A 57671-nucleotide genomic window follows, 5' to 3' on the forward strand; every position below is an offset into this window, starting at 1 on the left:
GGTGCCGCGGCGCAGCCGAACGTGCTGGAGCAGCTCGCCAAGGACCTCAAGGGGTCGTTGCAGAAGGCCATGGAGAAGACCGAGTCCAGCGACTCGGTGACCATGTCGATGCAGGGCACGGCGGCCGGCGAGAAGATCACCGCGCAGGGCGTCATCGACCTGCGTGACCCGATCAAGGTCGAGATGACGACCACCGGTCCGGACGGCACCCCGACGACCGTCCGGATGATCGAGACCGCAGTGTACGTCGAGGTCCCGGAGGCCGACCGCGCCAGCATGGGCGGCAAGCGCTGGCTCAAGATCGACGTGGGTGCCGCGGGCGCGCAGGCCGGCATGGACTTCACCAAGCAGCTTGAGGACGTCGACCCGACCAAGCAGGTCAAGGCGCTGCTCGCCAGCGAGAACGTCACGGTCGTGGGCGAGGAGAAGGTGAACGGGGTGGACACCGTCCACTACACCGTGACCCAGCCGATTGCGGAGTACCTGCAGCAGATCGACGCCGAGTTGCGTAAGGGCGTCGAGCAGGAGATGGCCAAGCAGGGCGTCAAGGAGGTCAAGACCGACCTCTGGGTCGACGAGCAGTACCAGCCCCGCCGGGCCAAGGTCGTCACCGGTGACCTCGGTGACATCACCGTCGACTACACCGACTACGGCAAGCCGGTGAACATCGAGACCCCGCCGGCGGCGGAGACCACCGACTTCGCCGAGATGATGAAGGGCCTCGGGGACCTGACCTCCTGACCCGGAACCGGCACGACTGCCCGGTCGATGAGTACTCCTCACCGGCCGGGCAGCGCCGTCTCCGCCGGAAGGTCCAGGTACGCGGCGAGTCGCGCCGCGCCGGTGAGCAGGTGCCTGCCGCGTACGGTGAGCCGCTCCCGCCAGCCGTGCAGCGACGCGGCGAGCGGTGCGGCGCCCCCGGCGGCGCGTACCCGGCGGAGCACGTCGGCGATGTGGTCGAGCCGGTATCCACCGCGCCGCAGCAGATGGGCGAGTTCGGCGTCCCGCACGTCGTCGGGGGAGTAGACGCGGTAGCGGGTCGCCAGGTCACGGCCCGGCCCCAGCACCCCGGCCCGTTCCCACTTGCGCAGGGTCGCCGGGCGTACGCCGAGCCGGTGCGCCAGGGCACCGATCGGCACCCCCGCGCGGCGGCGCGGTTCGGGCGCGGCCCCGGTGAGGACCGCCACCGCCGTCTCGACCGCGTCCAGGGTCTCCCGGTCGCGGCGCAGCAGGGCGTGCCCCTCGTCGATCACCCGCAACGCCGTGTCGATGTCGCCCCGGTGCACGGCGCGCATGATCTCGCCGCTCGCCGCGTGGCCGTGCCCCGGACGTTCATCGTGCCATCCAGCTGGAAAGTCTCAACGTGAGATCACCGGTGCCCCGAGTGCCCGCACCTTCCTGCTGCGCGTCTGCGAGCTCCTGGGTCAGGACCGGACGGCCGAGATCGACGCCCTGGTGGGGGACGAGGCCCGGTGGAGCGACCAGGCGGCGATCTGGGAACCGGGGCGATCGGTCGGCGACACGCCCGAGGCGCACCGCCTGCGGGTGCTCGCCGACGACCTGCTGACCGAGCTGTACCTGCACGCTCCCCGGCGGCGCGACGGCTGGCGGGCGGCGTACGCGCAGGCCACGTCTGCGGTCGCGGTGCTGCGCTACCACGCGGCGGCCGCCGCGCCGCTGGGCCGGGAGGAACGCTTCGCCCGACTGGTGGCGGTCCGGGACGCGCTGATGGCGGAGAACCTGCTCGCGGCGCGAGTACGACTTCGCCCGGCTGGACACCGTGCTGCCGCACCCTGCGTACGGCCGGCAGGGCTTCGCCAGCATCGTCATGCCCGGCCCGCAGATGCTGCCCGAGATCGACCGGCTGCTGGCGATCGCCCACGCCCGCGCCGCCGCCCGTACGCAGCGCCCGCAGTGAGGTGTTAGCAGGGGACCCCTGCTATGCACGAGACGTTAGGAAGGGCCCCTTCCTTACACTTCGTACGAACTCCTCTCGGACCATGTCGGTCATCGGTGCGGCGCCGCGTACCAGCGCCAGCGCCAGCAGCGAACCCAGCGCCGCCGTCGCCGCCTCCGACGCGACCAGCGTCAGCGCCGTCGCCGCGACCAGCAGCAACGTGGTACCGACCGCCACCACCGGGGTACGCAGCACGAAGTAGCCGGCCAGCCGCAGCACGTCCCGCAGCCGGAAGGCGAACAGCGAGGTGATGACCAGCGCGTGGAGCCCGACCACGGCGACGCCGACGCCGACCGTGACCAGCGGCACCACCCACCAGCCGGGGACCCCGGCCGCCGACAGGTTGGCCAGGTTGACCGCGATGACGGTCAGCCACACCAGCGTCGGCGCCCAGACCAGCAGCGCACCGACCAGGTTCGCCCGGTAGCCGCGCCAGAACAGCCGCCACGGGTGCAGGTCGGTCAGGTCGAGGCGTTGGTGGTGCAGCGTGTACAGCGCGGCGGACAGCGCCGGGCCGAGCGGTACCGCGCAGAGCGCGACCAGCGGCAGGTTGCTCGGGTGGCGTTCCAGCGCGAACAGGGCGACCAGCCCGGGCGCGGCGCAGACCAGCAGCAGCACCTCGACCACCAGCAGCGTGTAGATCAGCGCCGCGCCCCGCGACAGCGGCCCGTCGCCGAACTCCCGCCGCGCGACGGCGCTCACGGGCGCTCCTGGCCGAGCAGGCGGCCCTCGTCCCACCAGGGCGGGGTGTGGTCGACGACGGGGGTGACCTCGGCCAGGGTCACCTCGTGCCGGGACAGGTGCAGGTCCAGATCGACCCGGCCGGCGACCACCGGCAGCGCCGCGTGCCGCCGGGCCGGTTCGGCGGCCTCCCGCAGCAGGTCGAGCTGGCGGGTGGTCGGCGACGGCGGACGGCCCAGCTCGCACCACGCCCGCCAGGCGTTGCCCGCCTCCTCGCTGACCGAGGAGCGCAGCAGGAAGGCGGTGGGCGCGGACGCGACGGGCAGCGAGAGTCGTACGGTGTGCCGGTCGATCGGGTCACGGCCGGTCACGTCGACCGGTGCCCAGGCGAGGACGGCCAGCCGCCCGGTGTCGTCCCGGGTGACCACGTGGTCCGGGCCGTGCGCGAGCACCTGGCCGCCGAGGCGGCTCATGAACGCGTACAGGTGGTAGGTGGGTTTCTTGATCTGGCGGTGGGTGAGCAGGCCGAAGCCGCCGTGGAACAGTGAGGTCGGGACGCCCTGCTCCTCGAACACGTCGCTGAACGTCCAGTACGCGAAGGAGTCGACCAGGTCGCCGCCGCCGGCCAGCACCGGGGCGAGGTAGGCGGCGTGGAAGGCGGTGTCGTGGATCGGGTTGTCCGGCCGGTACGACGAGTTGAACTCGGTGACGTGCACCGGCAGGTCGGCCAGCGGGGTGCCGGCGAGCTGACGGCGCGGCGCGGCGAACTGTTCCAGCAGCCGGCCCGCCGGGGCCAACGTCTGGTGCACGCCGAACGGCACGTGCTGGGCCGGACCGGAGGTGTACGCGTGCCGGCTGACGAAGTCGATCGGCACCGCGCGGTCGGTGACGTACTCGGCGAACCGGGGCAGCCAGCCGTCGTCCGCGCCGGGGGAGAGCGCCGGCCCACCCACCTGGAGATCGGCGTCCACCTCCTTGACCACGTGCGCGGTCACCTCGTACAGCCGGTGGTAGGCGTCGGCGTCCGCGCCCTGCCAGAAGTCGGGGAGGTCGGGTTCGTTCCACACCTCGATCGGCCAGCCGCGCACCTCCGCCAGCCCGTACCGGTCGACCAGGTGCGCGACGGTGGCCCGGACCAGGTCGGCCCACTCGGTGTGCGAGCGGGGCGGGGTGACGTTGCCGCGCCACCAGAACACCGTCTGGTCGCCGCTGGCCAGCGCGGTGGGCATGAACCCCAGCTCCACGAAGGGCCGGACACCCGACTCCAGGTACGCGTCGACGACCTGGTCGACGTAGCCGAAGGCGTGCCGCACCCGCCGCTCGCCCCGGTGCTGGTACGGGTGGTACACGCCGACGCCGTCGCTGAGCAGGCCGTGGCCACGGATGTGCCGGAACCCGATGTCGCGCTGCACGAGCGCCAGCGAGTCCTGGTAGTCACGCCGCAGGGCCAACTCGAACCGGCCGGTGCCGACGGCGAACCGCCATGCCTCGGATAGCCGGCCGCGGGGGTGTTCGGCAACGGTGATGCGCATCCTCGTCCTCGTGCTCGCGGGCGGGCGGGGGATGGGCCGGTCCGGTCGCACCGACACGACCGGACCGGCGAGACGGTCAGCCGTTCGCCTCCTTGTAGCGCTCGTACGCCTTGTTCGCCATCTCCACGTACGCGTCCATGTTCTTGCTCCTGAGCTCCGCCAGGTAGGCGTCCCACTGGCCGAGGTCCCGCTGGCCGAGGACGAACTGGAGGCTGGCCTGGTAGACGTGGTCGCGCAGCGGGGTCTCCCAGAGCGACACCTGCTCGCGTTCCTCGTCGTTGAGCGGGTACGGCGGCGGCGGTGTCTTCGGCGTGCGGGCGTTCATCACCTGCTGGAACTCCTGCTCCTCGGGGGAGAAGAACGCCTGGACCAGCTCGGGCTTGCCACCGTAGGCGAACACGCCGTTGTAGAAGCCGAAGTCCTTCTGGAGGTGCTTGGGCGCGTTCGGGTTGAGGCCGATGACGTTGACCTCGGGCGCCAGGGTGGGCTTGCCGGAGGCGTCCTTGACGAAGGTGGTGCCCTCCACGCCCCACTTGGCGAACTCCTGGCCGGCGTCGGAGTACCAGAGCCAGTCGACGAACTGCATCATGGCCACGAAGTTCTTGCTGTCCCGCGCCTTCGACGAGATCATCATCCCGTTCTCCAGGCGGCTGGACGGGTTGATCTCACCGGCCGGTCCGACCGGCAGCGGGATCTTGGCGATCTTGGCCTTCGGGTTGGTCGCCGCCAGGTCCGGCCGGTAGTCGTTCACCACGGCCTGGGCGTTCGCGCTGATCACGAAGGACCTGCCGTTGGCGAGCTTTTGCCGGGCGGCGTCGTCGGTCTGGGTGAAGCTCTCCGGGTCGAGCAGCTTCTCGGCGACCAGCTTGTTGAGGTACTGCAACACCTGCTTGTACTGCTCGGTGGCGCCGGTGTACTCGAACTTCTGCGCCTGCGCGTTCCAGCTCATGTGCTGGAAGTTCCAGCCGGCGCCTTCCAGCCCATGCGAGACGGCCAGCAGGTTGAACAGGTTGCCGGCCGGGTTGGGCTGGCTCCACCGGTCGGAGAACGGGTAGACGTCCGGGTACGCGGCCTTCATCGCCTTGAGCACGGTGTACAGCTCGTCCCAGGTCTTCGGGACGGCCAGGTTCAGCTCGTCGAGGATGTCGGTCCGGATCGCCAGCGAGTATTCGTGCCAGGGCTTCTTGTGCAGGCCGGGCAGCAGATAGAACTTGCCGTCCTGCTGGCGGAGCGTGTCGATCTCAGGCTTGAGATTCCACTTCTCGATCTTCTCCTTGAGGTTCGGCATCAGATCGAGGTGGTCGCTGACCGGCAGGATCGCCCCGGAGGAGACGAACGTGTTCACGTCCGGCGGGTACGTCTTGGGAATCAGCAGCGGCGCGTCACCGGCGCCGATCAGCAGGCTGCGCTTCTGGTTGTAGTCGCTCAGCGGCACCGCGACGGGATCCAGCGTGATGTTGGTCCGGGACTTCAGTTCCGACCAGAACAGCCAGTCGTTCTTCAGCGGGTAGTTCGGGTGGTTGTTGTAGAGGACGGAGAAGGAGATCGGCTCGGTGGCCTTGAACTGCGTACCGACGGCGTAGTTCTCCATCGCGCCGGCCCGGTTCTCCGACAGGTCCTGGTTCTCGGACGGGTCGTCACCACAGGCGACGAGGCTGGCGGCGGTGAGCAGGGCGGCAGCGGCTGTCGCCACCTGTCGCCACGGTCTGCGGAGCATGGCGGTCCTTTCGATGTGGTGGTGGGAGCGGGGTGAACACGCTGGTCAGCCCTTGACCGCGCCGAGCATGATGCCCCGGACGAAGTACCGCTGGACGAAGGGATAGACCAGGAGGATGGGCAGGGTGGTGAGCACGATGGTCACGGACTTGAGGGTCGCCTCGGCCTGCACCTCGTTGGCCTCGGCGATCGCGCCGACGTTCTCCGCGCCGGTGGCACCGGCGATCAGGTTGCGCAGGTACACGGTCACCGGCCACAACTCCTGCCGGTCCATGTAGAGGAAGGCGGCGAACCACGAGTTCCAGAAGGCCACCGCGTAGAACAGCACCATGGTGGCGACGATGGCCTTCGACAGCGGGAGCACGATCCGCAGCAGGATGCCGTACGTGTTCAGCCCGTCGACGGCGGCGGCCTCCTCCAACTCGGTCGGCAGGCTCTCGAAGAACGCCTTCATCACCAGCAGGTTGAACACGTTGATCGCGTTGGGCAGTGCGATGGCCCAGACGCTGTTCTTCAGGCCGAGGCTGGTGACCAGCACGTAGTTGGGGATCAGGCCGCCGGAGAAGAACATGGTGAACACCGCGATGCCGACCAGTGCCCCGCGTCCCTTGAGGTCCTTCTTGGACAGCACGTACGCGTAGCAGGTGGTGAGCACGATCGAGATCAGCGTCGCGGTCACCGTGTAGACGAGGGTGTTGCGGTAGTTCGTCCAGAACAGCGAGTCGGACAACACCAGCCGGTACGTGTCGACGGTGAACCCGCGCGGCACCAGGTCCACCTCGCCCGCGATGATGTACGCCTCGGTGCTCAGCGAGCGGGCCACGATGTTGACGAACGGGTAGAGCGTCACCAGGACGACCAGCGTCAGCACGACGGCGTTGGCCACCTGGAACGCCCGGTACCCCCGGGTCTGCCGGATGCCCCTGCCTCGACGGGGACGCGGCCGGGCGGCGGTGGACTCGACGGTCACCACAGGCTCGTCCCCACCGTGCGACGGGCGATCAGGTTCGCCGACAGCACCAGGATCAACCCGATCACCGCCTCGAACAGGCCGATCGCGGCGGCGTAGCTGAAGTTGCTGGACCCGAAGCCCATCCGGAACAGGTACGTGGAGATCACGTCGGCGGTCGGGTAGGTCAGCGGGTTGTACAGCAGCAGGATCTTTTCGAACCCGACCGCCATGAAGGTGCCGATGTTGAGGATCAGCAGCGTCACCATGGTCGGCCGGATCCCCGGCAGCGTGACGTGCCAGGTCTGCCGCCAGCGGCTCGCGCCGTCGATCCGGGATGCCTCGTACAGGTCCTCGTCGATGGTGGTGAGCGCGGCGAGATAGAGGATGGTGCCCCAGCCGACGGTCTGCCACACCTCGGACGAGACGTAGATGGTCCGGAACCACTCGGGGCGTTGCAGGAACGGCACCGCGTCGCCGCCGGCCGAGGTGACCAGCGAGTTCACCGTGCCGTCCATGGAGAGCAGCTGCATGACCATGGCGGCTACGATCACGATCGACAGGAAGTGCGGCAGGTACGACACGGACTGCACGAACCGCTTGAGCCGGCGGGCCCGTACCTCGTTGAGCAGCAGCGCCAGCACGATCGGCAGCGGGAAGCAGAACAGCAGGGTCAACCCGCCCAGCACCAGCGTGTTGGTGAAGACGTTCCAGAACGTCGGGTCGGTGAGGAACATCTTCACGTACCGCAGGCCGACCCAGTACTCGCCGAAGATGCTCCCGCCGGGCTGGAACCGGCGGAAGGCGATCACGTTGCCCAGCATCGGCAGGTACCGGAAGATCAGGAAGAACAGCAGCGGCAGGATCGCCAGCGAGTAGAGCTGCCAGTCCCGGCGCAGCGCCCGCCGCCAGGTGCGGCGGGTCGCGCGCGGGATGCCGGGCGGGCGCGTCGGTGGATCGGGGGCCGGCGCCGTCACCGTGGCCGGGGCGCTCATCGCCGGCCCCGTGTGGCGGGGGCGACGTGGGCCCGGGAGACCAGTTCCCGGTCGTGGCCGACCTCGCGTTCGGTGCCCACCAGCCGTAGCGCCAGGTGCGCCTCCGGGGCGCCGCTGGACCGGGCCAGCCGCAGCTCGACGTCACCGGGCTCCACCACGCGCCGGCCGCGCAGCCCGGTGAAGGAGGTGACATCGGCGGGTACCTCGAAGGTGACCCGGGCCGCCTCGCCCGGTCGCAGCGGCACCCGCACGTAGCCGACCAGGCGTACCACCGGTCTGGTGGTCTGCGCCACCGGATCGTGCAGATAGAGCTGGACCACCTCGGTGCCGACCCACGAACCGGTGTTGCGGACTGTGACACCGACCGTGGCCGTGCCGTCGACCGGCCACGGCGCGGGCCCGGAGTGGTCGGCACCGGCCACCGTGGCATCGCTCCACTCGAAGGTGGTGTAGCTCAGGCCGTGCCCGAACGGGAACGCGGGCGTCGGATCCACCGACGACACCTGCGTGCGGTGGCCGAGCCGGGGGGAGAGGTACGTGCCGGGCAGGCCGCCGCCATGCCGGGGCACGCTGACCGGCAGCCGCCCGGACGGGTTGACCTCACCGGTGAGCACCTCGGCCAGCGCCTGGCCGCCGAGCTGCCCGGGGAAGAACGCCTGCACGATCGCCGCAGCGTCGTCCACCTGCGCGCCGAGTGCGTACGGCCGGCCGGAGAGCACCACCAGCACCACCGGCGTACCGGCGGCCAGCACCGCGCGTACCAGTTCGGCCTGCACCCCGGGCAGGTCGAGGTCGACGGCGTCGCAGCCCTCGCCGGAGGTGCCCCGGCCGAACATGCCGGCCCGGTCGCCGACCGCCAGTACGCACACGTCGGCCTCGGCGGCGGCCTCGACCGCCGCGGCGATGCCGGAGGTGTCGTCGCCGGTGATGGCGGTGCCCGGCAGGTACGTCAGGCGGGGATGGCGCTGGTGCAGGGCCGTACGCAGCGACGGGATCTCCACCCCCACGCCGTGCTCGGGATACTGCACACCGACGTGCAGCGGGAACGAGTAGCAGCCGAGCATCGCCATCGGGTCGTCGGCCACCGGACCGATCAGGGCCACCTGCTTGTCGGCGGCGAGCGGCAGCAGCCCGCCGGAGTTGCGCAGCAGGACGACGGACTGGCGGGCCAGCCGGAGCGCGACCGACCGACCGGTCTCGTCGTCCAGGCGCAGCTCGTCGACGTCGGCGGGCAGCTCCTGCCAGCCCTCGTCGAGCAGCCCCAACTCGATCTTCTGGATCAGCACCCGCCGCAGCGCGCGGTCGACGAGCGTCTCCGCGACGGCGCCGGAGCGGACCGCCGCCACCAGCGGTGCGCCGTAGGCGTCCACGGTGGGCAGCTCCACGTCGATGCCGGCGCGCAGCGCGAGGCCGGCGGCCTGCCCCGCGTCGGCGGCCACGCCGTGCAGGCTCTGCAGGAAGCGGACGGCGAAGTAGTCGGCGACCAGGACGCCGCCGAATCCCCACCGGTCGCGCAGCAGCCCGGTCAGCAGCTCCTCGTCCGCGGCCGCCGGCACCCCGTCGATCTCGGCGTAGGAGTGCATGACCGAGCGGGCACCACCCAGCCGCAGCGCCATCTCGAACGGCGGCAGGATCACGTCGGCCAGTTCCCGGCGGCCCATCGGCACCGGTGCCAGGTTCCGCCCGCCCCGGGACGCCGAGTAGCCGGCGAAGTGCTTGAGCGTCGCCACCACCCCGGCCCGCTCCAACCCCCGCACGTACGCCGCGCCGGTGGTGCCGACCAGGTACGGGTCCTCGCCGATGGTCTCCTCGGTGCGTCCCCAGCGGTAGTCGCGGGTGACGTCGAGCACCGGGGCGAGTCCCTGGTGGACGCCGGCCGCCCGCATGGACCGCCCGATCCGCCCGGCCATCTCCTCGACCAGTTTTGGGTCGAAGGCGGCGCCCCAGCTCAACGGCGCCGGGTAGACGGTGGCCCGCCAGGCGGCGAAGCCGGTCAGGCACTCCTCGTGCACCTGTGCCGGGATGCCGAACCGGCTGGCCGCCACGATCTGCGCCTGGGAGACGGCGAGTGACCGGGCGCCGGGGACCGGATCGACCGGTGCGGTGCCGAACGGGCGGGTCAACTGCCCCAGGCCGTACCGGATGGCCTCCGGCCACGGTGGAGTGTGCTCCACCAGGTCGGTCTGGTGGGGCGCGACGCCCTCGCCGGAGGCGTCGGCGCCGACCCAGAGGCCGGCCAACTGGGCGACCTTCTCCTCCAGCGACATCAACGGGATGAGCGCGTCGGCCCGCTCGTCGGGGCGCAGGGCCGGGTCACGCCACCGATCGCCATCCGGTGACGTCAGTCGATCGTCGACAGGTAGCTGACTCGTCATGCGAACCCCTCTGGCCACGCCGGGCAGGTCGTCCCGGCAGACCACACGGACGCCGCTGCGGGCGGCGATTCTCGAAATTTTCGGAAACCGGTTCGGAACCTGTGTCGGGAACCTAAGGGTGTCGATGGAGTGTGTCAAGAGTCCGCGAAGCGACTGCCCACGCGGCAACCACAGGGCAGGCAAGCGATTTCCAACTGTCGGAACACTGCTTCACCGCATCGACTGGCGTCGTCGCCATACGGCGGACGTCATGCTAGGGTTCCCCGAAATTTTCGGAATCGTTGCAGAGGATCGGATGACGGAGAACCGATCGCCGGACGTGCTCGGCTCCACCACCATCGCGACCATCGCCCGAGAGGTGGGGGTCTCCGCGGCGACCGTCTCCAAGGTCCTCAACGGCCGGTCCGACGTCGCCGCCGGCACCAGGGCGCGGGTCCAGGCCAGCCTGGACCGCCACCGGTACCGTCGCCGTGCCCGGCGCGCCACCGGCGAGGGACAGATCGAGCTGGTGTTCCACGAGTTCGGCTCGGACTGGGCCCTGGAGATCATCAGGGGTGTCGAGGCCGTTGCCGCCCTGCCCCCGGTGAACCTGGTGCTCTCCCAGCTCGGCGGGGCCCGTCGACCGCCGCAGTCGTGGGTGGACGCGGTGCTCGCCCGGCGTCCGCTCGGCGTCCTGCTGGTCATGTGCAACCTGACCGACCAGCAGCGACGGCAGTTCGAGCGGCAGGCCGTCCCGGTGGTCGTGATCGACAACGACAGCGCCAGCGCCGCCTCGGTGCCGGCGGTCGGCTCGAACAACTGGAACGGCGGGCTGCTCGCCACCCGCCACCTGCTGGCACTCGGCCACCGGCGGATCGCGATCATCTCCGGTCCGCAGGACGTGCTGTGCGCCCGGGCGCGCACGGCGGGGTTCCGCTGCGCCCACGAGGAGATGGGCGTACCCGTCGAACCCGACCTGGTCCGCTTCGGCAACTTCCACCTCGACGCCGGCTACACCCACGGCATCGGGTTGCTCGGCCGCCCGGACCGCCCGACGGCCGTCTTCGCCGGGTCCGACCTCCAGGCCATGGGGGTCCTGCGGGCCGCACGGCAGCTCGGCCTGGACGTGCCCGGAGAGCTGTCGGTGGTCGGGTACGACAACCTGCCCGTCGCGGCCTGGATCGGTCCCGCGCTGACCACCGTCAACCAACCGCTGCGCGACATGGCCGGTACGGCGACCCAGATGCTGCTCGACCTCGCGCGCGGGGAGGCCCTGCCGACCAGCCGCATCGACCTGGTCGCGGAGCTGATGATCCGGGAGAGCACCGCCCCACCACCCACCTGAGCGACCCGCTGCGAGGAGCCATGCCCCTGTTCGACCTGCCCCTCGACGAGCTGCGGCGGTACGCTCCGGCCGTGCCGGCGCCCGCCGACTTCGACGACTTCTGGCAGGACACCCTGCACGCGACGGCGGCGACACCGGTGCTGATCGACGTCCGGCCCGAGCCGACCGACCTGCGTCTGGTCGACACCTGGGACGTCAGTCTCGCCGGCTTCGCCGGTGACCCGGTCCGGGCCTGGTACACCCGACCGTCCGGCGTGGACGACCCGCTTCCGGTGGTGGTGGAGTACGTCGGCTACGGGCGTGGCCGTGGCCTGCCGCACGAACGGCTCACCTGGACAGTGGCCGGCTACGCGCACCTGCTGGTGGACGCCCGGGGGCAGTCCGGCCAGTACGGCCTGGGTGACACGCCCGACCCGCACGGCGCGACGCCCGGCGGGCCGACGCCGGTGACCCGGGGCATCCTGGCGCCGGAGGGTTACTACTACCGGCGGCTCGTCACCGACGCGGTCCGGGCCGTACACGCCGCCCGTGCCCTGCCCGGAGCCGACCCGACGCGGGTGGTCGCCGCCGGCAACAGCCAGGGCGGTGGCCTGGCGCTGGCCGTCGCCGGGCTGGTGCCCGACCTCGCCGCGCTCGTCACCAGCGCGCCGTTCCTGTGTCATGTGCAGCGGGCCATCGAGATCACCGATGCCGGCCCGTACGGCGACATCGTCACCTACCTCGCGGTGCACCGGGAGGCGGAGGCGGCTGTCCGGCGCACCCTGTCCTATGTCGACGGGGTCAGCTTCGCCCGGCGGGCGCAGGCGCCGGCGCACTTCGGGATCGGGCTGCGGGACACGGTCTGCCCGCCGAGCACCGGCTTCGCCGCCTACAACCAGTACGGTGCCGGCACCGGTGGCCCCGCCCCGCAGCGGAGCCTGCACGTGTACCCGTTCAACGGTCACGAGCACGGCGACGCGACCCACGTACGCCGCCAGATGCGGTGGCTGGCGGAGCTGCTCTCCGGGACGGTGGACCGGCACGCGTAACCGAAACTTCCGGAGTTGCCGGTCGGTCCCGGCTGATGGCCTGGCCACAGGGTGATCCCGCTGTGGCGCGTACTGAGGTCCGGTTCCGGAGGGTCGAAAGTGTGCCGGAGCGCGTTGAGCTTTCAGACGTGTTTCGATACTGTTTTCGATACAACAGCCTCGATCTACTCGTGGTGGCGGGCTGCAGGAACCGACCGGCGCGGCTCACGGGCAACCGCGCAGACGGCGGGAGCCACCATGTCTGGGCAGTAGTCGGGGCCGGCTTCCATCAGCACGGCTTCGTCGAAAGGCTCATGCCATGAACAACGCCTTCGCCCGCGGCAGCGGGCGTCCGGCTCCCCGACTGCGGCCACGCATCGCGTTGGTCTCGGCCGCCGTCGGTCTCGCCCTCATCTCCACCAGCGTGGTGGTGGCCACCAGCGCCAGCGCCGCGACCACCCTGGGTGCCTCGGCCGCCGAGAAGGGCCGCTACTTCGGCGCGGCCGTGGCGGCGAACAAGCTTTCCGACTCCACCTACGCCGGCATCCTCAACCGCGAGTTCAACTCGGTCACCCCCGAGAACGAGATGAAGCTCGACGCGACCGAGCCGCAGCAGGGGCAGTTCACCTTCGCCAACGCGGACCGGATCGTCAATCACGCCATCTCGCGCGGCATGTCCGTCCGGGGGCACACCCTGGCCTGGCACTCGCAGCAGCCCGGCTGGATGCAGAACATGTCCGGCACCGCGCTGCGCAACGCGATGCTCAACCACGTCACCCAGGTCGCCACCTACTACCGGGGCAAGATCCACTCCTGGGACGTGGTGAACGAGGCGTTCGCCGACGGCAGCAGCGGCGCCCGCCGCGACTCCAACCTCCAGCGTACCGGCAACGACTGGATCGAGGCCGCGTTCCGCGCCGCCCGGACCGCCGACCCCGGCGCGAAGCTCTGCTACAACGACTACAACACCGACGACTGGACCCACGCCAAGACCCAGGCCGTCTACAACCTGGTCCGCGACTTCAAGAGCCGGGGCGTGCCGATCGACTGCGTCGGGCTTCAGTCGCACTTCAACCCCAACTCGCCGTACCCGAGCAACTACCGCACCACGCTGTCCAGCTTCGCCGCCCTCGGGGTGGACGTGCAGATCACCGAGCTGGACATCGAGGGTTCCGGCGCCTCGCAGGCCGAGACGTACCGCCGGGTGGTCACCGACTGCCTTGCCGTCGCCCGCTGCACCGGCATCACCGTGTGGGGCATCCGGGACACCGACTCGTGGCGCTCCGGCGGCACCCCGCTGCTCTTCGACGGCAGCGGCAACAAGAAGCCCGCGTACAACGCGACGCTGGAGGCCCTGAACGCGGGCGGCACCACCCCGCCGCCCACCACTCCGCCGCCGACCACTCCGCCGCCCACCACCCCGCCGCCGACCACGCCGCCGCCCACCACCCCGCCGCCGACCACTCCGCCGCCCGGCGGATCCGGCTGCACCGCGACCGTGTCGCTGAACTCCTGGACCGGCGGATTCGTCGCCACCGTCCGGGTCGCCGCCGGCGCCACCAGGCTCAACGGCTGGTCGGTGACGCTCGCGCTGCCCAGCGGCAGCACGGTGACCAACACCTGGAACGCCCAGGCCAGCGGCACCAGCGGCAACGTGAGCTTCCGTAACGTCAGCTACAACGGAACCGTCAACGCGGGCACCACCATCGAGTTCGGCTTCCAGGGCAACGGTGTCGGTCCGTCCGCCACCCCCACCTGCACCGCCAGCTGAGATGAAAGGAGGGGTCCCCTGCTAACGCCTCGTGCATAGCAGGGGACCCTTCCTAACGCCACGACCGCCCCCCGCGCGGACGCCGACGGCAGCAGTGACGGCGGCGGCAGCGACGGTGGGCGGTCGCGGTGTCGACGGGGTCAGCAGCGGCTGATGCTCGCGTTGGAGAGCGTGACGTTGCTGATGGTCAGGTTGGTGGCGCAGGGGTTCTCCACGATCCGGTTGTTGGCCAGGGTGAAGTTCCGCAGCGTGATGTCGCGGTTGCCGGGGAACTCGGAGCGGGCCGCCAGGCGGACCTCCCCGCCGCCGCTGATCGTGCCGCCGCCCGCGGCGATGTCCACGCCCGTGCAGTTCTCGATCAGGACGGCGTTGTTGCCGGTGTTGGCGATGTCCACCCGGTTGATCGCCGTGCCGCCGGATTCCGAGACACAGAAGACACCCCGGCCGCCGCCGCGTGCCCGGACCGTGTCGACCCGGATGTTGATCGGGTACGAGGAGCCGATCCGACCCGCGCGGTTGGCGACCCGGAAGGCCGCGTACCCGGTGCCGGTGCCGGCGTTCTCCGCGTCCACGGTCCTCACCGTGGCGTTGATGGTCTGGTTGAGCAACAGCCCCGACTCGCCGACGTTGCGGGCGGTCACCGTGCCGATGGTCAGCCCGTCCACGCCGTACGTCTCGACCGCGTGCGACCGGGCGCCGGAGACGTACACGTTGTCGATGCGGATGTTGCGCGACCACTGGCTGGTGTCGCCCCGGTTGTCGATGCGGACGCCCAGGCCGCCGGAGAGCCGCATGTCGATCTGACCGAGGATCACGTTGCTGACGTTGCGCATGAAGATGCCGTACAGCGGGGCGCCGGTGACGGTGAGGTTCTGCACCTCGACCTGGGTGGTGCCGCGTGAGTAGATCGGGGCCTGGTCGCCCGAGCCGGAACCGGTGACGTTGATGGTGCCGCACACGTCGATCGTCGTGTAGCTGGGCAGTGAGATGCGGGAGCCGGCGCTGATCGTGCCGGAGCCGCGGACCACGACCCGCTGTTTGCTGGTCCGGCCGGCGCTGAGGCTGTTCACCGCCGCCTGCACGGCGGCACGCATGTCGGTGCCGGTGTAGACCGTGCTGCCGCCGTTACGGGCGGTCCAGGTGCCGCCGCCCAGCACGGCCTCGGCCTGGAACGCGCCGCTGCCGCAGCCGCTGGAGCTACCCAGGACGGCCAACTGCCACTGCTGGTTGGTGCCGCCGACATCCTGGTACTGCGAGATCATGCCGCCGTCGGCGGTGGACCACTCCCACACGTCCAGGGCCTTGTTCGAGTGCCGGTTGACGAAGCGGACGTAGCCGCCGTCGGAGTCGGCGAGCCGGAAGTGCTGCCGGTTGTTGCCGCTGACCGGCGCGTTCTGCACGAGCTGGACGCCGTCGTCGGCGGTGGGCAGTTCGAGGACCTTGCCGCTGTGCACCGAGCGGATCTGGTAGTAGCCGCTGCCCACGTCGACGAAGCGCCACTGCTGCACCGCCGCGTCGTTGCGGGTGAACTGGTTGACCGGGGCGTTGTCGGCGGTGGACCATTCCCACACGTCCATCGCCTTGCCGCTGTGCCGGTTGACGAACACGTACGTGGCGTTGGGGTCGACGGTGGCGGCTCGTGCGGCCGGTGCGGTGACCGTCTCGGCGGTGCCGAGGAGCACCAGCGCGGCGACGACCACCAGGCCGAGGCGTGGACGTCCCTTCGTTGTTCTGAGCAGCATGCGGTTCCTCCGGTGTGTGGATCGGTGGTGGCGCGCTCGCCGCAGTGGCGGTGGGGCCGGCAAGCGCTTTCCTTGAACCCAATATAACGACATAGGTCGATGAATCACAACCGGGGTGGAAACGCGGCGACGCCCGCGCGGGCGCTTCCCTGGGCTGCGAGGTGGGACGCGTACCCGGGAATCAGGCGATCGAGCAGGGCGTGCCGTTGAGGGTGAAGGCCGTCGGCGCGGCGGTGTTGCCGCCGTGGGTGGCCTGGAAGCCGACGCTGGCCGAGGCGTGGGGGGCTATGGCGGCGTTGTAGGTGGCGTTACGGGCGGTCACCGCGCCCGACGTCGGGGCGTAGCTGGCGTTCCAGCCGCTGGTGATGCTCTGCCCACCGGGCAGCGTGAAGGCCGGACTCCAGCCGTTGACAGCGGTCGTGCCGGTGTTGGTGATCGCCTCGACCGGCGCGGTGCCGCCGCTGCCCCCGTAGCGGGTGCGGGTGTAGCCGGCCTGCGGGCTGTCGGTCACCGTCGGCGTCTGGCTCAGCCCGTGCACGTTCGTCCACTGCTTGACCTGCTCGCCGAAGTTCGGATACCGCAGGATGTCGTCGTTGGCGCCGTGCCAGATCTGCATCCGTGGTCGCGGCCCGGTGTAGCCCGGGTACGCGGCGCGGACCAGGTCACCCCACTGCTGCGGGGTACGTGTCACCTGCCCGTTGGCGCATTCGCTGTTCCACTCCGAGCCGTTGGTGGTGGCGAAGCAGCCGAACGGTACGCCCGCGAAGGCCGCCCCGGCGGCGAACACGTCCGGGTAGATCCCGAGCAGGACGTTGGTCATCATCGCGCCGGACGAGACACGCAGAGTCTGATCGCCGTTCTCATCGGGGCGTGTCCTCCGGACGGGGTGCGGACAGGGCGGTGTTCCGATCGAGGGCTGCCCGGTGCCCGAGGTCGTCCGGCTCAGTGGCATCGATGATTATCAGCTGGTAGGGGGGTGGGTGGCAAGCCGCTGGCCGCCGCGCTGTCGACCCGTCCCGGGTGACGGTCGCCGTCAGCGCCGCGTGACCGGGTGCCCGCGCTCACTGTTCGTCGTCGACCATGTAGGTCTCGCCGTCGTGGGAGAACAGCGACGGCAGGTGCTCGTCGGGCTGCGGTGCCTGCGCCGGGTCGTGGTGCGGGTCGCCGTCGGGGGAAAAGAGCACCTGGTCGGTCTTCGCGGTCTTCTCGCGTTCTTCCTCCGGCTCGGTCACGACCCGCTCCTCCGCTCGTGGGCGTTGCACCTCGACGCTACGTGCGGTCGGCGGCACGCCAGGGTGGGCGGTGCCGCCGACCACCCGAACGGGGTCAGGGTCGCAGCAGGACCGGCCCGGCGTCGATCCGGGTCCGGAACAGCGCGTACGGCTTGCGTCGCAGGTCGCGGCCCCGGTTGAACGGCGGTTGCCGGTGCACCTGGTTGGCGATCACGTACAGGTGCCGGTCGACGGCCACACTCAGCGTGTCCGGCCAGAGCAGCCGCGCGTCGTGTACCACGGTCTCGTACTCGCCGTCGGGTCGTCGGCGCAGCACCGCGTTGTGTTCGTAGTTGGTCAGGTAGAGGCGTCCGGCGTCGTCGGACTCCAGCCCGTCGGCGCCGCCGCCCTTGTCGCCCTCGTCGACCACGGTCGCCGCCACCGCCGCGTCGTCCAGGGTGCGGTCGGCCAGCGCGTCGGTGGCGACGCTGTACCAGCGGCGGGTCGCGAGGGCGCAGTAGTACAACCGGGCCCCGTCGGCGGAGATGGCGATGCCGTCCGCGCCGACGCCCACCGGTTGCGGCGGGCCGTCCGGTGGCCGGACCAGGAACGGGCGACCCTCGACCACCGGGCGGAAGTCCGCCAGCGGCGCGGCCTTGGTGGACGGATGGTCGTCGAGGCGACGCCACGACTCGCCACTGGCCAGGTCCACCACGATCAGCGCGTTCGGCGCGCCGTCGGCGGAGTCGGTGATGTACGCCAGCCCCGCCTCGCCGCGCCGCAGGTCGAAGCGGACGTCGTTGAGGTACGTGGTGGGCAGTGCCACGTCGGGCGGGAACGTGATCACCTGGACGACCCGATCGGTGCGCAGGTCGATGCGGACCAGCTTCGGCCCGCCCGGCTCGGTCGGTTGGAACATCGGGCTGCCGGTGTCGAGCACCCAGAGCCGGTCGGTGGGGTCGACCACGACGCTCTGCACCGACACGAAGGCGGAGGCGTCGTCGTTGCCGGACGGGGTGTTCCACGCCCGGTCGGGGTAGGGGATCTCGCGTCCGCGCCGCAGCTCGACCACGGTCGCGGGCGCCTCGTCGCCCCAGCGGGGGAAGTTGACGAAGATCCGTCCCCGGTGCGAGACGGTGACTCCGGTCGGCATCGGTCCTCGGAACCGGTGCACCACGTCCAGCTTGCCGACCGGTTCGTCGGCGGGTATTCCGTTGCGCATCTGCCACCTCCCGGGAGGGTTGATCTCTCTGGAACAATCATGTCAAATCGGGCGGCGGGTGTTGCGCCTCGCGTCGCTCATCCGACCCACCGTCAGCCAGAAATGCATTCGTCACCGAACCGTCATGCCTCCGCGCGGTACCCGCCACCTGCTGGCGGCAGGGTGGGGCCGACCTCTATGACGTGGAAAGGAGCGCGCTATGGCCGTTGCGCTGGACGACCACCTGGTCACCCTGACCTGCGACAACTGTGGTGACACCGTCACCGGGTCGGGTGCGCCCTCGGGCGGCGAGGTGGTGTGGACGCTGCTCTCCGAGCACGGCTGGAGCGGTTCTCCGCTCGCTGGCGGCCCGCACCGGTGCGCTCACTGCACCCGACTCGGCCCGGCCTCCGGCGGCGCACCCGGAGGCATCACCGGCATCGAGCACCTCGACGGCGTGACCGTGGTGACCGTCGCCGGTGACGTCGACCTCGACACCGGCGACGCCCTGGAGTTGGCGTTGCGGCATGCGACCGACATGGGCGGGCACGTGGTGGTGGACCTCGGCCGCACCGACCTGATCGACTCCACCGCGCTGGGGCTGCTCGTCCGGGCCCACCACCGCGCCGCCGACCGCGACGCGGCGCTCTGTGTCGCGGCGAGTTCGCCGCTGATCCGTCAGGTGCTACAGGTCACCCGCCTGGACGAGGTGTTCCCGGTCGCCGAGACCCGCGCCGACGCACTCGCCCGGTTCGGCGGCGATGCCGCCACCTCCGGACCCGCCGGCTGAGCGATGGCCGGGACGGCCGTCATCCCCGATCCCGGCTGGAGAGCGGCACCCCGACGAGTCGTGCCGCCCGATCCCGGGCCCTGGGGGAGGGGCCCGGGATCGGGCCGGCCGCGGGATCCGGCCGGGGGACAAGCGACACGGAACTGATCCGGCCCGCCCGTACCAGCCGGTGCCTGGCGGTACGGGCGGGCCGGGGTTCAGCGGCGGCTGCGCCGAGTGTTGGCCAGCCGCAGGGCGTTGCAGACGTCCACCACACCTTCGACGTCCCAGGCCAGCTCGCTGGCGGCCCGGCGGGTCTCCGCGCTGCCGACCAGCCCGGTGAGGATCACCACGCTGTTCTGCACCATCACGGTGATCTGCTGCCGTCGGGTGGTCCAGTCGGCGCTGAGTCGCTGGGCGACCAGGGCGGCCAGGCGGACATCCTCGTCGTGGTGCTGCGGCTCGTCCCAGAGCGCGCGGAATGAGTGGTCGTCGGGCATCGGCCAGGGCCACGGCATCACCACAGCGGTCTCCTTCGTCGTCGACGCCGGCGACGCGAGGCGCCGTCCCGATCGATCACCACACTGCGCAACGACCTTGGAGTGGACCGCACGGTTGGATGACATTTGCATGACAGATCCTGCCGATGCCCGCCGCCCACCGGTGCCCGCGCCCGCCAACCTTCCGGCCACGCCCCCGCCTTCGTGCCGCCCCGATCTCCTGCGCCGATCATGGAGGGGCGGTCGCTGTTTTGCGCCGGTACGCCCAACTTGTAACCGCCACAACTCCATGATCGCGGGGGCGCAAGGCCCCCGATCCAGGTGATCAAGGAGTTTTGGTCGTTCACACCGAGGTGGCGTGACCAAAACTCCTTGATCAACGCGCCGGGGGGTGGGGAGATCCGCACCACAGCGGCTTCGGGCCGGGCGCCGTCGAGCTGGCTCGTTCCCTCGCCGCTCACCGTCTCGGCGACACCATCGAGGCGGTACGCCGACACGAACACGCCGTGCGCAGCGACGGGTGGGGGCGGCTGCCCCCGGGACAGCGCGCCGCTGCTCTCGTCGACGCCGCCCGCTCCTACCTCGACACCGGCGACTTGTCCGCAGCCGGTAGCGCCCTACTCGACGCCGACCGCACCGCACCCGCCGAGGTCCGCAGTCGCCCTGTCGCCCGTACCCTCCTCGCCGAGATCATCCAACGCACCCCCGCACCCGCCGACGTAGCGCGCCTGGCCACCACCGTCGGCCTGATCCCCAACACTCCCAGCAATTGACCGCGTGCACGCCCCGCCGCAGCCCCGCCGACCGCGGGTTCCTGGCGCCAGCCCGCGTTGATCAAGAGGTTTTGGTCCTCTGCGCGCGGGTTCCGTGAACCAAACCTCTTGATCAACGCGTCGAGTGCCAAGGCGCTAGGGCCGTCCGGTCAGGGGCGGTTGCGGTGGGTGCGGTAGCGGCGGATCAGGGCGGCGGTGGAGCTGTCCAGGGTGGTCAGGTCGGGCTCGTCGCCGGTGAGGAGGGGGGCGAGTTGGTTCGCCATCACCTTGCCGAGTTCCACGCCCCACTGGTCGAAGGGGTTGATGTCCCAGATCGCACCCTCGGTGAGGACGATGTGCTCGTAGAGGGCGACCAGTTGGCCGAGCGTGGCGGGAGTGAGGCTGGGGGCCGTGATCGAGGTGGTGGGGTGGTTGCCCGCCATCACCTTGTGCGGTACGAGGTCGACCGCGGTGCCCTCGGCGGCGACCTGCTCGGCGGTCCGGCCGAAGGCGAGCGCGGCCGTCTGGGCGAAGAAGTTCGACATGAACAGGTCGTGCATGTCGCCGATCTCGTGGTTGGGTTTGCTGAACCCGATGAAGTCGGCCGGTACCAGCCGGGTGCCCTGGTGCAGCAACTGATAGAAGGCGTGCTGGCCGTTGGTGCCCGGCTCGCCCCAGAAGATCTCCCCGGTGTCGTACGACACGGGCTGCCCGTCGGCGCGGACCGACTTGCCGTTGCTCTCCATGGTGAGCTGTTGGAGGTACGCCGGGAACCGGTGCAGGTACTGCGAGTACGGCAACACCGCGTGGGTCTGCGCGCCGAGGAAGTTGGCGTACCAGATGTTCAGCAGCCCGAGCAGGACCGGGGCGTTGCGGGCCGGCGGCGCGGTGCGGAAGTGCTCGTCCATGGCGTGGTAGCCGGCCAGCATCTCGTCGAAGCGCGCCGGACCGATGGAGAGCAGCACCGACAGGCCGACCGCCGACGGCAGCGAGTAGCGCCCGCCGACCCAGTCCCAGAAGCCGAACATGTTCGCCGGGTCGATGCCGAAGTCCGCGACCCGCTGGGCGTTGGTGCTGACCGCGACGAAGTGCCGGGCCACCGCCTCGTCGCCCGCGTCGAGCCCGGCCAGCAGCCAGCGCCGGGCCTGGTGGGCATTGGCCAGGGTCTCCTGGGTGGAGAAGGTCTTCGACACGATCACGAACAGCGTGCTGGCCGGGTCCAGGTCGGCGGTGGTGTCGTGGATGTCGGTGGGGTCGATGTTCGACACGAACCGGCAGGAGATGCCGGCGTCGCGGTACGCCTTGAGCGCCTCGTACGCCATCACCGGCCCGAGGTCGGAGCCGCCGATGCCGATGTTGACCACGGTGCGGATCCGCTCGCCGGTGTGCCCGCGCCACTGGCCGGAACGTACCTGGTCGGCGAACTCGGCCATCCGCTGCCGGACCGCGTGCACGTCGGCCACCACGTCCTGCCCGTCCACGGTCAGCGTGGCGTCGCGCGGCAGCCGCAGCGCGGTGTGCAGGACGGCCCGGTCCTCGGTGCCGTTGATGTGCGCTCCGGCGAACATGGCGGCGATGCGGTCGGTGAGTCCGACCCGCTCGGCCAGCGCGGTCAGCAGGGCCAGGGTCTCGTCGGTGACCAGGTTCTTGCTGTAGTCGACGTAGAGATCGGCCACCTCGACGGTCAACCGCTCGCCCCGGTCGGGATCACCGGCGAACAGGTCCCGCAGGTGCGTCGCGCGGATCTCGTCGGCGTGCTTGCGCAGGGCCTGCCACTCGTCGGTGGTGGTGACGTCCGCAGCCATCGGATCGATCGTCTCCTCGCAGGGTAGGCACGCGGCCGGCGTCGTCCGGCCGGCGGGATGGGACCAGCCTGCCACACGAAGATCGCCGCATCGGGCCGGACGCGGGGGGACCGGTCACGATCCGCGCAGGTGGCTGTCCGCTGCGCGCACGGCGGGCGGACGTCGGCGGGGTCGCTGCCCGACTCCGGAGCGGACAGGGCAAGGTGGAGGCATGACGACGCCGGCACCGAAGACCCCCGCAGCCGCCTCCGCGACCTCCGCCACCCCCCGGCAGACGCTGCTGGTGCTGGGCGCCAGCGGAGACCTGACGGGCCGGCTGCTGCTGCCCGGTCTGGGCCGGCTGCTGGCCAGCGGCGCGCTGCCCCACCTGCGGTTGATCGGCAGCGGCATGGACGACTGGGACGACGAGCGCTGGCGTCGCCGAGTGGCCGACTCGTTTGCCAGCGTCGGCGCGCAGGGCCCGGTGGAGGCCGAGGTGCTTCGCGAGACGCGGTACGTGACCGCCGACGTGACCCGCGAGGAGGACCTGCGGGGGCTGCTGAGTTGCTGCGCCGGCCCGGTGGTGGTCTTCTTCGCGCTGCCGCCGTTCGTGACCGCCCGGTCGGCCGCCGCGCTGGCCCGGATCGGCGTACCGCCGGGCACCCGGCTGATGCTGGAGAAGCCCTTCGGCCTCGACCGGATCTCGGCGCGCTCGCTCAACGAGCTGCTGGCCACCCTGGTGCCCGAGGACCAGGTGCACCGGATCGACCACTTTCTCGGCAAGTCCACCGTGCTGAACCTGCTCGGCCTGCGCTTCGCCAACCGGATCTTCGAGCCGGTGCTGAACAACACCCACGTGGCCTGCGTGGACATCGTCTTCGACGAGATCCTGGGGCTGGAGGGCCGGGCCGGCTACTACGACCGCGCGGGCGCGTTGGTGGACATGGTGCAGAGTCACCTGCTCCAGGTGCTCGCCCTGCTCGGCATGGAGCCGCCGCCCACGCTGAGCGCCAAGGAGCTGCGCGGGCGCACGGCGCAGGTGCTGCGGGCCGCCCGGCTCTGGCAGGACGACCCGGTGGCGGCGAGCCGTCGGGCCCGGTACACGGCGGGCGACGTCAACGGCCGCCACCTGCCGGACTACGCCGCCGAGGAGGGCGTCGACCCGGCCCGGAACACCGAGACCCTTGCCGAGGTGGTGCTGGAGGTGGACACCTGGCGCTGGGCGGGCGTCCCGTTCCGGCTGCGCTCCGGCAAGGCCACGTCGGCGGTACGCAAGGAAGCCGTCATCACCTTCAAGCAGCCGGCCCGGGTGCCGGACGGCTTGACCGGGTACGAGGAGCCGGACCGGCTGCGGATCGGGTTCGGCCCGGACTGTCTCGGGCTCAACCTGAACATCAACGGTCCCGGCAACCCGTTCGACCTGGACCAGGTGCACCTGACGGCGGACTTCGGCCCCGGCGAGCTGCCGGCGTACGGCGAGGTGCTGCGGGGCGCGTTCGAGGGGGACCCGACCCTGTCGGTGCGCGGCGACGTGGCCGAAGAATGCTGGCGCATCGTCGAGCCGGTGCTGGCCGCCTGGAAGGCGGGGACGGTGCCGTTGCAGGAGTACCCGGCGGGCTCGGCAGGTCCGGACGACACGCTGCTCGGCCCGGTACGCGGCTGACCTGGGCGGCCCCGGCTCCGCCGCGTGAGGAATCTTCACCGATGGTGACAGAGTGATATCTCTCAGCTACTTTTCAGCCACCGGTGCTAGCTTCCCGTCTCGACGGGATCCATGATGGACGGCGCCGATCCCGTTGCGACACAACGGCTGAGGCGTAGAAGTTTCACGTCCGTGCCACGGTCGCGCCCGACCTGCTGTCGAGGGAGAAACTCGTGGTGTTCAAGAAGATGCTGGGTGCCTTCGGGATCGGCGCGCCCAGCGTCGACACGGTCCTGTCCGACCCGGGCACCCGCCCGGGTTCGGTGCTGACCGGGCAGGTGAACCTGACCGGCGGCAGCCAGGACGTGGACATCGACCACGTCGTGCTGGGGCTGGTCACCCGGGTCGAGGTCGACGGCGCGGACGGCGACCACGACGCGACCGTCGAGTTCCACCGGGTGACGATCGCGGGCGGGCTGCGCCTCGCGGAGGGGCAGCGCCTGGCCCTGCCGTTCCAGATCCCGGTGCCGTTGCAGACCCCGGTTACCGACTTCTACGGCCAGCGGCTGCCCGGCATGACCATGGGCCTGCGCACCGAGGTCGCCATCCGCGGCGCGGTCGACAAGGGCGACCTCGATCCGGTGTTCGTGCACCCGCTGCCGGTGCAGGAGCGGATCCTCGAGGCGTTCGGGCGGCTGGGCTTCCAGTTCAAGGGCGCCGACCTGGAGCACGGGCAGATCGCCGGGGCGCACCAGACGCTGCCCTTCTACCAGGAGATCGAGTACTTCGCCGCGCCGCAGTACGCGCACGAGGTCAACGAGGTCGAGCTGACCTTCCTCGCCGACGAGCAGGGCGTCGACATCGTCCTGGAGTTCGACCGGCGCGGCGGTCTGTTCACCGGCGGGCACGACTCCTACGGCCGGTACCGCGTCGCGCACGCCGACGCCGACCAGCGGGACTGGGCCGCCGAGGTCGACGGCTGGTTCCGTCAGGCCCTGGACCAGTACCGCACCCTGCACCCCGGCGCGGGTTACGGCCAGCCCAGCCCTCAGGGCTACGGCCAGCCGGGCTACGGGCAGCCCGCCTACGGACAACCCGGGTACGGCCAGCCGGGTTACCCCCAGCCCGGCTATGGCCAGCCGGGGTACGGCCAGCCGGTCGGGTACCCGCCGCACCAGCCTGCCTACGGGCACTACCAGGGTGAGGAGCACCACGAGCGGCGCGGGCCGGGCATGGGTGCGGTCGCGGCCGGTGTCGTCGGCGGCGCGGCGCTCGGATTTGCCGGCGGCATGGTCGCCGACGAGGTCTTCGAATCCTTCGGTGACGACGAGGGCGGCGACGACGGCGGCGAGGAGTGAGCCGCTGATCCTCGTCGCCCTGTCGACGTCACCACGAGCGGGTGTCCACCCGCGACGGCCGCCCGGTCGCCAGGCTCCCCACTGGTGGCCGGGCGGTGTCGTGAGCAGGGTCGGTGGCGGCCTCCGGGCGCTCTCGCCAAGATCGGCGGGTTAGGTTAACCTAACCTAACTTCGCCGGACGGTTGCAGGAGGCACGGGTGAAACGGAACTGGGAATCGCTGGTCCTCAAGGCGATGGGTGGGCGGAACTTCCGACTGACCGTCCTGGACTCCGCGCCGGTGAACGAGCGATACCAGCGCCTGCTGGTCGACGGCGGGGGACTGCTCCAGGAGTGCGACGTCCACCCGACGATGTGGATCCGGCTCTGGTTCGACAACGACGGCCGTTCCCACCAGCGGGCGTACACCCTGGTCGACCCGGATCCGGCGACCGGCCGGTTCCACCTGGAGTTCGCGCTGCACGACGGCTGCGCCGCGCGCTGGGCCAGCGCAGCCCGGCCCGGCGACACCATCGAGTCCACCGTGCACGGCACCGGTTTCGCTCTGCCCGACCCGGCACCCCGGCACCTCTACCTGGTCGGCGACGCGGCCTCCCTGCCGGCGGTGAACAGCCTGCTGGACAGCGCGCAGGACATCCCGGCGACGGTCTGGATCGAGTACGCCCACGAGGACGAGAAGGAGTTGGGCGCCCGCACCCGCGCACACCACGAGGTGGTGTGGGTGCCGCGCCGCGACGACGGGCGGCACCTGGTCGACACCGTCCGTGACGGGATGCCGGCCAGCGACGGCGGCTACTACTGGGTTGCCTGCGAGGCGGCCACCACCCGCAGCATCGTCAAGCACATCCGGCGCGGACTCGGCGTGGGACGCCAGCAGTTGACCGGTGTGGGCTATTGGAACGCCCGGTGAGTGGCGGCCCCGGCGGATCTGTGCCGGGGCCGCCCACGGTCAACTCGTCGGGAAGTTGTCCGGCGTCCGGATGCGTTCGCGCATGAACGCGCCCGAGGTGGTGAGCACGGACGTGCCGGTGTAGTTGCTGCCGTTGCAGGTGCCCGGCCGCAACGCCGCGCTGCCCTCGGCCTTGTCGGAGAACGTCCAGTTCGCGTACCCGATCTTCAGCCGGTCGAGCAGGTCCAGCCACTGGGTGCTGCTGGCCAGGTCGGCGGCGCCGTCACCGGTGTAGTCCACGGTGCCGAACTCGGTGACGAACAACGGCAGCCGGGCGGCGGCCCGCTCGACCTCGGCCCGGTAGTTGTCCCGGTGGGACGCGGCGTAGAAGTGGAACGCGTACATGATGTTGCTCGCGTTCACCGGGTTGTTGACGATCTCGGTGTGGTTGGCGCCCTCGGAGACGCCCAGCGAGGACCAGGCCCGGGTGCCCACGATGACGACCGCGTCCGGGTCGTTGGCGCGGATGACCGGGATGACCTGCTCGGCGTAGCTCTTGATGGTCGACCAGCTCACCCCGTTGGGCTCGTTGGTGATCTCGTAGATCACGTTGTTCTTCGACGCGTGCCGTGCGGACACCGCGGCGAAGAAGGTCTTGGCCCGCTCCAGGTTGTGCATCGGGTCGCCGGGCGTGAGCGTGTGGAAGTCGATCATCGCGTACATGCCCCGCTCGGTGGCCTCCTCGACCAGGGCGTTGACCCGGTTTGTGAAGCCCGCCGGGTCGGTCTCGTACCCGTCCTCCTGCACGTACATGGCGATGCGGAACAGGTCGGCCCGCCAGTCGGTGGCGAGCGCGTCCAGCGAGGCGTCGTTGTAGCAGTTGCCGAACCACTGGATGCCGTGGGTGCTCATGCCGCGCAACTGGATCGGCCGGCCGTACTGGTTGCAGAGGTTGACCCCGCAGACCCGAAGCTGCCCGTTGATCGCCACCGGGGTCTGCCCGCCCGGCGGCGGGGTGGTCGGCGGGGGAGTGGTGGGCGGGGGAGTGGTGGTGGGCGGCGGGGTGGTGGGCGTGGTCGAGCCGGTGCAGACCGTGCCGTTGAGGGTGAACGAGGTCGGTGCGGGATTGGCGCCGGTGAAGGTGCCGTTGAACCCGACGGTGGTGCTGGCGCGGGTGGCCAGCGACCCGTTCCAGCCCAGGCTCCGTGCGGTGACCTCGCTGCCGCTCTGGCTCCAGGTGGCCGACCAGCCCTGCGCGAGGCGTTGGCCGCCGTCCGGGAAGCGGAAACCGAGCGTCCACCCGTTGATCGGGTCGCCGACGTTGGTGATGGTCACGCTCGCGGTGAACCCGCCGGACCAGCTGTTCGTCGTGTAGCTGACGGAGCAGCCGGGTGCGGCCATCGCGGCGGTCGTGGGCAGGGCGGCCAGCGTGCCGAGGGTCAGCGCGCCGACGGCGCCGGCCGTGACCAGGAGGCGCCGTGTCCGGCGCGGAGGATGCTTCATGGGAACCGTCGCAATCTGATCGTGGTGGGGTACGGCTCTCCGGCGAGATCGGACGGAGGTCCGGGAGCGCTCCCACGGGAGCCTACGACGGTCGGAAACATCGGCGCAATATTTAGTGCCATCGAAGTGATGTGGCATGGCGACGCCCCGGGAAGGTCTCCCGGGGCGTCGTGGAATCGTCGAACCGCGCGTCAGAGTTCACCGGCGGCGCGCCGCCGGTCGGCCTCCGCGTCGGCGGCGCCGACCGGGGTCGGGTCGGTGTCCCGCTGCACGCCGGTCAGGTCGATGTCGGCGCCGGCCCGTGCGGCGTCGGCCGCCGCGTCGTCCGCGCCGACCACCTCGCCGGCCTCCGGGTCGCCGTCGTTCCGTACGAGATCGCCGGCCGCGGCGAACGCGATCGGCGTGTATCGGGGCTCGGTCATGTCGTCCTCCTCGTCGCCGGTTTCCCTGGGGTGGGTACCCGTCACCGGCACGGCCCACACCGCCGGGGGCGTTCACGGCGGATCGGCTGTGGCGCCAGGCTCCCTCGGGTGGGGATGTGACCACCCGGAAAGCCTTCTTCTGGACGTGCGCTCAGTGACGCTTCGGAGTTCGCCGATGCCCCGGATCGTTGCCGGATCGTTGTCTCGCTTGTCGTATGGCAAAGATCACGCTGGGTCTCTATGATTGCCCGTTTCCCTGTGTCAAGGGGCCAATGATCGGCTTACCGCAGCACAGTGGATACCCAGAGTGAGTGTTTCGGGAGTGTGGCGCGTCCACGCTGCGGAACGGTGGCACGGCTGTGCCACCACGATTTGCGCTGCTCACTACCCTGAGGCTGATCACCGGTCAGTGAGCCTCTCGACTTGACAAGGGTTTCAGATGAGCGACAGCCACTCTCCGTACGGAGGGCAGCCGGACCCGCACGCCTCCCCGTGGGGTGCACCGCCGCCCGGTTCTCCGGGCGGTCAGCCGCTGCCACCCGGCAGTCCGGTGGGCCACCCGATGCCGCCAGGCTCCCCCATCAGCGGACCCGGTGCGCCGGGTTACCCGTCGCCGTACGGCGCACCCACGCCTCCGCCTCCTCCGCCGTACGCACAGCCGCAGCAGAAGTCCGGCAACCGGGGCGTCTGGCTCGGCCTCGGCATCGGTGCCGCCGTCATGGCGGTGCTGGTCGCGTGCGGCGGCACCATCGGTTACTTTATGCTGGGCGACGACGACGAGCCCAACCAGATCGCCACCAGCGGCAGCCCGTCGCCCGACGGTGACACCGACCCGGACCCGGATCCGTCGCCGACCCCGGACCAGCCCGACAACGACGGCGGCAGCAACAACAACAACGCCGTCACGGCGCGCAACTCCAGCGACTTCAACGCCGTGTGCGACGGCAACCCGGTGCTGAACGCGGCGCCGTACACCTCCGCCAAGGGCGCCAAGGTCTTCACCTTCTCCAACAACCCGGACCGTCCGGGTTCCTGGTCGAGCAAGTCGGTCGGCTTCAACAAGCCGTACTACGCCCGGGCCTCCGACTGGGCGACCGTCTCGGTCGTCGGCTGCCTCACCTACGTGGAGGGCAGCGAGGGTGAGCCGCGCAAGTGCGAGTACAAGGACCGCGACGACAAGCAGATCACGGTCGACTACATCTCCGCGCGCTACACGCTGACCTTCCACAACGCCCAGACCGGCGAGAAGCTCGGCGACGGCGGCCAGATCAACGCCCCGGCGGGTCGCTGCCCGAGCTTCATCTCCTACAACAGGCAGACCATGAAGTCGCACGCCCAGCCGGACAACGGCGCCATCGAGCTGGCCCTGGACAAGTTCACGTCCTGACCGCAGGCGCCTGATCGGCGGGGGCGGGACCGGCAGGTCCCACCCCCGCCGTCGTCGTACCGGCGGTGCCGTGCTGCCGGGATGTCGGACCCCGCGACCAGCCTGTCGCCATGTCGCGACCGGCGGGCAGTGTCGGATTTTCTCCTCGGGGACTGCGTCGCGCGAGGGCCCGATGACACACTGAACGGCAGTCGATGTCCGGGGGTGCGCGATGTTCGGTCGTTGGCGTAAGCGGAAGGCACCACCGTCGGCTCCGCAACGACCGCCAAGTGTGGACGGGCCAGGGTTCACGATCACCCCGCTGCCCTCCGAGACGGCGGCCCGGCAGGCCGCACAGGGCGGGGCACCGGAGGAGTTGAACCGTCTCGGGATCACCCTCAAGCTCGGCGGCCGGGAGGACGAGGCCGCGCAGTGGTTCCGCAAGGCCGCCGAGGCCGGCAACACCGACGGGATGGCCAACCTGGCCATGTACCTGATGGCGCGCGGTCGCAACCGGGAGGCCGCCGAGTGGTTCCGTCGGGCCGGCGGCCCGCTGGGTGAGGCGCTCGCGCAACAGTTGGCGTCGGAGCCCGACACTCCGCCCGGCCGGTGAGCGGCCTCCCCGACGCCTGGGGAACGCCGCAGTACCACCTGCTGGTCAGCGTCTGCGGACAGGCCGAGGCGCACCACGACACGTATGAGCGCACCGGGTCGCTGCGGGACCTGGAGTTCGCCATCGCCGTCATCACCGAGGTCCTGAAGGTCGCCCGGAACGTCGACATCCGCAGCACCGCCGCCAACGGTCTCGGGACGGCCCGCTGGTCACGCTACGAGCGCTTCGGTGACCTGGCCGACCTGGACACGGCGATCGGGCTGTTCCGCGAGGCGCTGGCGATGTACCCGAACGAGCGCACCCCCGCCACGCCGTCCTTCCACGCCAATCTCGGCGGCGTGCTGCGCCTGCGCTGGCGGGGTACCGGCATCGAGGCGGACCTGGTCGAGTCGGTGGCCCAGGTCCGCGCGGCGCTGGCCGCGACCGGCCCCACCCACCCGCGCCGCGCGGCCCGGCTGACCAACCTCGCCGACGGGCTGCTCACCCTGTCGCTGCGGTACGACGACTCGTCCGCCCTCGCCGAGGCGGTCGAGGTGTCCCGTGAGGCGGTGGCGGCGGCGGGGCCCGGTGACGACCTCGCCGGGATGCTCTCCAACCTCGCCGGGATGCTGCGGCTGCGGTACCGCTCGACGGCGAGGACCGGCACGCGCTGGCCCGGGACTGGGATGCGCTGCTGGCCGAGATCCGGGGCGTCGACGGTCTCGCCGGGTTCCTGCGCCCGCCTCCGGTCGACGACCTGCTCGCCGAGATCGCCCGGCGCGGGCCCGTCGTGGTGCTCAACATCAGTGGGCTGCGGTGCGACGCCCTGGTGCTGGCCGGGGGCCGGGTCCAGGTGGTGCCGCTGCGGCTGGATCTCGACCAGGTGGTCGACCGGGCCCGGCGGCTGCGGGCGGCCGTCACCCGCAGTACGCGTCCGAGTCTGCCCGCCCAGCTCCGCCAGGAGGCCCGGGCCACGGTCGCCGGGACGCTGGTCTGGCTCTGGGACACCGTCGCCGTCCCGGTGCTCGACGCGCTCGCCCCGCCGCCCGGTTCCCGGGTGTGGTGGGTGCCGACCGGGCCGCTGACCAGCCTCCCGCTGCACGCCGCCGGGCCGGCGGTCGGACCGGGTGTGCTGGACCGGGTGGTCTCCTCGTACGCGCCGACGGTGCGCAGCCTGGTCACCGCCTGGCGGTCCCGCCCGCTGGCCCGTACGGCTGCGCCGCTGGTGGTGGCCCTGCCACGGACGCCGGGACTGGGGGACCTGCCGAACGTGCAGGCCGAGGTGCGGATGCTGACCGGCCGCTATCCGGCGAGCCGGGTGATCCTCGGTGAGCAGGCGGTCCGGCAGTCCGTGCTCGACGCGCTGCCCCGGCACCCGTGGCTGCACTTCGCGGGTCACGCGGTCAGTGCCGCCGACGGGAGCGCCGACGGGCACCTCGTCCTGCACGACCACGCCGCCGACCCGCTGACCGTCGCCGACATCGCGCGCCTGCGGCTGACGCACGCCGAGATCGCCTACCTGTCGGCGTGCGGCACCGGTGTCTCGCACGAGGACCTGGACGACGAGGCCCTGCACGTGGCCGGTGCCTGTCACATCGCCGGGTTCCGGCACGTGGTCGGCACGGCGTGGGCGATCGACGACGCGGTCGCCCCCGGCGTCGCGGCCGACTTCTACGCCCGACTGACGGTGTCGACGCCGCCGCGTCAGCCCTGCACCAGGCGGTACGTGCGCTGCGCGCCGCGCAACCGGACCGGCCCACGCTGTGGGCGCCCTTCCTGCACGTCGGTCCGTGACACGATGGTCGATGTGACCGACCGACGCTACGACACCGAACGTGGTGCCACCGAACTCCTCATCGGCGCGCTGGCCGGGTCCGCCCTGCCGCCGTACCGGCCCGGCTGGTTGCTGCTGTCGTGGGACGCGACCCAGCGCCGATGGCTCACGGCCGACCTGTCCGGGCCGCCGGAGACCGCCACCAGTCTCGACCCCTGACCGACCCGCGCGGCGCGGGCCGCACCACCGGTCGGGAACCGGGTCCGGCTTCACGATCTTGTTGGTGCCGTGTGACATGGTGGCGACATGGAACCGCAGGTGGATGCCGAGCGCCGCGCTCTGCCCGAACCCGCCCGGGTCGCCCTGCGGGTGCTGCGCGACTACCGGCCGACCTTCGCCCGGGTACGCGCCCTGGTGCGTAGCATGGCCACCTCCTTCCTGGTGCTCAGCGCGACGTTCTGGCTGCTGCCCGGCGTCACCATCAGTGGCCTGGTCGGGCTGCTCTGGCTGGTCGCTCTGGTCACCGCCGTCGGGGCGGTGCTGCGCCCGGTGCTGCTGGCCCTGGCCACCGCGCTCGGCGGCCTCGGTGCGCTGGCCATCGGCGTGGGCGTCCAGGCCGTCGTCATGTACGTGGCCCTGCGCCTGGCGCCCGAGGCGCACGTCGCCGGGATCGCCGTCGCCTTCGCCGCCGCCTGGCTCGCCGTGGCGCTGGCCGCAGCGGTCAACTGGCTCGCCGACGCCGGCACCGACGACACCTTCGTCAGCGAGATGCTGCGGCTGATGAGTCGGGTCCGGCGGTCCACCGACCGTCGTGGCCCCCGCTGGTGGCGCTGGCGTCGGGGCAGGTCGGCGCGGCGGGAGGAGGCCGGTGACGTCCCGCCCGAGGGACTGCTCATCGTGCAGCTCGACGGGGTGGCCACGCCGGTGGTGCAGTGGGCGGTCCGCGCCGGCAACCTGCCCACCATGGGCCGGTGGTTGCGATCGCGCAGCCACCGGATGACCCGCTGGCACACCGGGCTGCCGGCCACCACGCCGGCCGCACAGGCCGGTCTGCTTTACGGCGAGTTCGGTCGGGTGCCGGCGTACCGCTGGTACGAGAAGGCACCGCCCGGCCCGGACGGGACCGCGCCGGCCGGGCGACTCGTGGTGACCAGTCGCCCCCGCGACGCGGCCGAGGTCGAGCGGCGACTGTCCACCGGGCGGGGACTGCTGCGCGACGGTGGGGCGAGCATCAGCACCGCGTTCTCCGGCGACGCCCCGACCACCCTGTTGACGGTCAGCCGCGCCGGGCTGCCCGGCCGCTCCACGCCCGGCTACGCGACGTTCATGACCAGCCCGTACGGCTTCGCCCGGACGGTGGTGCTCGGCGCCGGGCAGGTACTGCGGGAACTGCACGCCGCCCGGCGGCGACGGGTGCGCGGCGTACAGCCCCGGGCCGACCGGGGCGGCTCGTACCTGGCGTTGCGTCCGCTGGCCAGCCTGCTCAACGACCTCAACGTCTCGCTGATCGCCGAGCAGATGGCCCGGGGCGCGCCGGTCATCTTCTGCGACTTCGTCGACTACGACGAGGTGGCCCACCACGCCGGTCCGGCCCGACCGGAGGCGATGGCCGCCCTGGAGTCGCTCGACCACACGCTCGGGATCCTGCAACGGTTGGCCGCCGAGGCGACGCGGCGCTACCACATCGTCGTGCTCAGCGATCACGGGCAGAGCCAGGGCGCGACGTTCCGCCAGCGCTACGGCGAGTCACTGACCCAACTGGTGTCCCGGCTGGTGACGCCGGGCGTGGCCGAACCCGTGCCGGCACCGCGCAGGCGTCCGCGTGGACCGGGCCGGGGCGTGGCGGCGGCCGGTGGCGAGCACGAGACGACCCGCAACGCCGAGGAGCGGGCCCGGGTGGACACGCTGCTCAGCGAGGTGTCCGGCCGCACCGGGGTGACCGCCACCGCGACCCGGATGGCGGTTCGGGCCCGACCGGAGTCGGCGCGCGGCCCGCGTCCGTCGCCGGGGTGGGAGCGGACGGCCGAGCGGGCCGCCGCGTCGGGGCGTACCGAACCGGAGACCGTGGTGGTGGCCTCCGGCAACCTGGCGATGGTCTATCTGACCCGGCATCCCGGGCGGCTCACCCGCGAGCGGGTCGACGCGGTGGCGCCGGGGCTGGTGGAGGGCCTGGCCGCGCATCCCGGCGTCGGGGTGGTCGTCGTCGACTCGGCCGCCGGACCGCTGGCGGTGGGGCGGTGCGGGATCCACCGGCTGCGGGACGGACACGTCGAGGGCGACGACCCGCTGGTGCCGTACGGGCCACGGGCCCGGCACGACCTGCTGCGGCACCAGGGGATGGACCACGTCGGGGACCTGGTGCTGATCAGCACCGTGGACCCCGGCCTGGAGGAGGTGACCGCCTTCGAGGAACTGGTCGGAAGCCATGGTGGGCTGGGCGGCTGGCAGAACGACGCGCTGCTGGTGCATCCCGCCGACTGGCCGCAGGAGGGCGAGCTGGTGGGCCCGGACGCGGTGCACCGGCAGTTGCTCGACTGGCTGTCCCGGCTCGGCCTGCGCAGCCCCGACGACCACGGCGACCCAGCGGACGGGTCCGGTCCGGTGACGTCCGGAATGCCTCCGGGGGAGGCGGGACGGTGGGTACCGGCTATGGCGTCGCCGGTGGATGAACCGGCGCGGGCCGGCGTCGCCCCAGCCGGCTCAACCCCTGAGTGACCAGCAGGACCAGCACGATCGCGGCGATGACGCTCTGCCACGGCTCGGGGAAGATGGCCCGGCCGAGTACGCCGATCAGGGCGTAGAGGACCGACCAGAGCAGGGTGGCGGGCAGGTTGGCCACGGCGAACCACCGCCAGGTCATCCCGGCCATCGCCGCGGCCAGCAGCACCGGCAACCGGCCGCCCGGCACCAGCCGGGACACCAGGAGCATCGGGCCGCCGCCCTCGCGTACCCGGGCCGCCACCCGGTCGAGCCGCTGCGGCCCGCGTAGCCAGCGCAGCCGTCGGGCGATGCGTTCCCCGCCCCACCTGAGCACCGCGAAGACCACCAGGTCACCGAGGTACGCGCCGAGCGCCCCGGCGAGTACGACCAGGAGCACGGTCACCGGGTCCTGGTGCGCGGCGAGGGCGGCGGCGCCGCTGACCGCCGCGCCGGTCGGCACCACCGGGACGACAGCGCCGAACATCACCACCAGCGTGAGCCATGCCAGCGTGCCGAGGACCGCCGTCATGAGCCGGGCACGGTCAGGGACTCGCCCGGGTGCAGGACGCGTACCCGGGTGTCGGGGGAGATGCGGTGCGCGTGCCGGGCGAAGTCGTCGCCCGGCTGGAAGAACCGGTCCGGCCGGACCCGGTCGCACCCGATCGGCCAGAAGGTGCCGTAGTGGATCGGCACGGCCCACGCCGCCGCCACCCGCCGGGCAGCCTCGGCCGCGCCCTGCGGGTCGAGGTGGCCCGGACCGAGCGTCGGTCCCCACCCGCCGACCGGGATCAGCGCCAGGTCGAGGGGGCCGAGCGAGTCCATCTCGGCGAAGAAGCCGGTGTCCCCGGCGAACCAGGTGCGCGCCCGACCCTCGACGAGGTAGCCGATGGCCGGTGCCCGGTGCCGCGACCAGGGCCCCCGCCCGGCGGGGTGGGCGGCGGGCGCGGCGGTGACGGTGACCTCGCCGACCGTGGTCGCCTCGCCGGGCGCCAGCTCGGTGTACCGGTCGGCGCTCGCGCCCAGGGCCCGTTGCACCAGCGGCGCGGCCCCGGCCGGCAGCACCAGCCGGGTGTCCGGGGGCAGCCGGCGCAGCGACGCGAGGTCCAGGTGGTCGGCGTGCAGGTGCGACACGAGTACGGCGTCCGGTATGGCCGGCAACCGGGGGGTGGGGCCGCGTCGCCGCCGCAGGTGGGCGAGCCGGTCGCGGAGCAGCGGGTCGGTGAGCAGCCGGGTCCCGGAGTCCTCGATCCACACGGTGCTGTGACCGTGCCAGGTCAGCTCGACCACACCGTCACCCGCACCGCCGTCCACACGCCTGCCACCGTAACGGGCGCCGGTCGGCGGTCCCTCGGCGGCGGCCGGTCGTGCCGGTCAGCGGGCGTCGAGCTTGGCGAGCAGGGTCCGGGGTGCCACCACCCGGTACCCGTCCTCGATGACCTCGGCGAGCTCGGTCGCGTCGACGCCGGTGTCGAGGCGTACGCCCACCCACCCCCGATGCCCCACATAGGGCGGACGGAAGTAGGTCTGCGGGGCGGCCGCGATCAGTTCCTCGGCGGAACCCGGTGGCGCGGCGCACCACAGGTGCGGGAAGTCGTTCTGGTGATGGCCGTCCGGCCAGACCTGAGCGAAGGACTTCTTGCCCCGGATGAACCAGGCCGGAGTGCCGTGGCTCGGGCGTTCGGTGACCTCGGGCAGGTCCAGGCACACCCGCCGGATGGTCGCCACCAAGTCGGTCATCGACACACCCTACGGCACCCGGACGCCGCGCCCGGTGATCGCCTCGCGGCCCGTCACCGGACGAACGACCGCGGCAATGAGGGGGCAAGACGCACATGGTGGTGCGGGTCAGCTCACGGTCGTGCGGCCCAGGTAGCCGGTCACCACCGCGACGATCTCGCCGGTCAGCTCCGGCTCGCCGATCGGGTCCGGCTGCTGCGCGACGAACCGGTGCACCAGCGACTCCACGACCGCGACCACCACGCGGGCGCTGCGCTCCGGGTCGGCCGGCGCCAGGTCCGGGTCCTGGCGCAGCAGCAGACCGACGGCGGCGACCGCCTCGACTTCGGCCTCGTGGAACCGGGCCAGCAACTCGGGCGGGCGCGGCGACTCCTCGAAGAGCACTTGATGCAGGCGCGGGTCGCGGGTGTGCAGCTCGACGCAGGCGCGGACCACCGCCGGGAGCCATCGGTGCAGCGGTACGGGGCCGTCGGCGAGACCGGCGAGACTGGCCCGCACCGCCTGGGCGGTCTCGTCGACGTGTTCGAGCGCCAGGGTCAACAGGATCGAGTCCTTGTTGGGGAAGTACTGGTACAGCGATCCCACCGAGAGTCCGGCCGCCGCCGCGATCCGGTCGGTGGTGCCGGCGGCGTGGCCGTACTCGGCGAAAACGCGAGCCGCCGCGTCGAGGATGCGTCGACGGGTCTGCCAGGCGCGCTGCTGCCGGGGCGTCTTCCTGGGCTGATGTGGTGCGGGCCGGGGTGGCACCGGGCGACTCCAAACGCGAGTAAACAAAGCGAGGGATTCCTCATATCATAGTCCTGAACAGGCAAAACAATGAAAGGGAGAGTGTGGAAGACAGTCGGCGTACGTACCAGGAAGTCACCCGGTGGCTCGACTACCAGCGCTACTACCCGGAACGGCTGCGCAGCGACCTCGACGACGCTCCGGCCGAGGAGTGGTGGCGCTGGCGGGGGCTGGACGTCCACCTGGACCGGCTCGCCGCACCGGACGCCCCGGTGAAGCTCCTCCTGCTGCACGGCGCCGGCGGGTACGGGCGGATGCTCGCCCCGTACGCGCGGATGCTGGCCCAGCTCGCCCCGGTGGAGGTGCTCGCGCCGGACCTGCCCGGCTACGGGCTGACCCGCAGCGACCGGCCGGTGGCGTACGCGGAGTGGATCGACTGCGTCACCGACCTCGTGGCGGCGGAGCGGGCCCGCGACGGGCGTCCCGTCCATCTCCTCGGCGCCAGCATGGGCGGCATGGTGGCCTACTCGGTGGCCGCGACCGCCGACGTCGCCGGGCTGGTCGTGACCTGCCTGCTGGACCCGCGTGACGTCGGCGCGCGGATGCGGATGACCCGCCTGCCGGTCATGGGGCGCCTCGCCCGTCCTTCCTCACCTCCGCCCCGCCGGTGGAACCGGAGGCGTTCACCGCCTGCCCGGTGCTGATGACGCACCCGGCGGACGACCGCTGGACACCGGTCGCGCTCAGCCGGGCGTTTTTCGACCGCATCGTCGCCGAGAAGCGGTTCGTGCTGCTGGAGCGGGCCGGACACCTGCCCGTCGAGCAACCGGGCCTGACCCGGCTGGGGCAGGCCGTCAGCGAGTTCGTCAGCTGACCGCCAGCGTGACTGGCGGGTGGGGCAGCGGGCCCCCGGGCCGAGATCGACCCCCGCTGCCGCGTCCCGGCATGCCGCGCCGACCTCCGGGGTACGTCTATCTTCAACGACCGTGGCGGGGATGGTGCGCCGGTCTCCCGACCGGGAATCTCCACCGCCGGAGAAGGAGTGAATGATGTCGGTGCGTAGGTGGCTTGCCGGTGCGGGCGTGGTGGCGTTGGCCGTCCCGACAGCGGCGTGCGGAGACGCCGCCCCGGATGCCGCCACACCCGACGCCACGGGTACGCCGGCCGCCAGTGCGACCTCCGTCGCTCCCAGCCCGACGGAGTCGTCGCCGTCGCCGACCACCGCCAACCCGCCGATCCTGTCCGGCGACCGGCAGGTCACGATCGTCCGGATCGACTCGTTCGAGTCAGGGCTGTCGTTGACCGACGAGCGGCTGGTCGAGGTGGTCGGAGACAAGGGCCGGCAGTTGTTCGTGCCGACCCCGGTCGACGGGCAGACCTTCCTGATCAGGTCGTACCGGGGTGCCGGTGGCGGTCCCGGCACCGGCGAGCCGGTCTGCTGGCAGGTGCAGAACCCGGGCAACTCGAAGCCGCTGGTGGTGCAGGGCGCCGAGTGCCGGGAGAGCGAGCCGCGTCAGCTCTTCACCATCGCGCCGAACCCGGAGAACGCGGAGGCCTTCCTGATCAGCAACAACTCGGCGTTCCTGCGGAACTCGCAGAACAACGGCCTGATCATGGAGGAGCTGGGTGACGCCGCGCCGACCGACAGCTTCCGGTTCAACGACAACGGGCCTGCGCCGTCGTCGTTGTAGTTGTGGTTGCAGTTGTTAGGAGGGGTCCCCTGCTATACACCAGGCGTTAGCAGGGGACCCCTCCTTTCACCCGACCGTGCGGTGTTTCAGCCGCGCCGCCACTTCTGGTTCGCGCCGCCGAGGCACTCCCAGATGGCCAGGCGGGCGCCGTCGGCGTTGACCCATCCGCTGATGTCGACGCACTTGTTCGCCTGCGGGTTGACCAGGTCACCCGCCGCGGACAGGACGAACTGCTGGGCCGGGTTGCCGCTGCAGGTCGCGATCTGGATCACCGCGCCGTTGTCCCGCGAGCCCCAGGCCACGTCCATGCACATGTTGTTCTGGGTACGCAGCGTGCCGTTGACGAAGCTCCACGACTGCGCCGCCGTGCCGTTGCAGTTCCAGGTCTGCAGCGGTACGCCGTCGGAGAAGTTCGAGTTCGGCACGTCGATGCACTTGTTGTTCCAGTTGCTGATCAGCCGGTTCCCGCTACCACCGCCGGTGGTGACCAGGGTGAGCCCGTACGCACCGAGGATCTCGTTGACCGGCTGGAACCAGGTCTCCCCGCCGGTGGAGCAGTTGCCCCAGCCACCGGAGGTGACGCCCTGCGCCTGGTTGCCGCTGAGCCAGGCGCCGCCGGAGTCGCCGCCCTGGGCACAGGCGTTGGTGCGGGTCAGGCCGTGCACGGCGCCCTGCGAGTAGTTGACCGTCTGGTTGCGACCCAGCAGCGTGCCGCACCGCCAGCCGGTGGTCCGGCCGGACCGGCACACCGAGCTGCCGATCGCGGCGTCCTGGGAGCCGGCCACCGACACGTTGCCGCCGGAGTAGTTGTTCACCCACGGCCGAGGGGTCCAGTTGCTGTTGGTCCGCACCCAGCCGTAGTCGCGGCCGGGGAAGGTCGAGCCGGCGAAGGTGCCCTGGGTGACGTTGTTGTAGCCGAGGGTCGGGCTGCCGACCCGGCCGCAGTGGCCGGCGGTGACGAAGCCCCCGTGCACCGCGAAGCCGACCGAGCAGAGCGTGTTGCCGTTGATCACGTACTGGTCCCCGCCCCGGATGTCGTAGTTGATCCGGGGCGCCTCGGCGGACTCGACGATCCGGACCAGGCCCGCGTCGACGCCGCTGGCCGCGACGAAGGCAGCGGCCTGGGCGGTGGCGCCCCGGCCGGCGGTCACCACGATCCGGTTGGTCGGCACGTCGACCGCCCAGCCGTGGACGGCGTCCGGTGACGCCTTATCGGCGTGCCGGTCGAGCGTCCGCTTGATCCCGTCCAGGGTGGACCCGCTGCGAGTGGCGGTGGTGACCTCGGCCCCTTCGGCGCGGACGGCGGCGGCCAGCGACGGGTCGGTGACCGCCACGGTCAGCCGTGTGCCGCCGGGCGGGATCCAGGCACCGGCGAAGGCGGTACCGAGTCGGGCTCGCAGACGTCGCTCGACGGCGGCGGCGCCGGCCTCGACGCGAAGCCGGGTCGACACCTGCGCGTCGGTCAACCCGAGGTCGCGGCGCATCGCGCGGACCATCTCCGGCGCGAGGCCGGTGACCGATGTGTCGGCGGCTGGGGTGGTGGTGCCAGGTGTGTCGGCGGCGAGTGCGGCCGGTGGGGCGGCGAATGGGGCGAGACCGGCGACCAGGACGGCGGCCAGGGCCGCGCCCAGGACGCGTGGCGCTCGTGGCATGGGACTCCTCCTACGGGGGTCAGGCGACGCGGGGGGCATCGCCGAGAGTACGGCCAAGAGAGCGCTCTCACGATCGAGTCTGTCGATGTCGTTCACAACTGTCAAGACTCTTGCCAATTGTTGCCGGTGCGCGGTCCGTCCAGGTCGGACGTGCGTCGGTACGGCGCGACGCCCCGCGCTGCGCCGGTGCCGGCAGCATCGCCGCCTCGGTCAGCAGGTGCACTATCAGGCGATGAACCGGGTCTGTCGACGACGGGCCAGCAGGTAGCCGCCCGCTCCGGCGACGACCAGCAGGAGACCTGTCCCGGCGAGCAGGCCGGTGGAGGTGCCGGTGATCGGCAACTCGCCGCCTGCTCCGCCGCCGGTCGGGTTCACCCGGATAGCGGCGGTGTCGTTGTCGGGGTCCAGATCCGCCGTCGGGCCGTCACCCGATCTGGTGTGGAGCTTGACCTTGCCGGTCTGACTGCCGGCCCGGTCGAGCCGGAGACCGAACTCGAAACCCACCCGCTCACCCTTGCTGATCGTGCCGCCTATCTGGCACACGTAGCGCCGTCCGCCGGGCTTGCCGGGCGCGTACTCGTCGGAGTCCAGGTCGAGGCAGGACGTCGGAACGCTGACGGCGGTGACGCCGTCCGGCAGGGTCACGTGCGTCGGGACCTGCAGACCGCCCTGGCCGTTGGCGCCGGCACTCGCCGGCCCGTTGTTGAGATAGCCCACCCGCATCGGGACGGTGGCACCGACCGCGCCTCGAACGGTCGCGCCCTCGGCGGCGACGTCGCCCCGCATGTCACCGGCGACGGTCAGCCGTACCGAGATGTCGTTGCTGAATCCGTCGATGTCGGTCTGGGGGTGCGAGCGGGCCCGCATCTCGTCCACCTTGACCAGCGTCAGTGCCTCGTCGGTCCCCCGGGGGCCGATCGATCCGGGTTTCCGGATCCGGTCCTGGTGCTCCTCCCAGTCGGCCGGGGTGAACCAGGAGTAGTGGCTGTGGTGCAGGTTCGGTGCCCAACTGTCGGTCGAGACGGTCCCGCCGAAGGTCGAGTCCACCCGTACCGTCTCCCCGGGCTTCAGCGAGTCGGCGAACTCGCAGACGAACGTGCTGTCGTCCAGCGAGGGATCCTCGTACTCGCAGTTCTTGTACCGCTTCGACGGCGTGAACCCGAGCGAACCGGACACGTACAACCGCAGTCCGTGCGCGGTCGTCGTTCCACGGTTCGACACCGCGAGCGGGACGTCGACGCGGGCGCCGAGACTGCTGTCGAGTCGGAGGTCGCGCCCGTTCGCGCTGACGAGATCGACGCCCTCGCCGACGGTGACGGTGGCCCGGTAGCTCCCGGCGGCGATGCGGGGCTCGGTGACGGTGACGACCACCTCACCGCGTCGGCCCGGCTTCGCGTCCGCCGCCGCCGTCACGAGCAGGCTGAACAGCTCGGTCCCCGTGTCGGAGTCGGTCGTCACCGAGCAGTCCAGAACCGGGCCCGTCGTCGTGCAGAGTTCGGGGCCGTTCGCGTGCCGCACGTCGGCGAACGCCATGACGTCACTGCGGTCCACCCGCATCACGTAGGTGCCGGCGTAGTTCCTGCCCCGCTGCTCGACCGACATCCACTTGCGTGGACCGCCGGGAGCGACGGTGACGCTGTGCAGCCGGATGTCGCTTCGCGGCAGGGCGGCCGGTGCGGCGGCGGTCGGAGCCGACTCGGTCGGCGCGGCGGTCGGTTCGGCCGCGGCCGGTGCGCCGCCGACGGCCGTGGCGACGAGTACGCCGACGACGGCCACACCAGCGAGCCGACGCCGGAGAGCGGGAGATGACATGGTGGATTCCTCAGGGTACGAACGACGATGTGGGAGCGCGACGACCCGGCGGACGGTGACCCGGGTGGGCCGTTTCCGGACGCGGAGCCGGAGCGTGATGGGCGGATCCTGAGCCGGGTAAATATCTCACGCCGACGGGCCGGCCAGGATCAGCCGGCCGGTTGCCGTCGCCGGTGAGCCGTTCCAGCGGGGCATCCTCGCCCTCTTCGCCGGGCTGGTCCGCGCCCAGGCGAACGGACCGGTCTGCGACGTCGGCTGCGGACCCGGACGGATCACCGCCCACCTGCGCGACATCGGCCTGGACGTGTTCGGTGTCGACCTGTCACCCGCCATGATCGACGTGGCCCGGCGGGACCATCCCGGCCTGCGCTTCGAGGTCGGCTCGATGAACCGTCTCGACCTGCCCGATGGATCCCTGAGCGGGCTGCTGGCGTGGTTCTCCCTGATCCACGTACCCGACGACGAGGTGCCCGGCGTCCTGGCCGAGTTCCGTCGTGTGCTGCGCCCGGGCGGGGTGGTGCTGCTCGGCTTCCAGACCGGGAACGGCAGCCGGCTCAAGACGGAGGGCTACGGCGGACACCCGATGAACGTCTACGTGCATTACCGCCCACCCGCACGGGTCGCGGCCTGGCTGGCGGCGGCCGGTTTCACCGTCGAGGCCGAGTTGGTGCACCACCCGGAACCGGAGGTCGAGGGCGGGTTCGTCTTCGCCCACCGCTGAGAGGTCTGCGAGTACCTGCCGGCGTGCTTTTGCGGTCGGTCCGATGAGCGGTCCGCTGCGGCCGGGCACGGGGTGTGCGGGTGCTGTCGACCTGAGAGCACAAACGGTTCAGCTCGACAGGGCCCACCCCGCTGCAGGCCACCTGCCCTCAGCTTCTGGCACGGCTGGGACGATCCGAGCACCGATCAGGACGAGGCGTCCTGCACCAACCGGAGTTGGCCGATTTCGGCGACGTTCTTCATCAGCTCGGCGTTGACCCACGCGAGCAGGTGGGCCACGGTGTGCGCCGGATCGTTCGGCCAGGCGATGGTGGGGACCGGCACCGGGTCCGGCTCGGTGTCGGCCCAGTCCGGCACCCACCGGCCGTCGGCGTCCGGGCGGACCGTCCACACGACGGGACATCCGGCGATCCTCCACGCGGCGGACGGAGTTGTTGAGGTAGTTCTGCGGCATACCCGGTGGCGGCCTGAGCACGTCGCGCGACACTCGGAGAGCTGCGGCCCCTATGAGATCAGTTCGGCGATGTGTGCGGCTGGGGTGAGTCGTATCAGCGCCACCGCCTTGTCGTCGTGTCGTTTGCTGCGTGGCCAGCGTCGCCCTTCCGCGTCGTTCTTCTCCGCTTGATGCACGGTCTCGATGAGGCGTGTCGGGTGATGGTTGGCGAGCGCGAATGCGGATTTCCAGGTTGGGGGTGTCTGGTAGTTGTCGATGCCGTCGGAGACGCCGTCGGTCATCGTCAGGGTCGCTGCGATGTCGTTGACGGGCCACCTCGCGTAGACGGCGTGCCGGGCGGCCTCCGGCGCGGCCTCGGCGATCCAATAGCCTTCAGGGGTATTGCGGGCTTGCCTCTGCGCCTCCACGAGCGTGGTCCACTCCGCAGCGTGTTGGAAGCCGAATCCGCCCCTCTGTCGAATGGCTTCGTGCAGGTCTGCGTGTTGGTCGAGGGCGACCCGTGAGAGCCGGTCGTCGCGGACCTGGTGGATCTCACCGTTACGGGTTAGCACGATGGTGGGGCTGTCTCCGAGGACCAGAATGTGGACATCGTTGCCGGTCCATCGGACGAGGCTCACTGTGGTCGACGGTGCCGAACCGGGCTGCAGGTCATGCAGGTGGCGGATGCGGTCGATCGCTTCGGTCAATGCGTCGACGAGGCCGATGTCGGGGTGTTCGGTCAGGAGTTGCGCAAGGCGTTGCCCGACTTGTTCGGCGAGCCATCCTCCGTCGAGTCGGCGGTTGCCTGGTTGTGATGCGCCGTCGAGCACGATGACGGCGTTCGGTGTGGTGAAGATGCGGTCCTCGGTCGGCCGATCTCGTCCGGCCCGCTCGGCGCTGACTACATGCGGTCGTGAGTTCGTGGCGGGCATGCGAGTTCGCTCCTGGTGACGGTATCGCCGTCGTGTTGACTGCGGACGACCCAGGGTGAGGCCTGTGCGGAATCGAGCTGCCTGAGGAACATCCGTCGGTGCGTCAACCCGTCAGGACGGTGGTGGACGGTGGTGGGTGGGCGGGCGGAGGGTCGTGGCGCAGGAATGCCGTGGCCCGTGTGTCGAGTTGCTTGGCGAAGGCCGGAAGGCGGGTGCCGAAGCTGCTGAGTTGGGTTCGGATGTTCTTCACGGCCGAGGATGCGCGGCCGGATCTGACGCCGACCATGGCGTCCAGGGCGTGGTTCCAGTTCTCGGTTGCCTCGCGCAGTCGCCCTTGTTTGCATTGCACGTCGGCGAGGTTGCCAAGCGTCAGGGTATGGATGCGTCGGTACGCCTCGGGGTTGCGGGTGGCGATCGACTGGTGGAGTTGGGCTTCGGCAGCAGGAAGGTCGCCCAGGTCGCGGAGGGCCTGACCCGCTTGACTTGCCAGGGATGTCTCGGTGAACCCGCTGGTCTGGATCCAGGTCGGCTCGTCGTCGGGCAGCGCCTTCGCGAGATGAGATTCAGCCGCGTTTATCGCCGCCGAGGCACGGGACTTGTCGTTCGTCGCGGCGTACCCGCGTGCGGTGAGAATGGTGAAGAGCGCGGTTGCGGCCGGGGTTGCTCGTCCCCGCGACCATTCGAGGGAAGCGTCAGCGAGTCGCAGGGCCTCGTGACCATGGCCGAGGTCAACCGCCTGGTGCGCCATCGCTCGCAGGGTGAATCCGGCGAGGGGCCGGTCGTCTGCTTCGTTGGCCAGGCGTAGCGCTTGCACGTAGTAGCGCTGCGCCAGCCCATGCAGCGACGAGTCGAAGGCTTTCCAGCCGGCGAGGTAGGTCATCTCGGCCGCCACGCTGAACATGGCCCTGCGATCGTCGTCGGTGGCGAAGCGTCCTTGGAGGTATCCGGACACGTCAGACGTGAGGTATTGGACAACAGCGAGGCGGGCATGGCCTCCACCGAACCGCTCGTCGGCTCTGCTGAACACCGCGAGCATGTCCCGTACGACGTCGATCTCGCTGCGACCCACAGGGACGGTTCCCCCCCTGGGCGCGCCGCCCCCGCTCCGCGATCTCCTGCCACGAGTCGAGTGGAACCGCGAGCGCTGCCAGCGAGTACAGGGCGGCGCGTCCTAGTTCTCGTCGCTCCAAGTCGGCCCTCCCGATTGTCAGGAGATCGGTAGCCGGGGCGGGCTCCCACCAATCCAGGCCGCCGAGGTCAGGCTCCACAGTACGTCCTCTGAGACGCCTGACCACCAGCAATCCGACCATGACCAGGCGGAACGCGACTACTGCAATAGCCCTGCTCGCGAGGGTGACGGCCCGGACCGGCATCGCGCACAACTGGCGGCGCTTTGCGGATGTCAATGGTCCACTGCGTACTCGGTGATGTACGCGACTCTGCGCTGCGACTCGTACTCCGACACCTGCTGCCGCATCCCGAGGCCCGGCCAGACCGCTCCCCGGAGGCGGCGGTGGTCATGCCGCTTCTGTCTTGAGGCGGCCGTTGCGGTAGGGCTGGGACGGGCGTTGGAAGCACGCCCCGGAGACGCGAGACTCGACGGTGCGGACATGCCGGAAGCCCTGACGGCGGTAGTAGTCGTGCAACCGGTGGTTGCTGGTCCATGCGTCCAGCCGCAACCAGGTCAGCCCGGCCTCGTACGCCCGGCCGCCAGACCAGTCCAGCAGTTCACCGCCCAGGTTTGCACCGGCGTGGTCAAGCGGAATGATCATTTTTGCGGCATAGAGTGCGTCGGCCGGGTCGTCCTGCGGATACCACAGTGCTTCGGGATCTCGGTCGGGCTTCCAGAGGCTGTCGACATCCACGTACGCGGTCAGCGTGATAGTGGCGATCGGGACGCTACCCTCCCACACCATCCACGTCTGCCCGGCGGAGACTGTCGACGCCACGGCGGAGCGGGGCAGCGGGATGGACCATTGTTCTTCGCCCCGGCCGGCGAGCCATGCCACGCGCTCCCGGCGCCAACCCATGATGACCTCGACATCCTTCAACCGGGCCGGCGTGATGATCATTCGGGAGCTTCCGCCGGACGAAACTTGGCGATGATGCGTGTGTCTCCGTGGGTGGTGACGATCTGGTTTCGGTCACCAGCAAAGATGTTGAAGGAGACTCGTATCGGACGGTGCTCGGTGTATCCGGTACGGATGTGAAGCAGGATCGCCGTGCCGGGCTGCAGACCGAGCAGGTTCGTCTCCTCCGGTGTCGGCATCCGCGAGATGTACTCGTCGTAGTAGGCCACCTGCTCATGGCCCCGGTCGGCCAGCAGCTTGGTGGTCCCTTGCGGGATGTCCTTCGGTGAGAGCAGTTCTCGGATCTCCTCGGCCAGGTCAATCGGGTAGTAGGTGTCTTGCAACGAAGACGGTTGGCCGTTGACGTATCTGACGCACCTTCGCAGCACTGCGCCCGAGTCGGGCTCGACGTGAAGGCGTTCGGCAAGATCGGATGAGAGCGACTTGATCGTCAAGGAGAAGTCCTGCGACGCCTCGTAGCCTTGTGCAACCACTTCTGACCGCCACGCGTCTGTCTCAGCCGTCGGTCGGGCGGGCATCTCGGCGCGGTGCGCGTGGAACGTCAGGGTGACTCTCCGACGGACGATCATGCCGCCACCTCGCCCTGGCACTCTCTGCACCAAGCCCTCGTTCACCAGCAGGGCGGTCGCATCGCGAACCGTGTTGCGTGAAGCGCGGTAGCGCTCTTGTAGCTGCGGCTCGGTCGGAAGCCGGTCGCCCTCTCGCAGGGCTCCCGACGTGATCTGGTCTCGCAGTTCGCTCGCGATCTGGCGGTACCTCGGCTGGGCCACGTCACTACCCCTCTTGATGTCGTACCAACCAATCTATCGGTTGGTATTGACTCCATCCCAGTCCGCTGCAATGGTTGGTATGAATCCAATGTTACGGAGCGAGATGAGGCGAGCACTTTATGGAGTGTGGTGTGGGTGACCAAGCCAGCGAGCTGGCCCGGGACATCGAACAAGTCAACCGTGCTCTTGAGTCGAGCCGCGTCTACCTGACCGCTCTCGCTCGGGCCGACGACGTATCTGCGAGAGAAGTCTCGCCCATGAACTTCCTCCTCAACCTCACCGGAAAGCGAGAGTGATCGTGGTTGTCGATCTCGTACCCGTTGCGTTGTTCGGTGGTCTGGTGCCGGGCTTTCTGGTCGGGCTGTTCGCGTTCCGGGTCAAGTCCCGGTGGTGTCCCCGCTGCGGAGGATCCACCACGTCGAGCCCGCCACCAGCGGGACGGCAGTCGTGACCGGCCGCGAGCGACGCGACCACAACTCCGTGCCGATCGGACGCCGGGTGGCGGAGTTGCGCGTCCGCCGGGGCATGAGTCAGCAGGTCTTCGCCGACCGGATCGGCAAGTCGAAGAGCTGGGTCGACAAGGTCGAACGCGGCGTACGCAGTCTGGACCGCTACTCGGTCATCCAGGACATCGCCACCGTCCTGCGCCTCGATCCGGCGACCCTACTCGGCCCCCGACAACCCCCGCCGACAACAGCGCCCCGCCCTGACGGGATCGACGCGATCCGCGCCGCACTCGCCCGCTACCACCGTCAATCCGGCCGGACGGTGCCGCCGGAGCAGGTACGGCAGCAGATCGCGCACGCGTGGATGACCTATCAGCACGCCCATTACGCTCAACTGCTGCGCGCGCTGCCGACTCTGCTCGACACGGTTCACCGCACTCCGGCGCTGCTGGTGCCCGCCTACCGGATCACCGCCTCGATGCTGACCAAGCTCGACGCCGCCGACCTCGCCTGGCTCGCCGCCGACCGGGCCGTCACCGCCGCCGCGAGCAACCCCGACGCCACCGGCGCCGCGACCATCGCCGTCAGCCAGGCCCTGCGCGCACTCGGCCGCGACCATCTCGCGCTCACCGCCGCCGTCACCGCCGCCGACCTGCCGGCACACCACGCCGTACGGGGAACCCTGCTCCTTGAGGCCGGAATCGCCGCCGCCGGTGGCGACGACCGTCGCAACGCCGACGACCTCGTCGACCACGCCGCCGAACTCGCCGACCGACATGCTGACGACACCGACCCACACCACACCAGCTTCGGCCCGACGACCGTGCACCTGGCCCGCTTCCTCACGGCCCTGCACCTCGGTGACATGGCCGAAGCGGTCTGCCGCCACGAGAGTGCTGTCCGCCGCGACGGCTGGCGGCAACTACCCTCCGAACACCGGGCGGCCCACCTCATCGACGCCGCGCGTGCCTACCTCCACGTCGGCAACTACACCGCAGCCGAACGGGGCCCTCGTCGACGCCGACACCATCGCACCCGCCGAAACCCGCTACCGCCCCACCGCCCGTACCGTCATCGCCGAGGTCGCCCGCAGCAGCCCCGCCTCCGCCGGCATGGCCCGACTCGCCACCCTCGCCGGTCTGACCCGGCAGGGCTCGATGGAGCCGGTCGACCGGGATGATCCGCGCCGAGAATCCTGATTCGGCTTCTCCTGCCGGCGGTACCGGGGCGTGACGGTCAGTCGGCGGCGTACGGGCCGGCCGCAGCGGGGGACCACGGCCAGGGCACGTCGCGGAAGGCGGCCTCGACCAGCAGCGCCTCGACGCCGCGCAGGAACGGCTCGACCCGTTCGGCCGGGAAGTACCGGGTGTCGGCGGTGACGACCAGCTCGACCGCGCCGGGCGCGTCGAGCACCTGGACCCGGCAGCGCCACGGGAACCGCGCCAACTCCGGCAGCCAGCGGAACTCGCTGTCGCCGACCATCGCCCGCAGCGTGGTCTCGTCCGGGCCCGTGTCCGTCGGGTCGACGTCGCGGGTCAGGCGGGCGTCGTTGAGGTAGCAGTACGGGGCCAGGAAGGTCCGGTGGTCGTGGCCGAGGTCGGTGAAGGTGCGCTCCCACACCGCCGGGTCGTAGTAGGCGTGCCGGTAGGCGTCCAGCGCTCCCCGCCGGGCCCGGGACAGCAGCTCGGCGAAGCCGGGCCGGTCGGCCAGGTCGAGCCGAGCGAGTCCGATCTGGTTGAGGGTGCCGACCGCGTCCTGGTGCCCGGGCTGGAAGCGGTTGTTGGCCATCACCACGATGCCGCAGGAGTCCTGCCCGCCGGCTCCGGTCAACCCGGCGGCGGTCGCCGCCAGCACGACGTTGGAGGTGCTGACGGCATGCCGGGTCGAGACCAGGCGCGCCGCGTGGTGGACCGCGCGGGAGACCAGCGACCCGCGCCGGTAGCGGGGCGCCGACCCGGATCCGACCGGGTCGGACAGGCTCGCCGCGATGCCGGGAAGCTGCCGCACCCAGTACGCCACCGCCCGCTCCGACCGTCGTCGTTCGGCGTCGCGCTCCCGCCCGGCGAGATCCACCGACTGGAGACCGACCGGCCTGTCCAGCGCGCCGTGCAGCAGGAGCCTCCGCAGGTCACGCAGGACGACGTCGGTGGCGTGGAAGTCGACGGTGGCGTGGCTGAACACCACCACGACCTGGCGTACCCGGCCGTCGACCGTGACCAGGGCGACCCGCAGCGGCCACTCGGTGACGTGGTCGAAGCGTGACTCGCGCAGCCGGGTGGCCAGCTCCGCCGCGGCGGCGCGGCCGTCGGGGTCGTCCGGCGGCCGGGGTACGGCGTGCACGCCGACGGGTAGCCGCCCGGACGCCGCCGTCTCCTGGTGCACCTCGTCGTCCCGGCGGCGGAACCGGGTGCGCAGCGACCCGTGCCGGGCGACCAGCGTGCCGAGAGCCCGCACCGCCTCGGGCACGGTCACTTCGGCCCGCGTCGGCACGGCGAGGGTGCGGGGGAGACTCAGCACCCGGTACGCCTCGGGCGACTCGAACTCCTCGACGGTCCGCCACATGGCGCGCTGCCCCCAGGTCAGCGGGGCGCTGGCGGCCCGCCCGCCCGCGAAGTCCGCGTACACCGTCGCCTCGACGTCCTCGGTGCGGGGCGGGACCGGCCCGGCGGGCGTGGTGGCCTTCGGCGACCAGGGCCACCGCACGTCGCCGAAGGCCGCCTCGACCAGCAACTCCTCCATCCCGCGCAGGAACGGCTCGACGGAGTCCATCGGCAGGTGTCGGGTGTCGACGGTGAGCGTGACGCCCACCGCGTCCGGTTCGTCGACGACGTGGGCCAGCAGGTGCCAGGAGGCCGCGTTCAGCCCGGCGGTCCAGGAGAAGGTGCTGTCCGTCATGGCGGCCCGCAACTCGTCCCGGGTCACCTCGGGTGCCTTGTCGACGCCGCCGAGCGGCAGCCGGACGTCGTTGAAGTAGTGGTGCGGATGGAACGCCGTCCCGTAGTCGAGGCCCCGCTCCTCGAAGGCGTGCCGCAGCGCGGACGGATCGTAGTACGCGTGCCGCAGGCCGTTCAGCGACGCTGTCCAGACCCGGTGCAGCAGCTCGGCGAAGTCGGGGCGCCCGGCCAGGTCCACCACGCAGAAGCCGATCTGGCCGAGGTTGGCCACCGCCTGCGCGTACTCGGTGCGGAACCGGTTGTGGGCCATCGGGAAGAGACCGGACAGCTCGCGCCCGGAGGCGCCGACGGCCATCGCGTGGTATGCGGCGAGCAGCGCGGCGGAGACGCTGACCCGATGCCGGGCGGCGACCAGCCGGGCGGCCTTGTCGACGGCGGAGGAGACCAGCACGCCCCGGCGCAGGTGCGGCTCCAGGCCCGGCCCGGACGGGACCAGTGGCTGCCGGGGGAGCCGGTCGAACTCCCGCAGCCAGTACGCCACCGACCGCTGTGAGCGATGCCGGTCGGACCCGTGCTGGAGCCGGGCCACGTCCACCGACTGCGGGCCGGGCGGCGTGGGCAGGCCGCCGCGCAGCAGGAGCAGCCGCAGGTCGCGCAGCACGATCTCGGCCGCGTTGGCGTCCACCGTGGTGTGGCTGAACACCAGCACGATCTGTCGTACCCGATCGTCCACCGTCACCAGGGCGACCCGCAGCGGCCACTCGGCCGAATGGTCGAACGCGACGTCGCCGAGCCGGTCGGCGGCGTGTCGTGCGGCCTGCGCGCCGTCACCGGTGCCCGCGCAGACCAGCAGCGGGAACAGCCCGGCCGGGGCGGTCTCCTGGTGGTGCCCGCCGTCGACCACCGGGAGCCGGGTGCGCAGCGCGGAATGCCGGCTGACCAGCGCACCCACCGCCTGGGTCGCGGTCGCCACGGTCAATCCGGCGCGCGGGGACACCGGCACGGTCCGCCGCAGGTTGAGGAAGCGGTGATTGGAGCCGAACCGGGCGATCGAGCGCAGGAGCACCTGCTGGGCCCAGGTCGGCGGCGCCGCCCCGGCGCCGCCGCCGGAGAACTCGGCATAGCGCAGCGGTTCTGACGCCCAATCGGCAGGAATCACCGTGTCCGCGAATGGCATTCCCGACGGTACGACGGTCCGTTCCGCTGGTGGATCGATCGATCGAGTCTTACACAGTGGACCGATCAGCTGATCCACCCTGTTGGATGCGGGATGCAAACTACTGACTCCCGTCCGTCATCGGAGTGAGGCATAGCGTGACGAACGTCGACGTGCCAGCCCGAGACACCCCCGCCATCCCGACGGCGACCCCGCCCGCCGGGGCGCCCCGACTCTCCTTCGGCCAGGAACGGATCTGGTTCACCGAACAGCTCACACCCGGCACCGCGGCGTACCTCGTCCACGCGACCGTGCGGCTGCGCGGACCGTTCGACGTCGAGCTGCTGCGGGGCGCCGTCGACGCGACCGCCGCCCGGCACGACAGCCTCCGCATGCGGTTCACCGAGAACGCCGACGGCGAACCCGTCGTGCACGTCGCACCCGACGTACGGGTACCCGTCACCGTCACCGCCGCGCCCGGCGAGGACGACGCCCGCGAGCTGGTGGCCACCTCGGTACGCACCCCGTTCGACCTCGGCGTCGCGCCACTGCTGCGGGTGCTCGTCGTCCGGCTCGGCGACGAGGAGCACCTGGTGCATCTCGTCATGCACCACATCGTCAGCGACGGTTGGTCCCTGACTCTGCTGCTCGACGAGATCGCCGCGACCTACGGCGCACTGCGCGACGGCACGCCCCCGCCCCCGGCACCGGCCACCAGCTACCTGGAGTACGCCGCCTGGCAGCGGGACCGTCTCGACGCGCCGGCCACCGGGGACGGCTTCGCCTACTGGACCAGCACACTGGCCGGCGTACCCGCGCTGGAGCTGCCCACCGACCGGCCCCGCCCGGCCGTGCAGTCGTACGCCGGTGCAACCCACCGCTTCGCCCTCGACGCCGACCTCACCGACGGACTACGCCGACTCAGCCGCGCCCACCGGGCCACCCTCTACATGACCCTGCTGACCGGCCTGCAAGCGGTGTTGTTCCGCTACAGCGGCCAACGGGACTTCGCCATCGGCTCGCCGGTCGCCGGCCGGGTGGTGCCGGAGTCGGAGAACCTCGTCGGTCTCTTCGTCAACACCCTCGCCCTGCGCGCCGACCTCTCCCCGGTCGACGCGACCCCCGACACCGCGACCGCCGAACCCAGCTTCGCGACCCTGCTGCGGCGTACCCGCACCACCGTCGTCCGCGCCCTGGCCCACCAGGAGATACCGTTCGAACGCCTGGTCAAGGAGCTCAACGTCGCCCGGGACGTGAGCCGCTCCCCGGTGTTCCAGGTGCTGTTCACCCTGCAGAACTACGCGCACGGCGGCACCCGGTGGCCCGAGGATCTGCGCGCCGAGGGCGTCGGGACCGACGCGGCCAACGCCCGCTTCGACCTGTCGCTGTACGTCGGCGAGACCGTCGACGGGCTGCGCGGCATGGTCGTCTACAACACCGACCTCTTCGACGCCGCCACCGTACGCGGGCTGACCGCCGGCCTGGAGACGCTGCTGCGCGCCGCGGTCGCCCGCCCGGACCTGCCCGTCGTCGACCTGGACCTGCTCGACGCGGACGAACGGGACCGGATGCTGGCCCTGGGCCGACCCGAGCAGGACGGCGTGGTCCGGGTCACCGGCCCGGCGACGACCCTGGCCGAGCTGATCGCCCCGCATGTCGCCGCCAGCCCCGACGCCCCTGCGGTGGTCTTCGGCCCCGACACGCTCACGTATCGGGAGCTGGACCGGCGGGCCAACCAGCTCGCCCACTGGCTGCGGGGCCGTGGCGTCGGCCCGGACCGGCTGGTCGGGGTGCTGCTGGACCAGTCGGTCGACCTGGCCGCGACGCTGCTCGGGGTGCTGCGGGCCGGTGGGGCGTACCTGCCGTTGGACCCGGAGCAGCCCCCCGCCCGGCTGGGCCTGATGCTCGCCGACGCCTGCCCGACCGTGGTGCTGACCAGCTCCGACCTGCGTGACCGGCTGCCCGCCGAGGCGGCCACGGCGCACCTGGACGAGATCGCCGCCGAGGTCGCGGCCCAGCCCGACACCGCGCCGGACACCGCCACCACCGGCGGGCATCTCGCGTACGTCATCTACACCTCCGGCTCCACCGGCACCCCGAAGGGCGTCGCCGTGGCGCACCGGCAGGTGCTGCACTACCTCGACGGGGTGGCCGACCGGTTCGCGGTCGTCCCGGCCGCCCGGTACGGGCTGATGCAGTCGATGTCGTTCGACTTCAGCGTCACCCTCTTCTATCTGGCGCTGGCCACCGGCGGCGCGGTGCACCTGCTGCCCCGCCGGTGCACCGGCGCCGAACTCGCCGAGCGGCTGCGGACCGCGCGCATCGACTACCTGAAGATCATCCCGTCGCACCTGTGGGCGCTGACCGCCGACGCCGAACCGGGGGAGCTGCTGCCCGCCCGCGCGCTCGTCCTCGGCGGCGAGCAGTCCGAACTGGACCGTGTCGGCCCGCTCGCCGCCGTCGGTCCGGCCCGGGTGTTCAACCACTACGGCCCGACCGAGGCCACCGTCGGCGTCACCACGTACGAGGTCACCGCCGACGGGCCGGCCACCGGGCCGGTGCCGATCGGCCGACCACTGCCGTACGCCCGGGTGTACGTGCTCGACGAGCGGATGCGCCCGGTGCCGGTCGGCGTGCCCGGAGAGCTGTACCTCGGCGGTGACCGGCTGGCGCGCGGCTACCTGAACCGGCCCGACCTGACCGACGAGCGTTTCGTCCCCGACCCGTACGGTCCGCCCGGCGCGCGCCTGTACCGCACCGGTGACCTGGGCCGCTGGCGCGCCGACGGGCAGCTCGTCTTCCTCGGCCGCCGCGACCACCAGGTCAAGATCCGGGGCTACCGGGTCGAGCTCGGCGAGATCGAGGCCGCGCTGCGGGACTGCCCCGGGGTACGGCAGGCGGCGGTGCTGTTGCGCGACGACCGGCTGGTGGCGTACCTGGAAGCGGCACCCGACGTGGCCGCGCCCGAGCCGGCCGCGCTGCGTCGGCGGCTCGCCGACCGGTTGCCCGAGCACATGGCGCCGAGCCGGTGGGTGTGCCTGGACCGGCTGCCGTTGCAGGAGCACGGCAAGGTGGACCGGCGGGCCCTGCCCGAGCCCGTCGACGACGGTCCGACCGGCGAGCGGGAGACGCCGACCGGTCCGGTGGAGACGCTGGTGGCCGACATCTGGCGAGCCGTCCTCGGGGTGGCCGTGGTCGGTGCCACCGACGACTTCTTCGAGCTGGGCGGGCATTCCCTGCTCGCCACCCAGGTGGTGGCCCGGCTGCGTCGGGAGCTGCCCGACGTGGTCGACGGGGGCACACCGGTCAGCGTGATGGACCTGTTCCGCCACCGCACCGTACGCGAGCTGGCCCTGCTGGTCGCCGGGGACGGCCCGGGCGGCGGCGGGCTGTTACACGAACTCACCCCACCGGTGCCCGCCGCCGCCCGGGTCGCCACCCTGGTCTGCGTCCCGTACGGTGGCGGCAGCGCGGTGGTGTACCAGCCGCTGGCCGACGCTCTGCCAGCCGGGTACCGGCTGCTGTCGGTGGCCATGCCCGGGCACGACATCGGCCTGGCCGACGACCCGGCACCCATCGCGGACGTCGCCGCCGAGGTCGTCGCGGAGATCCTGGACCGGGTCTCCGGGCCGCTGATCCTCTACGGACACTGCGGCCCCGGCGGGGCGCTGGCCGTGGAGGTCGCCCGCCGGCTGGAGGCCGCCGGCCGGGACCTGGAGGCGGTGTACCTGGGCGCGGTGTTCCCGTTCGCCCGCCCCGTCGGCGGCCTGCTCGGTCCGCTGTTGCGACTGCGGTTGGCCGAGCGCCTGCGCAGCGACCGGATCTACCGCACCTGGTTGCAGGCGCAGGGCACCTCCGTCGGGTCACTGGCGCCGGACGAGGTCACGTTCCTGATCCGCGCCATGCGTCACGACGCCGAGGTCTCCGAGGAGTACTTCACCGAGCTGATGCGGCAGCGGACCGGCCCGCTGCGCGCGCCGGTCGTCTCCGTGGTCGGCGAGCGTGACCGCAGCACCGACTTCCACGAGGAGCGCTTCCGGGAGTGGCACTTCCTCAGCGACCGCACCGCGCTCGCCGTGATCGACGAGGCCGGACACTACTTCCTCAAGTACCGCGCCGCCGAGCTGGCCGAGATCGTCACCGGCGTACACCGGCACCTCACCGCGCCACCACCCACCGGGCCACCCGGCCCCGGCGCGCCGCCCCGCGCCGAGCCGGTCCCGCCGCCCGCCGCCTCGCCGCGTCCGGACGGCACGGAGCCCGCCTGGCAGCTCGCGGCCGTCTCCCACCGGGGACCGGACGGCCCCCCGGGCGGGAACACCGGGTCGGCCACCGCGCCGCCGCCGAGCATGCGGCGCTTCGGTCTGGTCGCGGCAGGGCAGATCGTCTCCGGCATGGGCACCGCGCTGACCACCTTCGCCGTGCCACTGTGGATCTACACGCAGACCGGCTCGCTGGCCCGGTTCGCGCTCTTCGCGGTGCTCGCGGTGATGCCCGGCCTGCTCGTCGCGCCGCTGGCCGGCGCGGTGATCGACCGGTTCAGCCGGCGACGTGTCCTGCTCTCCGCCTGCGTCGCCGCCGGGGGCGGCAACGCGGTGATGGCGGTGCTGGTGCTGACCGACCTGGCCGAGGTGTGGCACTTCTATCCCTTCACCGCCTGGCTGTCGGTGTCGCTGGCGTTCCAACGGCTCGCGTTCGTCTCGGCGGTGCCGCAGCTCGTGCCCAAGCGTTTCCTCGGCCACGCCAACGGCCTCGCCCAGACCGCTGTCGGCCTCACCCAGTTCACCGTTCCGCTGATCGCCGTGGCGCTGCTCCAGGCCGTCGGGCTGCGCGGCATCCTGCTCATCGACGTGGCGTCGTACCTCTTCGCGATCGGTGTGCTGGCGGTCGTGAAGTTCCCCCGTACGCTCGCCCTGCAACGCCGCGAGAGCATCGGCGCGGAGATCGTCGCCGGGCTGCGGTACGCGCTGCGCCGCCGGGAGTTCCGCGCCATGCTGGCGTTCTTCGCCGCGCTGAACTTCTTCCTCTTCCCGGTGCTGTTCCTGCTCTCCCCGCTGGTGCTGGGCTTCGCCGACCTCAACGAGGTGGCGCGGATCGCGCTGACCGGCGGGGTCGGCGCCGCCACCGGCGGCCTGGTGATGCTGCTCTGGGGCGGCCCCCGGAAACGCCGGATGCGGGCGGTGCTGTTCGGCACCCTCGGTATCGCGGTGGCCGCCGTGGTGACCGGGCTGCGGCCGAACCTGATGGTCATCGGCCTGGGCGCGTTCGGCATGTACCTCGCCCTCGCCATCGTCAACGGCGTCTACAACACGATCATCCAGACCAAGGTGCCGCCCCGGGTGCACGGGCGGGTCTTCGCGCTCAACCAGATGGTGGCGCAGTCCACCCTGCCGCTGGGCTGGGGCCTGGTCGCCCCGTTCGCCGCCCGGGTGACCGAGCCGATGCTGCTGGCCGACGGCGTGCTGGCCGGCACGGTCGGCGCGGTGATCGGGGTCGGACCGGGGCGTGGTCACGGGCTGCTCTACGTGCTGTTCGGCGTCTGCATCGCGGTGACGGCGCTGGTGTCGCTGGCCACGCCGGTGCTGTCCCGCTTCGACGACGAGGTGCCCGACGCGCCCCCGGACGACCTGGTCGGCATCGAGGAACGCCGGGCCCGGTCGGCCGGTGCCGGGGACGAGCGCGTACCGGTCGCCGCGGCCGGCGGGAAGGTGGACTGAGGTGAGTGTGGCGTCTGCGGGCCGGGCCGCCCCCCGTACCGTGCCCGAGCTGCTGGACTGGCGTACCGCCCTGCATCCCGACCGGGTGGCGGTCGAGGTGCACGGGGTGGCCCGGTTGACCTTCGCCGACTGGTCCGCCGGGGCGAGCGCCGTCGCCGCCGCCCTGTCGCGTCGCGGTCTACGTCGCGGCGATTGCGTCGGACTGTACTTCGGCGCCCAGGACTGGACCGGGTTCGCGGTCGCGTACGCCGGGGTGCTGCGCGCCGGTGGCGTCGCCGTGCCGCTCTCCGGCCGGCTCGCCGCCGGGCAGCTCGGGCACGCCCTGGACCACTGCGCGGCCACCACCGTGCTGCACGGCGACCACACCCCCGCCCCGCCGGTGCCG

General features: G+C 71.5%; 47 protein-coding genes and 2 pseudogenes (2 of these 49 cut by a window edge). 22 read left to right on the plus strand and 27 right to left on the minus strand.

Annotated features, from left to right (window positions below; translation table 11 throughout):
• On the plus strand, nt 1-741 hold the 3' portion of the coding sequence (locus tag ID554_RS26605; protein WP_223884266.1) for a LolA-like protein. The gene continues 72 nt to the left of window position 1, outside the view; the window shows 741 of its 813 coding nt (coding positions 73-813); the start codon falls outside the window, past its left edge; it ends in the stop codon at nt 739-741.
• A gap of 38 nt (nt 742-779) precedes the next feature.
• On the opposite strand, the pseudogene ID554_RS26610 reads toward ID554_RS26605, so the two are convergent.
• Nucleotides 780-1325, minus strand: a pseudogene (locus ID554_RS26610) (MerR family transcriptional regulator); the annotation flags it as partial.
• A 130-nt stretch (nt 1326-1455) separates the two neighbouring features.
• Here ID554_RS26610 and ID554_RS33400 point away from each other — a divergent pair.
• On the plus strand, nt 1456-1926 hold the full coding sequence (locus tag ID554_RS33400) for a TraB/GumN family protein (RefSeq protein ID WP_263407307.1): 471 nt from the start codon (nt 1456-1458) through the stop codon (nt 1924-1926).
• Between the two features lie 13 nt (nt 1927-1939).
• Here ID554_RS33400 and ID554_RS26620 read toward each other — a convergent pair whose 3' ends face one another.
• The 6 genes from ID554_RS26620 to ID554_RS26645 all read right to left on the minus strand — a co-directional run bounded on the left by ID554_RS26620 (nt 1940) and on the right by ID554_RS26645 (nt 10205).
• Complete coding sequence (locus ID554_RS26620; RefSeq protein WP_117228842.1) at nt 1940-2659, minus strand: YesL family protein; 720 nt, start codon at nt 2657-2659, stop codon at nt 1940-1942.
• Nucleotides 2656-4170 (minus strand): GH39 family glycosyl hydrolase, encoded by a 1515-nt coding sequence (locus ID554_RS26625; protein ID WP_117228843.1) that lies wholly within the window; start codon nt 4168-4170, stop codon nt 2656-2658. Before ID554_RS26625 ends, ID554_RS26620 begins: the two co-directional genes overlap by 4 nt.
• Nucleotides 4171-4246: 76 nt before the next feature.
• Nucleotides 4247-5887, minus strand: coding sequence for an ABC transporter substrate-binding protein (locus ID554_RS26630; protein ID WP_117228844.1), 1641 nt, complete (start codon nt 5885-5887; stop codon nt 4247-4249).
• A gap of 45 nt (nt 5888-5932) precedes the next feature.
• Nucleotides 5933-6856, minus strand: coding sequence for a carbohydrate ABC transporter permease (locus tag ID554_RS26635; protein ID WP_117228913.1), 924 nt, complete (start codon nt 6854-6856; stop codon nt 5933-5935).
• A complete protein-coding gene (locus ID554_RS26640; protein ID WP_117228845.1) occupies nt 6853-7830 on the minus strand; it encodes an ABC transporter permease in 978 nt (325 codons plus the stop codon). Before ID554_RS26640 ends, ID554_RS26635 begins: the two co-directional genes overlap by 4 nt.
• On the minus strand, nt 7827-10205 hold the full coding sequence (locus tag ID554_RS26645; protein ID WP_117228846.1) for a beta-xylosidase/alpha-l-arabinosidase: 2379 nt from the start codon (nt 10203-10205) through the stop codon (nt 7827-7829). Before ID554_RS26645 ends, ID554_RS26640 begins: the two co-directional genes overlap by 4 nt.
• A gap of 295 nt (nt 10206-10500) precedes the next feature.
• On the opposite strand from ID554_RS26645, the gene ID554_RS26650 reads away from it, so the two are divergent.
• From ID554_RS26650 to ID554_RS26660, 3 genes are all read left to right on the plus strand, one after another.
• Nucleotides 10501-11529 (plus strand): LacI family DNA-binding transcriptional regulator, encoded by a 1029-nt coding sequence (locus ID554_RS26650; RefSeq protein WP_117228847.1) that lies wholly within the window; start codon nt 10501-10503, stop codon nt 11527-11529.
• A gap of 20 nt (nt 11530-11549) precedes the next feature.
• Nucleotides 11550-12557 (plus strand): acetylxylan esterase, encoded by a 1008-nt coding sequence (locus tag ID554_RS26655; protein WP_117228848.1) that lies wholly within the window; start codon nt 11550-11552, stop codon nt 12555-12557.
• 298 nt (nt 12558-12855) lie between these two features.
• Nucleotides 12856-14307 carry an endo-1,4-beta-xylanase gene (locus ID554_RS26660; protein WP_117228849.1) on the plus strand — a complete coding sequence of 484 codons (1452 nt, stop codon included), beginning with the start codon at nt 12856-12858 and terminating at the stop codon, nt 14305-14307.
• A 140-nt stretch (nt 14308-14447) separates the two neighbouring features.
• On the opposite strand, the gene ID554_RS26665 is transcribed toward ID554_RS26660, so the two are convergent.
• The 4 genes and pseudogenes from ID554_RS26665 to ID554_RS26680 form a co-directional block, all read right to left on the minus strand.
• Complete coding sequence (locus tag ID554_RS26665; protein WP_117228850.1) at nt 14448-16049, minus strand: RICIN domain-containing protein; 1602 nt, start codon at nt 16047-16049, stop codon at nt 14448-14450.
• A gap of 181 nt (nt 16050-16230) precedes the next feature.
• A pseudogene (locus ID554_RS26670) lies at nt 16231-16884 on the minus strand (cellulose binding domain-containing protein); the annotation flags it as partial.
• 226 nt (nt 16885-17110) lie between these two features.
• Nucleotides 17111-17281, minus strand: coding sequence for a hypothetical protein (locus tag ID554_RS26675; protein WP_191088638.1), 171 nt, complete (start codon nt 17279-17281; stop codon nt 17111-17113).
• Nucleotides 17282-17375: 94 nt separating this feature from the next.
• On the minus strand, nt 17376-18482 hold the full coding sequence (locus tag ID554_RS26680; protein WP_117228852.1) for an L-dopachrome tautomerase-related protein: 1107 nt from the start codon (nt 18480-18482) through the stop codon (nt 17376-17378).
• Between the two features lie 199 nt (nt 18483-18681).
• Here ID554_RS26680 and ID554_RS26685 point away from each other — a divergent pair, with 199 nt between their 5' ends.
• Nucleotides 18682-19251 (plus strand): STAS domain-containing protein, encoded by a 570-nt coding sequence (locus ID554_RS26685; protein ID WP_117228853.1) that lies wholly within the window; start codon nt 18682-18684, stop codon nt 19249-19251.
• A gap of 197 nt (nt 19252-19448) precedes the next feature.
• On the opposite strand, the gene ID554_RS26690 is transcribed toward ID554_RS26685, so the two are convergent.
• Nucleotides 19449-19748: a BON domain-containing protein gene (locus tag ID554_RS26690; protein ID WP_117228914.1), complete on the minus strand. Its 300-nt coding sequence runs from the start codon at nt 19746-19748 to the stop codon at nt 19449-19451.
• A gap of 488 nt (nt 19749-20236) precedes the next feature.
• Between ID554_RS26690 and ID554_RS26695 the strand changes: the two genes are divergently transcribed.
• Complete coding sequence (locus ID554_RS26695; protein ID WP_117228854.1) at nt 20237-20503, plus strand: hypothetical protein; 267 nt, start codon at nt 20237-20239, stop codon at nt 20501-20503.
• A gap of 149 nt (nt 20504-20652) precedes the next feature.
• Here ID554_RS26695 and pgi read toward each other — a convergent pair whose 3' ends face one another.
• Complete coding sequence (gene pgi, locus ID554_RS26700) at nt 20653-22287, minus strand: glucose-6-phosphate isomerase (RefSeq protein WP_117228855.1); 1635 nt, start codon at nt 22285-22287, stop codon at nt 20653-20655.
• A 211-nt stretch (nt 22288-22498) separates the two neighbouring features.
• Between pgi and ID554_RS26705 the strand changes: the two genes are divergently transcribed.
• From ID554_RS26705 to ID554_RS26715, 3 genes are all read left to right on the plus strand, one after another.
• Complete coding sequence (locus tag ID554_RS26705) at nt 22499-23929, plus strand: glucose-6-phosphate dehydrogenase (protein WP_117228856.1); 1431 nt, start codon at nt 22499-22501, stop codon at nt 23927-23929.
• Between the two features lie 212 nt (nt 23930-24141).
• Nucleotides 24142-25266, plus strand: a complete 1125-nt coding sequence (locus ID554_RS26710; protein ID WP_117228857.1) for a sporulation protein — start codon at nt 24142-24144, stop codon at nt 25264-25266.
• A 197-nt stretch (nt 25267-25463) separates the two neighbouring features.
• Nucleotides 25464-26174 carry a siderophore-interacting protein gene (locus ID554_RS26715; protein WP_117228858.1) on the plus strand — a complete coding sequence of 237 codons (711 nt, stop codon included), beginning with the start codon at nt 25464-25466 and terminating at the stop codon, nt 26172-26174.
• 39 nt (nt 26175-26213) lie between these two features.
• Here the strand turns inward: ID554_RS26715 and ID554_RS26720 are convergent, their stop codons facing one another.
• Complete coding sequence (locus ID554_RS26720) at nt 26214-27656, minus strand: cellulase family glycosylhydrolase (protein WP_117228859.1); 1443 nt, start codon at nt 27654-27656, stop codon at nt 26214-26216.
• A gap of 191 nt (nt 27657-27847) precedes the next feature.
• Entirely contained in the window at nt 27848-28078 is a 231-nt protein-coding gene (locus tag ID554_RS26725) for a hypothetical protein (protein ID WP_117228915.1), read from the minus strand.
• Between the two features lie 562 nt (nt 28079-28640).
• Here ID554_RS26725 and ID554_RS26730 point away from each other — a divergent pair.
• The 5 genes from ID554_RS26730 to ID554_RS26750 all read left to right on the plus strand — a co-directional run bounded on the left by ID554_RS26730 (nt 28641) and on the right by ID554_RS26750 (nt 34525).
• Complete coding sequence (locus ID554_RS26730) at nt 28641-29465, plus strand: hypothetical protein (RefSeq protein WP_223884267.1); 825 nt, start codon at nt 28641-28643, stop codon at nt 29463-29465.
• Nucleotides 29466-29736: 271 nt separating this feature from the next.
• Nucleotides 29737-30057: a tetratricopeptide repeat protein gene (locus ID554_RS26735; RefSeq protein ID WP_199489232.1), complete on the plus strand. Its 321-nt coding sequence runs from the start codon at nt 29737-29739 to the stop codon at nt 30055-30057.
• The gene (locus tag ID554_RS32050; protein WP_223884268.1) at nt 30054-31121 is read left to right on the plus strand and encodes a hypothetical protein; all 1068 of its coding nucleotides are present in this window, start codon (nt 30054-30056) and stop codon (nt 31119-31121) included. Before ID554_RS26735 ends, ID554_RS32050 begins: the two co-directional genes overlap by 4 nt.
• Entirely contained in the window at nt 31058-32029 is a 972-nt protein-coding gene (locus ID554_RS32055) for a CHAT domain-containing protein (RefSeq protein ID WP_233527441.1), read from the plus strand. The genes ID554_RS32050 and ID554_RS32055 overlap by 64 nt, the downstream gene beginning before the upstream one ends.
• Before the next feature lie 87 nt (nt 32030-32116).
• Complete coding sequence (locus ID554_RS26750; RefSeq protein ID WP_117228863.1) at nt 32117-34525, plus strand: phage holin family protein; 2409 nt, start codon at nt 32117-32119, stop codon at nt 34523-34525.
• Here the strand turns inward: ID554_RS26750 and ID554_RS26755 are convergent.
• The 4 genes from ID554_RS26755 to ID554_RS26770 form a co-directional block, all read right to left on the minus strand.
• Nucleotides 34458-35039: a DedA family protein gene (locus ID554_RS26755; protein WP_117228864.1), complete on the minus strand. Its 582-nt coding sequence runs from the start codon at nt 35037-35039 to the stop codon at nt 34458-34460. The two genes, ID554_RS26750 and ID554_RS26755, sit on opposite strands and share 68 nt — an antisense overlap.
• Entirely contained in the window at nt 35036-35821 is a 786-nt protein-coding gene (locus ID554_RS26760) for an MBL fold metallo-hydrolase (RefSeq protein WP_223884269.1), read from the minus strand. The genes ID554_RS26755 and ID554_RS26760 overlap by 4 nt, the downstream gene beginning before the upstream one ends.
• 60 nt (nt 35822-35881) lie before the next feature.
• Nucleotides 35882-36247: an MmcQ/YjbR family DNA-binding protein gene (locus tag ID554_RS26765; RefSeq protein ID WP_117228917.1), complete on the minus strand. Its 366-nt coding sequence runs from the start codon at nt 36245-36247 to the stop codon at nt 35882-35884.
• 108 nt (nt 36248-36355) lie between these two features.
• On the minus strand, nt 36356-36994 hold the full coding sequence (locus ID554_RS26770; RefSeq protein ID WP_117228865.1) for a TetR/AcrR family transcriptional regulator: 639 nt from the start codon (nt 36992-36994) through the stop codon (nt 36356-36358).
• Nucleotides 36995-37077: 83 nt separating this feature from the next.
• On the opposite strand from ID554_RS26770, the gene ID554_RS26775 reads away from it, so the two are divergent.
• From ID554_RS26775 to ID554_RS26780, 3 genes are all read left to right on the plus strand, one after another.
• Nucleotides 37078-37677 carry an alpha/beta fold hydrolase gene (locus ID554_RS26775; protein WP_199489234.1) on the plus strand — a complete coding sequence of 200 codons (600 nt, stop codon included), beginning with the start codon at nt 37078-37080 and terminating at the stop codon, nt 37675-37677.
• Nucleotides 37671-37847: an alpha/beta fold hydrolase gene (locus ID554_RS32060; protein ID WP_199489235.1), complete on the plus strand. Its 177-nt coding sequence runs from the start codon at nt 37671-37673 to the stop codon at nt 37845-37847. Before ID554_RS26775 ends, ID554_RS32060 begins: the two co-directional genes overlap by 7 nt.
• Nucleotides 37848-38022: 175 nt before the next feature.
• Complete coding sequence (locus ID554_RS26780) at nt 38023-38664, plus strand: hypothetical protein (protein ID WP_117228918.1); 642 nt, start codon at nt 38023-38025, stop codon at nt 38662-38664.
• A gap of 86 nt (nt 38665-38750) precedes the next feature.
• Here the strand turns inward: ID554_RS26780 and ID554_RS26785 are convergent, their stop codons facing one another.
• Entirely contained in the window at nt 38751-40316 is a 1566-nt protein-coding gene (locus tag ID554_RS26785) for a ricin-type beta-trefoil lectin domain protein (protein ID WP_191088640.1), read from the minus strand.
• A 225-nt stretch (nt 40317-40541) separates the two neighbouring features.
• Nucleotides 40542-42128, minus strand: coding sequence for an LPXTG cell wall anchor domain-containing protein (locus ID554_RS26790; protein ID WP_117228866.1), 1587 nt, complete (start codon nt 42126-42128; stop codon nt 40542-40544).
• A 121-nt stretch (nt 42129-42249) separates the two neighbouring features.
• On the opposite strand from ID554_RS26790, the gene ID554_RS26795 reads away from it, so the two are divergent.
• On the plus strand, nt 42250-42849 hold the full coding sequence (locus tag ID554_RS26795) for a class I SAM-dependent methyltransferase (protein ID WP_117228867.1): 600 nt from the start codon (nt 42250-42252) through the stop codon (nt 42847-42849).
• Nucleotides 42850-43034: 185 nt separating this feature from the next.
• On the opposite strand, the gene ID554_RS26800 is transcribed toward ID554_RS26795, so the two are convergent.
• From ID554_RS26800 to ID554_RS26820, 5 genes are all read right to left on the minus strand, one after another.
• A complete protein-coding gene (locus tag ID554_RS26800; protein ID WP_223884270.1) occupies nt 43035-43241 on the minus strand; it encodes a hypothetical protein in 207 nt (68 codons plus the stop codon).
• A gap of 111 nt (nt 43242-43352) precedes the next feature.
• Nucleotides 43353-44213 carry a protein phosphatase 2C domain-containing protein gene (locus tag ID554_RS26805; protein ID WP_117228868.1) on the minus strand — a complete coding sequence of 287 codons (861 nt, stop codon included), beginning with the start codon at nt 44211-44213 and terminating at the stop codon, nt 43353-43355.
• Between the two features lie 103 nt (nt 44214-44316).
• The gene (locus ID554_RS26810; RefSeq protein WP_117228869.1) at nt 44317-45282 is read right to left on the minus strand and encodes a tetratricopeptide repeat protein; all 966 of its coding nucleotides are present in this window, start codon (nt 45280-45282) and stop codon (nt 44317-44319) included.
• Between the two features lie 448 nt (nt 45283-45730).
• Nucleotides 45731-46285 (minus strand): GNAT family N-acetyltransferase, encoded by a 555-nt coding sequence (locus tag ID554_RS26815; RefSeq protein ID WP_117228870.1) that lies wholly within the window; start codon nt 46283-46285, stop codon nt 45731-45733.
• The gene (locus tag ID554_RS26820) at nt 46282-47073 is read right to left on the minus strand and encodes a GntR family transcriptional regulator (RefSeq protein WP_117228871.1); all 792 of its coding nucleotides are present in this window, start codon (nt 47071-47073) and stop codon (nt 46282-46284) included. Before ID554_RS26820 ends, ID554_RS26815 begins: the two co-directional genes overlap by 4 nt.
• 447 nt (nt 47074-47520) lie before the next feature.
• Between ID554_RS26820 and ID554_RS32560 the strand changes: the two genes are divergently transcribed.
• Complete coding sequence (locus tag ID554_RS32560) at nt 47521-48699, plus strand: helix-turn-helix domain-containing protein (protein ID WP_263407308.1); 1179 nt, start codon at nt 47521-47523, stop codon at nt 48697-48699.
• 56 nt (nt 48700-48755) lie between these two features.
• On the opposite strand, the gene ID554_RS26830 is transcribed toward ID554_RS32560, so the two are convergent.
• Complete coding sequence (locus ID554_RS26830) at nt 48756-51572, minus strand: condensation domain-containing protein (RefSeq protein ID WP_158573771.1); 2817 nt, start codon at nt 51570-51572, stop codon at nt 48756-48758.
• Nucleotides 51573-51727: 155 nt separating this feature from the next.
• Between ID554_RS26830 and ID554_RS26835 the strand changes: the two genes are divergently transcribed.
• On the plus strand, nt 51728-57286 hold the full coding sequence (locus ID554_RS26835) for a non-ribosomal peptide synthetase/MFS transporter (RefSeq protein ID WP_117228874.1): 5559 nt from the start codon (nt 51728-51730) through the stop codon (nt 57284-57286).
• Nucleotide 57287: 1 nt separating this feature from the next.
• A protein-coding gene (locus ID554_RS26840; protein ID WP_223884271.1) for a class I adenylate-forming enzyme family protein crosses the window boundary here: on the plus strand, nt 57288-57671 show its 5' end (the start). Its footprint extends 1152 nt past the window's final position; only the first 384 of its 1536 coding nucleotides appear in the window; it begins with the start codon at nt 57288-57290; the stop codon falls past the right edge of the window.

It is taken from the genome of Micromonospora craniellae (genome assembly GCF_014764405.1).
Lineage (GTDB): Bacteria > Actinomycetota > Actinomycetes > Mycobacteriales > Micromonosporaceae > Micromonospora > Micromonospora craniellae.

Coding starts and splice junctions, on each gene's coding strand:
- ID554_RS26655 (WP_117228848.1), top strand. CDS start 11,550: ATGCCCCTGTTCGACCTGCCCCTCGACGAGCTGCGGCGGTACGCTCCG.
- ID554_RS26645 (WP_117228846.1), bottom strand. CDS start 10,205: ATGACGAGTCAGCTACCTGTCGACGATCGACTGACGTCACCGGATGGC.
- ID554_RS26705 (WP_117228856.1), top strand. CDS start 22,499: ATGACGACGCCGGCACCGAAGACCCCCGCAGCCGCCTCCGCGACCTCC.
- ID554_RS26790 (WP_117228866.1), bottom strand. CDS start 42,128: ATGTCATCTCCCGCTCTCCGGCGTCGGCTCGCTGGTGTGGCCGTCGTC.
- ID554_RS26725 (WP_117228915.1), bottom strand. CDS start 28,078: ATGACCGAGCCCCGATACACGCCGATCGCGTTCGCCGCGGCCGGCGAT.
- ID554_RS26630 (WP_117228844.1), bottom strand. CDS start 5,887: ATGCTCCGCAGACCGTGGCGACAGGTGGCGACAGCCGCTGCCGCCCTG.
- ID554_RS26685 (WP_117228853.1), top strand. CDS start 18,682: ATGGCCGTTGCGCTGGACGACCACCTGGTCACCCTGACCTGCGACAAC.
- ID554_RS26730 (WP_223884267.1), top strand. CDS start 28,641: ATGCCGCCAGGCTCCCCCATCAGCGGACCCGGTGCGCCGGGTTACCCG.
- ID554_RS26640 (WP_117228845.1), bottom strand. CDS start 7,830: ATGAGCGCCCCGGCCACGGTGACGGCGCCGGCCCCCGATCCACCGACG.
- ID554_RS26720 (WP_117228859.1), bottom strand. CDS start 27,656: ATGAAGCATCCTCCGCGCCGGACACGGCGCCTCCTGGTCACGGCCGGC.
- ID554_RS26750 (WP_117228863.1), top strand. CDS start 32,117: ATGGAACCGCAGGTGGATGCCGAGCGCCGCGCTCTGCCCGAACCCGCC.
- ID554_RS26780 (WP_117228918.1), top strand. CDS start 38,023: ATGTCGGTGCGTAGGTGGCTTGCCGGTGCGGGCGTGGTGGCGTTGGCC.
- ID554_RS26625 (WP_117228843.1), bottom strand. CDS start 4,170: ATGCGCATCACCGTTGCCGAACACCCCCGCGGCCGGCTATCCGAGGCA.
- ID554_RS26785 (WP_191088640.1), bottom strand. CDS start 40,316: ATGCCACGAGCGCCACGCGTCCTGGGCGCGGCCCTGGCCGCCGTCCTG.
- ID554_RS26650 (WP_117228847.1), top strand. CDS start 10,501: ATGACGGAGAACCGATCGCCGGACGTGCTCGGCTCCACCACCATCGCG.
- ID554_RS26690 (WP_117228914.1), bottom strand. CDS start 19,748: ATGCCGTGGCCCTGGCCGATGCCCGACGACCACTCATTCCGCGCGCTC.
- ID554_RS26680 (WP_117228852.1), bottom strand. CDS start 18,482: ATGCGCAACGGAATACCCGCCGACGAACCGGTCGGCAAGCTGGACGTG.
- ID554_RS26755 (WP_117228864.1), bottom strand. CDS start 35,039: ATGACGGCGGTCCTCGGCACGCTGGCATGGCTCACGCTGGTGGTGATG.
- ID554_RS26815 (WP_117228870.1), bottom strand. CDS start 46,285: ATGATCATCACGCCGGCCCGGTTGAAGGATGTCGAGGTCATCATGGGT.
- ID554_RS26805 (WP_117228868.1), bottom strand. CDS start 44,213: ATGCCCGCCACGAACTCACGACCGCATGTAGTCAGCGCCGAGCGGGCC.
- ID554_RS26660 (WP_117228849.1), top strand. CDS start 12,856: ATGAACAACGCCTTCGCCCGCGGCAGCGGGCGTCCGGCTCCCCGACTG.
- ID554_RS26665 (WP_117228850.1), bottom strand. CDS start 16,049: ATGCTGCTCAGAACAACGAAGGGACGTCCACGCCTCGGCCTGGTGGTC.
- pgi (WP_117228855.1), bottom strand. CDS start 22,287: ATGGCTGCGGACGTCACCACCACCGACGAGTGGCAGGCCCTGCGCAAG.
- ID554_RS26765 (WP_117228917.1), bottom strand. CDS start 36,247: ATGACCGACTTGGTGGCGACCATCCGGCGGGTGTGCCTGGACCTGCCC.